Origin of the sequence: Mycobacterium sp., assembly GCF_025965855.1 — a bacterium.
GTDB lineage: Bacteria > Actinomycetota > Actinomycetes > Mycobacteriales > Mycobacteriaceae > Mycobacterium.
In genome coordinates, this window is sequence record NZ_JAOPWB010000140.1 from 1 (window position 1) to 40,805 (window position 40,805).

Genomic DNA, 40,805 nt, shown 5'->3' on the forward strand with positions numbered 1-40,805 from the left:
CGCGTTGGCGCCGGACAGCCCGATGGGGCTCGCCCTGGCAGGCCACCGGCCAGGGGACGTCGTGACATTCGAGACGCCGCAGGGACCACAGCAGGTCGAGCTGGTGGCGGTCCGGTATCCCGACTAAGGCCTCGGCGCGCGTACGCAGCCCGCCAGGTGTGTGAAGATCAGTCGGCGAGCTTGGCCGCGAGCACGTCGCACTTATCCATGTCGGGGACCGACCCCAACAACGACGCCGCAGTTTTGCCAACTCCCGCGGGTCGCGGCCAGCAAGGTGGGCGAGTCGCGACTTGGTGTCGGGAAACACGTCGAAGATGCCGCCATAGGCATCGACTGAGAGAACTGCCACGCCGGGTTCAGGTAGGGAAGGAACTTGTGTTGGGAGTAGTTACGAAGCTCGACGAGCAGCTTGGCCTCGTCTGCTTCGAACACGGCGAGGCGCTTGGCGGTGTACTCCCCTTGCTCGAACTCGCTGAGCTGCTTCCCGACGCTGGGCCAGATGTCTCGCAGAATCGCGCGCTGACCCGAGATGAGCAGCTTCACTGAGGCTGAGAAGTTGGCTAGCAGCCGCGCTAGCTCTATGCCGAAGGGATCACCCACGTCGGGATTGAACGGCTGGCTTCGTCCGATGATGGGGTATTGCGCGATATGGGCCTGCAACTCCTCGGCGTTCTTTCCGAACGCGTACGAGGTCAGGTTCGACGTAGCGGGTCGGCGCGCACACCTGACCGGTCGGGTGGCCCAGGCGCTCAAGGAGAACGAGTACCTGTTCGAGGAGACGCCGTCGATCGAGACGGCCGACGTGCTGGCGGCGCACCTGCCAGGCGGCTGACGTCAGCCCGCCACGCGCTCGACAGCGGCCACGATCAGATCCGGCCGGGCCGGAACCGGTATGCCCTCAACAAAGACGCTGGGTGTGCCGCCGATGCCGCGCGCGAGCGCACGCTCAGTCACGAAGCTGGGCCAGGGAAGGTATCTGCCCTCCTGGATCTCACTGGCGAACGAGGGATCGGTGATACCGATGGTCTGTCCGAGAGCGATGAGCTGGTCGTTCGTCAGGCCCGGACCGCCTTCGGGCGGCTGATATTCGAACAGGGCGTGGGCGTACTCGTGGAATCGTCTCGCGTCCGACGCCGCTGCGGCCGCCGCAGCTGCACGGGTCGAATAGTGAGTCGTCGATGCGTTGTCCAGGAAGTTCATCGGATGACGGACGAACCGAATCATCTGCCGGTCCAGCAGCAGGTTGATGGTGTCGCCGGAAGCCAGCTCGAATTGTTTGCAGAAAGGGCATTGGAAGTCGATATAGGCGTCTACGTCGACTGGGCCGGTGCCGACGGCAATGCCGGTCTTGTCGTCGGTGGCTCCGCGCGGGACTGGCATTTCGAGGGTCCGGTTCATGACCGCCATGCTGCCCGCCGCCGACCGGCGTGGCCTCGGCCCGGCGGCGCAAGCCGTCCGACGTCAGTTCGGCATCGCGGGACGGGATCGCCGGCGCCGAACATGTCGTCAGCGCCTCACCCAACCGCGCCTGCGCAGCGGCTCGGGGAGCCCGGCGAGCCGGACGCGTCCGGCATGTGGCGACAGGAGTCCGTCGCCTTTGAAGCCCACGATCCGGCTCACCACGTCGGCGGTGATCATGAACGGGGCCGCTTCCTCAGACACTTGCCATTTGGCCTGCTCATTGTGATCCCCTCGAGTCTCGGTAGTGGTCTGAGCGCAGTCCCATCTCCGACCTTGCCCGAACGGATCTGTGCAAAGCTCAGCCTCGGAGGACCAAGACCTGGGCCGCAATCGTCAGTCTGAGTCGAATGTGACGTCGAGCTAGCGCTGCGCTGCCGGGGCGAAGGCATACTTCGCCTTCGTCAGACGCGCCGCCGACATCGTCGGGCGCCAGGCGAGCCGGATCCGCCACCCAGACAGGGGGTGGCGGGACCGGGTGAAGCCCGTTGCACGGTTCACGCGGCGCAGCGCGGGATGGGGGTCGTGGACCAGGGTCAGGCGGCTTCGACGAGGACTGTGCCGTCGTCGGCGACCGTGACGACGACGTTCAATTCGTCGGAGTCGTCGATGATCGTCAACAGTTCGACTACCGCGGTACGGAGCTCGGGTGCGTCCATGTTCTGGATGGTGTCTCGATTGTCGGGATTGCCGCCGGGCGCGGCGGGCAGGTTGTTGTCGGACGTCTGGTCCTGTGTGGTCGTTTTGGTGTCTTGCGAGGTGGTTGTGTCATTAGCCATGACATCGAAACTATTGCTCATCGAGCGTGCGCCCGAGGGTCCAGCAGGACGATTCTTGGCGTGAAAATTCGTCATGTGGAGTCACTTCCTGGTCGGAACCGCGAGTACGGCGCTTCGTCGGCCGGCGCAGTAGGGCCCCGTGCCTGAGCGGAGGCGGAGTAGAGGCCGGGGATCCGTCAGATCTGAAGAGCTGCAAGCGAAGAACTGCCGAGGTTTGCATTTTTGATCAACCCGATCCCCAGCTGGCTCCTATGCAATTCCACTAGCCCGTGTGTCTAGTCGTCTCAGGTGACTGACGCTACTTCTGGCGAACAGTGCGCGGGCGTCCATTGTCGAGGATTGCTCGGCCACCGTCGGGGCAGCAATCTCTGTCTGTGCAGACCAGACGCGTCCAGATGTCCCGGTGGTGACAGAGTTGCTCGAGGCTGCGCTTGTCGACACTTCGAGCGAGTGGTGCTACATAAATCGGCCGCTCAGACCGAGGACCGCCCGATTGAGCTTGCCGCCGGCTCGACATCGTTGCTGGCAGGTCGCAACGTTCGCGCCAACCAATTCCGGTTTCGTACCCCTGCGCACCTGCTGCGATAGCTAATTCTCCGAGGCGACCCTGCTGCCAAAGGACGACCAGGTGGTCGTTTCTGAGCTGTTCAACCATGAGGACCAGGTCCATCGCACGCTCGTCATGGTGTGCGCCAGCGTCGACCTTCGACGCCGCGACCTCCCGCGGCGCGAGTTCGGCGAGTGCCCGCATCATGGGGCCATGCGCGTGAGTTCCGTTGATGGGTTGCAACATCCGCCAACCGACGGCCACGACCGCTAGAAAGGGGTAGAGCGATCGCCTCGTTGTCGAGGTATTCCCGTGCGTAGTCCCACATTCCGGCCTGGACGTCGATCCAGTCGCTTCCGGGTCGATCGATGTGGACGTACGGCGGGATGATGGCAGTCGCTCCATGAATTACTTGGTAGTCAATCACCCGCCTGGTGAGATCCGACAGAAACGCCGTACGAGACATCTCTTGTGGGGTGAGGGTCCGAGGCAGACCGAGGGCGGGCTGGACCAACGGTCACCAACAGGCTGTGCGGCACTCTTGGCAATGTTCAAGCTCTGCGCAATGAATGAGATTGTCCCGCAACAAAATCGCGCTAGCGTTCCATCCATGACCACACTCGCGAACATTCTCAGTAATGCCACACCGCCCCGTCTGGGTCGAGCCCAACGCGACCCCTGCAACTGGTTGGACGACCGCTGTGACGAAGCTCAGCGTGTCAGCATCGGCGTCGCGTGAATGGGTGGTTTGTCAGGTGGATTGTTGAGATGCCAACAATCTATGGATGCCGTAAGATTTCCCCAACCTGACAGGCGAGTTCTACCAGGTCCTCCCGAGCGGAAGGTTGGATGATGATGAATATCGAGCTTGCTATCGCGCGAGGGTTCGCCGCAAGCGCTGTGGTCGCCGGTTTAGCGCTCGGTGCAGCTAGCCCAGCGTGGGCTGACGGACCAACGATGAGCGGTAGCTATAACGAGACCTCGACATCGCCGGAGGGCCACAGCGTGGTCACCAGCTGGAGCGTCAACCCCTGCGCCAGCCAACCCAACGGCGGATGCGTCTGGGTCAAAGCCGGCCCCGGGGGTAATGCAGCGTATTTTACCGATGGTCAATGGGTGCTCGACGGGATGGGCGACCTAAGTTGCTCTGACGGTAGTTATCATCAACTCGCCACCAACACGCACGTTACGTGGGATCCCGACACCTTGGCAGGCACTTCTCAAATCACCTACATCGGCCCTAACTGCGGGCACCCAGCGGGGTACGTTCAAACCAACAAGGTCCAGATCAAATCGGCATCCTGACGTTTCGCGGACGGCAGGCTGCTGCCGTTCGACACGGTCGCGGACCGGTGCCGGGCGTGCGGTGAGGACTTGGTGGGTGGCCAGCGCAGCTGGCTGGCCCCCACCCCGGCTTTGATGTAGATACACCCGTCACCACAGGAATTGACGGTCCAACTGGTGGTAAAGGTTGCGCCGGTCGGCGTTGTCGCGGTATCGGTGTAACTACCGTTCATTGTTGGTGTATCAGCCCACGCCGGGCCAGCTGCACCGACAGCTAAACCGGCGAACACAGCGGTAGCGGCGAAGCGCCGTGCAATAGCCATGTCCTCGTTCCTTCCATGCAGCTAATCAATGCGTCGGGCATGCCGATGGTGTATTACACGTTCAGGTTCGCCGCGATTGGGCAAACTTCTGCCGCCGCCGAGCGGCGTTTTCTGACAACCCCGGACAGCCCTGATTTTCAGCACCGACGGGTGGGCGGGTCGGGCGTTAGAATCCGACCTGGGTGCCGTAGCGGCGCTCGAGTGCATCACTTGAGTCCGTCGCAAACCTGCCGGGCGCAACCGGGGCGCAGTAAGTTGGTCGCGATCGTTAGCCGATACGCCGCGCAAAGGAGTCAGCGTCGAAGTGCCCGAGGACCCGCGCGTTGACGCTGTCTCCCGCCAATACGATCGGTGGGAATATCCACCGCCGGTAACCGACGTGGAGGCGTGGACCAAAAACCACTGGGATTGGTTCGATCCCTTCTGGGCCCATCGCGTCTTGTGGCCGAACCGGGAGTACAAAGCGGGCGCCGACATTCTGATCGCGGGTTGCGGCACCTACCAGGCGGCGGTCATTGCCTTCATGAACCGCGCCGCGAAAGTGGTGGCGATCGACGTCAGCCGGTCCGCGCTGGATCACGAGCAGTACCTGAAAGACAAGCACCGGCTGCAGAATTTGGAGCTGCGTCTGCTTCCGATCGAAGAAGTGTCGGCGCTTGGCAGCGACTTCGACCTCATTGTCTCCAGCGGCGTCCTGCATCACATGGCCGATCCCCTGGTCGGCCTGACAGCGCTGGGCGAATGTCTGCGCAGAGACGGTGCCCTGGGCGTCATGCTCTACGCGAAGTACGGCCGGGTCGGAGTCGAGATACTCGAATCGGTTTTCCGCGACCTCGGACTGTCTCAGGACGAAGCGTCGGTCCAGCTGGTCAAAGACGCGCTTGCGGTGCTGCCGGGGGACCACCCCGTGCGGGGCTATCTGAAGGTCGCGCGCGATTTGCTGTCCGACGGCGCCCTGGTCGACACGTTCTTGCACAGCCGCCAACGGAGCTACACCGTTCAGCAGTGTCTGGACCTCGTGAGCTCAGCGGGACTCGCATTCCAGGGATGGTTTAACAAAACGCCGTACTACCCGCACGACTTGTTTGCGCCCGCGAACGCCTTCACGTCCGTTCTTAACCAACTGCCTGACATCGAGCTCTGGTCCGTGATGGAGCGCCTGCAAACGGCCAACGCCACCCATTTCTTCCTCGCCTGCCGTCCCGACCGCCCGAAGGAGGACTACGTAATCGACTTCTCGACCGCCGGATCATTCGACTACGTTCCGCTGCCGCGTACGGCGTGCCTGCTGTCCGGCGACGAGATTTTCCTGCCCGGCGCGAAGCTGAAGCTCGACCCGGCCCAGCTACCCTTCGTCCAGCATGTCGATGGCCGTCGGACGATTCGAGACATCATCGAGTGCGTGGCGCAGAGTGGCGACGTGCCGCCGGACAGCGCGGCCGACCTGCAGGAGTTCGGGCGCGGGCTGTTCCGGTCGCTGTGGCGTCTCGACTTTTTGGCGATGGCGCTGAACACCGGCGAGACCGGTTAGCCTTGCCGGCGACGGCACCCGGAACCGCCACTCATAAACTGACCCCTCGTGGGCATGCTGTTCGGTTTTGCGCCGTGGATCGTCTATTGGGTTCTGGTCGGTAACGTCCCGTTCGCCGCTGCTGCGCTGGTCGCGCTGGCGATCTCGATCGCGGCGCTCATAGTCGGCGCCTCGGCGGGCAAATCGCTCCAAATCGGTGCTGTCGCAACGTTTCTGGCGCTGACAATCCTGACCTTTGCGTTCAGCGACTCGCTTAACCAGCGGTGGATATTGCCGCTGAGCAACCTCGGGATCCTCCTGGTTGCGCTCGTTGAGACGCTGGTCGGCCAGTCGTTCGTGCGTGAGTTCGCCGCCGCGGAACAGCCCGGTGACGTCGTCAGGACGACGCTGTTCGGCCGGGTCGTCCGCGTGCTGAGCTGGGTCTGGATCGCCGCGTTCGCCGTCATGACCGTGTCGGCGGCGATCCCGCCGATCGTGGACCGTAACTCCACCATCCTGGACACGAAGACCCCGTTGTCGTACGTCGGCTACTGGATCATCCCGTTCGCGGTGTTGGGCCTGGCGGCGCTGGCGTCGCGGCTGCTGCCCGACCGGATGCTGGCCGGGATCGACGACGTCGCCCGCGAAACGTCGTTCGTCGCCTACGACGAAGCCACGATCGATGAGCTGTACTACCTGGCCCAGGAGCACGCCAACCGCGAGGTCGGCCCCGGCAAGGAGGCCTACAACGTCAAGGTCGGGGGGATGGGGACCCCGCTGACCGGCGACGAGGCGCGAAAGTCGTGGCCCTCTACCTACAAAGTGCGCGATAAGCGGCGCTAGAGGCGCAAAGATCGGCTTCATGGCATCAACCCACCTGACAACGCTGCATGCGGGGCTGGCGGCGGGAACGGTGTTGCTCACGGTGGCGGCCTGCTCGTCGGACCCCTCGCCCTCCCTGTCGGTGCCACCGCCCAAGGAACTGACCATCGGCGCCGGGACGGTTCTGACCATCTCCCCGGGCCAGCTGTTGGCCGCCACCAACGGCGTCACTCCGGTGGCCTTCGGCAAGCCCGCACACGGCAGCATCGCCTACGGCGCATACGGGGCGATGATTTACACCCCCGACGCCGGCTTCACCGGCACCGATCAGCTGCCGGTCACCGTCAGCCACGCCGTCAGGCTCTACGCCGAGGACGAGACGCCGTTGCTCATCGTCGGCGAGGTCGCCGTGCAGGCCAACGCGCACGGGTCCGCGATCGCCGCGGTGCCCGGCAGCGCCGACGAAATCTATGGCCTGGCCGATCGTGGCCCGAACGCCGACGGGCGCACCGCGGGCGAGAAGGTGCTTCCGATACCGGCTTTCCATCCGCAGATCGCCAAGCTCAAACTCGGCGACGGCGTGGCGTCGCTGGAGCAGATCATCACCCTGACCGGAAAGGACGGCGCGCCGCTGGTCGGGCTCATCGACCCGAGGGCGGCCACCGGCGAGTCACTCATCGACCTCAACGGCAATCGGCTACCGGCGTCGGATCACGGCCTGGACGGCGAAGGCTTGGTCGCCATGCCCGACGGCACGTTCTGGGTGTCCGACGAGTACGGCCCGTTCGTCGTCCATTTCGACGCCAACGGCAAAGAGCTGGAACGGTTCTCGCCGTACGATGGCACGCTGCCCAGGGAACTCTCGCTGCGCAGCCCGAATCAGGGAATGGAGGGGCTGACCATCACCCCCGACGGCGGCACCCTGGTGGGCATCATGCAGTCGGCCCTCAATACGCCGGGCTTGGCCGGCTCGCCCAGATCCGTCCCCCTCACCCGCATCGTGACCATCAACCTCGCCAACCGCGGCGATGTGCACGAATACCTCTACCCACTGGCCAATCCGCAACAGACGAAGGTCGCGGTGTCCGAGATCGCCGCCCTGAGCGCCACCACGTTCCTGATCGACGAGCGCGACGACCAGCCGCAGCCCAACGGCAACAAGAAGATCGACGTGGCCGACCTCGCCGCGGCCACCGACGTCGGACCGCACTCAACGGTGCCGGGATCCACCTATCGGGCCGACGCCGGCGGCCTGTTGATCAATGGCGTTCCGATCGAGACTTTCGTCGGCGTCAGCACCGACGCCGCGGCCACCGACGAACTCAGCGCCGCCGGGATCGCCCCCGCCACGAAAACGCTCAAGCTCGATCTTTCAGACCTGCTGCGTTCGCTGTCCCCCAACGGTGATTTTTTCGGACACAACCATGTCGAAGGACTCATCAGCCGCGACAACGGAAGGACGCTGATCCTTGCCAACGACAGCGATTTCGGGCTGGCCGGGCTGGCGAACGCTAGCCCGCCCTTTGCGCTCAAGCCCAAGATGTTGCCCAACGGCACCCAGGACAGCGGCGAGATCCTGGTCGTCGACACCACCAAGCTGCCCGCCACGACGGAGTCGGTGACCGTGCCGATTAAGGTCGGCTGAAGTGTCCGGCCAAGCGGTGGCATTATGCCCAAACTATGGCATGGAGAACGGGCACCCAGAACTACTCATGCGCTGCCCGGGCCGCCGCAGTCCTAACAGGCCTCGCGATCACCGCCAGCTCGCCCGGCGGCTGGTGGATCGACTCCGGTTGTCGGGCTGGGCATTGCCGCCGCAGTATGGGAAGGCATCCAGGCCTGGCGCGGCGACGACTGCTGCGGCCACTAACCGCCCACGCGACCACATGGGAAAAATATAGCCGCCGTGGGATTCGCGAAAGACAACCGGCGGGCGAACTTATCTGGCGTTCGATTCAGATGTCTGGGACTGTTTCCCGTTAACTGCCAGGCATTTTCGCCTTATCGGGAAAAGCGAAAATTTCGCGGCGTTGACGGCGACTATGGTCGTCCGCCAGGCCCCATCATGCCGCCAGGCCCCATCATGCCGCCAGGCCCCGTCATCCCGCCGGAACCGCCCATCATGCCTTGCATCATTGCGGGCATTCCGTCGCGCACGAACCCACTGACTTCACGGGCGTGCGCGCGGATGGCGTCGGTGAGGGCGGGATCGTCGGAGGTTTCCTCGGCGATGACGCCTGTTGGTGTGAGCGTCAATTGGCGGCGGTAGCCGCCGGCGTTGCGGAACAGCGTTGGCAGGCTTTGGCTCATGCACATGACCTCGGAGCCTCGGTCAACATGGGAGTACATGCTGGACACGTGCGCGTGTAGTTGTGCGGTGAGATCGGCAGCGTTGGATTGGGTCGTGGTGCGCACGCCGCCTGGGATCTCCTCGACCGTGCGGGTAATTTCGGTGTGCCGGTTGAACATTTCCATGTAGAGGCTCATGTCGGCCGGGCTGGCACCCATCATTCCGCCGTCTGTGAGGCGGATGGCCACGCCGGGTGAACCAAGGATTCCGCGAAGCGCATACCCGGCACCCATGACCGCGCTGGCGCCGAGCACAGTAAGTGCCGCCCGCCGAGTGAATCTATCCATGCGATGACCTCCTGGGTATCTCAGTGATGTCGCTGGAATGAATTATCTTGGCGCCCAAGGTGTCCCGAGCAGTTACATCAACCGCCGGTAAAAGTCGTCGTTGTCGGGTTCGCTTCGCGCAGTGGGAGCGACCACCACGCCTTCGGGCCAAGCGGCGGTTTTGCCCGTCCGGGCCGCCGGATCGGTTGGCCGGCCGAAAGCAGAGCGCGCCGCAAGGGCTAAGGCGGTAAAGACGGCACCCCACAACAGCGGAGTATTGACCATCACGCTGCACCAGCCCCAGCCAGGTCCGCTGAACCATGTCGTCATCGCATTTCCTCCGATACCTCAGCAGCAGTTGTCTTGTTATCCTCTGCTGCAACCGAATCCGTGACTTGGGTCATCGCTTTCTCCGACTGCCGACCATGCCGCTGTCGGGTGTTGCGGCCGAAGCGGCGTAGCCGCAGGGAGTTGGTCACGACGCTGACCGAGGAGAACCCCATTGCGGCGCCCGCGATAACGGGGTTGAGCAAGCCGAGTGCGGCAAGGGGGATTGCGGCGGTGTTGTAGCCGAAGGCCCAGCCGAGGTTCTGATAGATCGTGCGCAGAGTCTGTCTGGAGAGCTCGATCGCCTGCACGACCCCGTCGAGCCGCCCGGACATCAGGGTGATGTCGGAGGCCTCGATGGCCACCTCGGTGCCGGTGCCGATCGCGATGCCCAGATCGGCCTGCACCAGCGCGGGGGCATCGTTGACGCCATCGCCAACCATCGCGACTACCCGGCCCTCGTCCTGGAGCGCCCGAATCGCGGTGACTTTATCTTCTGGTAACACCTCGGCCAGCACGCGTTCGATGCCGACCTGCTGGGCGACCGCGGCGGCCGTGCGGGCGTTGTCGCCGGTGATCATGGCGACGTGCAGGCCCATGGCGTGCAGCTGACTGACCACGTCGGCGGCGTCGTCTTTGACCGTGTCGGCCACCGCGAGCACACCCACAACGTGGCCGTCGCGCCCGACGAACACCGCGGTGCGGCCGCGGTCCTCGAGTTCTGCGGCTGCTCGGGCGAGGTGCTCGGGCAGATCCAGACCGTGCTCGTTGATGAGCTTGCGCCGCCCGACGAGCACTGGGTGGCCGTCGATCTCGGCGCGCACCCCGTGGCCCGCGAGGTTGGCGAACGCGGTGGCGGCCGGGACCTGCAAGCTGCGCTCGCGCGCGGCGGCGACGATGGCCGCGCCGATGGGGTGTTCGGAGCCCGACTCGGCCGCGGCGGCGATCCGCAGCACGTGATCGGGCTGTCGGCGCTTGCCGGCAATGACATCGGTGAGCCGCATCTCGGCGCGGGTGAGGGTACCGGTCTTGTCGAACACGACGGTGTCGATCTTCTTGGAGGCTTCCAGCGCCTCGCCGCCCTTGACCAGGATGCCCATGTCCGCGCCTCGGCCGGTGCCGACCGTGATCGCCGTGGGGGTGGCCAGGCCCAGCGCGCACGGGCAGGCGATGATCAGCACCGCGACGGCCGCGGTCATGCCAGCGACCGGGTTGGCCGCGAGCAGAGTCCACCCGGCAAATGTCGCGGCGGCAATCCCGACGACGGCCGGCACGAAGACCGCCGACACCCGGTCGGCCAACCGCTGTACCGGGGCCTTGCCGCCCTGCGCCTGCTCCACCAGGCGCACGATTTGGGCCAGCGCGGTGTCGGCCCCGACGGCGGTGGCGCGCACCGTCAGGACCCCGTCGATGTTGACTGTTGCCCCGGCGACATGGTCACCCGGCGCTTTCTCGACCGGGACGGACTCGCCGGTCAGCATCGACTCATCGACGGCGGCGCGTCCGTCGGCGACCTGACCGTCGACCGGGATCTTTTCTCCCGGCCGCACGCGCACCAGGTCTCCTGCTTGAACCCGGTCGATCGGGACGAGCACCTCCTGGCCGTCCAGGATCAGGCAGGCTTCCTTGGCGCCCATCTCCAGTAGCTGGCTGATCGCCTCCGACGCCTTGCCTGTCGCCCTGGCCTCGAAATAGCGGCCCAGCACCACGAACGCGATGATCAACGCCGCGGTGTCGAAAAACAGTGGCCCACCGGCGATTAACTCATAGGTGGAGTAGAGGAACGCGGTCAGCGTGCCCAGTGCGATCAGTGTGTCCATGTTGGCGCTCAACGCCCGCGCCTGTTGCACGGCGCCCTTGAGGAACGGCCACCCGGCCACGAATTGCACCGGTACTGTCGCGGCGAAGGCCAGCCACCCCGCCCACGGGTAAGCGCCGAAAAACATTGTCAGGCCCGACGCCAGCAGCCCCAATGGCAGGGCCAGCCAGAGCCGTTGCAGCCATGTCCGCCGCTGGCGCCGGTTTTCCTCGCTCGAGGACAACTGCCCGCAGGCGGCTTGCCCCGACTGGCAGCCGCCGCCGCTCTTGGCCGGTTTGTCGCCGTCCGGCGAACGGCCTAGCAGATGCTGGATCGCGCCGCCGAATCTCCGCGCCACACCGGCTCTGCGGACGTCAGCCGAGTGCGGGGCCCGCGCGGCTACTGATTCTGCGGGGATGCGCTGGGCATCGGCGATCGCCGTCAAAATGGCAGCGGTGTCGCGGTTTTCGGGCGAATACATAATCACCACCGATGCCGTGCGCGGATAGGCATACACCGCACGCACGCCGGTCACCTTGGCGACCGTGTCCTCGATCGCGACGGCCCGAACGGTGTCGAAGCGAAATCTCGTGGCGTGCACATGCATTCGTCCGGACGCGTCGGAGATGACCTCCAGCGCGAGGTCGCCATCGGCGACAGCGTCAGTGGTCATCGGTGTCAGGCGCCCCCACCGCGCCGGTCACCACCGTGGGCGGCGTCTTGGCCACAAATCCGTGCAACGGCAACATCTTCAACGCTCCCCTCGTCTCGTCGCCCCGCTATTTCGGTGGCGTGTCGTGGTAATGACCGATACCAAAAACTGGTTGTCGTTATCGCGGGCTCCCCGCCGTCGCCGGCTCCTTATCGCTGGGTTCGCCGGCCGCGGCGCCTCCCAGCTGGGCCTGCGGACCGGTCAGCGCCGGGGTGAACTTGACGGCATCAATCAGCTCGTCAATGGCCGCTTGCCCACGCCCGTCGATCACCGCCGCGGAAAAACACGTCTCCAAGTGGTTGTGCAACATCACCCGGTTCGCCCGCTCCAGCGAGGACTGCACCGCTGAGATCTGCTTCATCACGTCCACGCAATACGCGTCGGACTCCAGCATTCGAATGATCCCGTCGAGGTGGCCCCGAACCGTCTTGAGCCGATTCAGGGCCGCATCCTTCTTCGCCGTCAAATGATCGCTCATAGCAGCTCATAACTCCCATCAACACCGGAACTCGCCCTAGCATACCCCACCCCACCCGGGGAGGGGTCGGTCGAGGTAGTGATCGTCTCCCGGGTACCAACCGATAGGAGTGGTTACGTGGGCAACGGCCAGCCACACGGGCGATTGCGGACAGGGATCTGGTTGCCGGCATTGCTGCTGGGTGTGGCGGGTCTGGCTGGCGGTGGTCAGCGCCGCGGGCATGCGCGGCGACGCCATGCCCGTGGATACCGAAGCCACGATGTCGCTAGCGGCGTTCCTCATCGCCTGGGTGGCCATGATGGCGGCGATGATGCTTCCCACGGTCCTGCCCGTTGTTGGCCGGTATGCGCGCGCGGCGGCCGGCAACGCCGTGCCGGCGATCGTCTTCGTCGCCGGATACCTGGCGGTCTGGAGCGTGGTGGGCATCGCGGCCTTTGTGGCGTCGACCCGCCTGAACCCGGTGCTGCCCGGCTGCCCCTGGGTTGGTCGCGTCGCCGGCGCGGTGGCGCTGGTGGCGGGGTTGCATCAGATCAGCCCGTTCAAGCGCTGTGCCTGAGGCATTGCCGCCGGCCCACGTCCGGCGGGTCAGGCAAAGCTCCGAGGAGCCCCGCTAATGCTTCGCCGGTTCGGCGATGCGTATTGTCAAGCCGCCTTTGGCAACTGACGCATCGCCGGCTCGGCGGCCATAGCCGCCCCGTCGGCGCACAATGCGGCAGTTATGCAGCCGACCACCCGCCGACTCAGGAGCATCCCGAGATGGCCCACGCCGTTGATCGTGATGGTCTCCACCTGTGCGTAAGACGGCACCGACCGCAGACCGGGTACGACGATGTCGAGCGCGGCTGTCACCGACAGCCACCGCACACCGTCGGGCAGTGGCATACAGGCGAGCCGGCGCAACAGTGCCGATCCCGGGCGCAGCGCCCGGGATATCTCGACAATCGGCAGCACACCGGCCCAGGGAGACCCACCAAACGGGGAGCCCAGCGTAATTACGGTGTCAACGCGGCCTTGTAGCCGCGGGTCGGAGATGGCTTGCGCGATAATGACGCCGCCCAGGCTGTGCCCGACGAGATGTACCTTGTCTGCGCCGTTTCGGGCCAAGGCGCCTTTCACCTCGGCGACCAGCCGGTCAGCGAGCTGCTCCACCGAATTTCCGACAGGAGCATAGGTCATCGTGTCGACACTTAGGCCCCGCGCACTCAGGGCTTGTGCAACCAAGGACCAGCTCGACGTGGCCCCCGCGAACCCGTGGACGAGGAGCACGGGACGCGCGGATGCAGCGTCCGATGTCGGAAGCAGCGACACGCGGTTTGCAGATCGATAATCACCACGCACCAGGCGGATCGGCGCCATCGTGGCGACCGACAGTAACAGCGCCGCCTCCTGCGCTTGCGCCCTCGCGGCACGCGCCGCCATCTGAAGTGTGGCGCGGGCGCCGCCAAGACCGCGCAGCCGCTCTGTCATGCCCATCCGCCTCCGCGAACTGTGCAACGCCGGTACCCCGGTCGTCGACTGCGCTTGCGACATCTCGCCACCTTCGTTGTGTAGCCGGATCACTTTAGATAATTCCGTTCGACGGGTCATGAGTCGTCAATGCCAGCCGCAGTCTGGTCTGCCAGTCCGCAGGGACAGCCCGTTACCGGCTAGCCGGAATTCGCCACAAATTGAGCTGCACGGCAATCGTTCTCAATAATATTGACGACAAGCAGCACGAATTCGTTCACATCAAATGTGGCGCCAAAATTGGCCGGCTTGACCACGCGTGGACGAGCAGGGTAAGCGGCTGCGCGACAACATCTCTGACGGTGCTACGCCTCATCCCGGCTGCGGTTGGGCCCACCGCCGCCGAAGAGTTTCAGCTGGCCGGAAGCGGTTTGGGGGCCAGCAATGATGACACCGCCGCGCTACACCGGAGAGCTTTTAGGTGCGCCAGATGGCTGCCTTACCGGCCACGGCGCGCAGGTCAACGGCACCGTCGGCGTCAATCAGCACATTCAGCGTTGTGTCAGGTGACCGAGAGCTCCTGCACAGGTCGTTGCGAATGGGCATGCACGAGTCGGGAATGCGGGCCGACATCGACGCCCCAGCGAGTCGCCGCCGCCCAGGAGGTCCGCGCAAATAGCGCCGAAGGTGAAGGACATCTGCGCGCGTTATGGGCCCCCTACAACAGCGGACGACTCGGCAAGCAGTTCGGCTCCGTCCAGCGGACGATCCTGCGGCTCGCGTTTCCCGGCGGCAAGCCCGCCCCCAAGCCAGGTCCGTACAAGCCGGTCGAAGACGAGCAGGTCACCCGCCCGCTTATCGCGGTCCGAACCGTCTGACGGAGAGCCCCCCAATCCGCGCAAACTGCAATCCGCGACGAGATAGGGATACGTTGGTGGCGGCGGGACCCCAGCGAGCCGCATGCGCCCCGCATTCCGTTGCGGCCGAAAAAGGAGCAGCGATGAACGCGCCCAGCCCAGACGCCATCCGCGCGGAAACGATCACCATCACCGGCCACGGCGGCGACGAGATCGAGGCCTACCGCGCCATGCCGCTCGCCGAGGAATCGCGCGGCGGAATCGTGTGGATCCACCACATGCCGGGATATGACCGGGAAACCAAGGAGTTCGTGCGGCGGCTCGCCGTCAACGGCTATCACGCCGTGGCCCCGAACCTGTATTCGCGCGAGGCGCCGGGTGCCGCGCCCGATGATGCGGCCGCGACGGTGCGGGCCGCCGGTGGCGTGCCCGACGAGCGACTCGTCGGCGACGTCGCGGGCGCGGTCGAGCACCTGGGGTCCTTACCGGGCGCCAACGGGAAGTTCGGCGTCATCGGGCACTGCTCGGGCGGGCGCCACGCGTACCTGGCGGCGTGCTCACTGCAGTTCGACGCCGCCGTGGACTGCTACGGCGCATTCATCGTGGAGGACTTGCCGGAGGGCATGCCCAAAGCAATGCAACCGATCCTGCACCTGGTGTCGAACCTCAGCTGCCCGCTGCTGGGGCTGTTCGGGGCCGACGACAGGTTCCCGGCCCCGCCCGCCGTGGCCACCCTGGACGCGGAGCTGACCAAATTCGGCAAGCCGCACGAGTTTCACTCCTACGAGGGCGCGGGCCATTCGTTCTTCTCCGTCGACCGTCCGGCGTACCGGCCGGAAGCGGCCGTGGACGGCTGGCGGCGCATCGACGACTTCTTCGCTACCCACCTGAAAGGCTAGGTGTGCCAAGACATGTGCACTTATCTCACCGAACACGTGCAGATCGACGGCAGCGGCAAGGGCACGACGGGGTGGTTCGCCGCCAGCCGCGCCACGGTGTACGTCGACCACCCGGTCCACGCGCCCTACGGCCACACGGTCAACATCGACGTGATCAATCCGCAGCTGGGCCCGTCAGCGCGCGTCGCCCTCGAACTCACCGAGGAGAGCGCCCTGGCGCTGGCCGACGCCATCCACAAAGCGATCGCCAATGCGCCAGCCGGGCTGGCCTCGAAGGACCAGACATGACCGCCGAGCGTGACTACCCCCAAATGGCCGCCACCCGCGGACGCATCGAGCCCGCGCCGCGGCGGGTCCGCGGCTACCTCGGTCACGAATTGGTCTTCGACACCACCGCGGCCCGATACGTGTGGGAATTGCCTTACTATCCCGCGTATTACGTGCCGCTGGCTGATGTGCGAACGGAGTTCCTGCGCGACGAGAACCACCCGCAGCAGGTGCAGCTCGGTCCGTCGCGGCTGAACTCCCTGGTCGGCGACGGCCAGAGCTATCCGTCGGCGGCGCGGGTGTTCGACGCCGACAGCGACAGCCCCGTGGCGGGCACCGTGCGATTCGAATGGGATCCGTTGCGGTGGTTCGAGGAAGACGAGCCGATCTACGGCCACCCCCGCAATCCGTATTCGCGGGTCGACGCGCTGCGCTCGCACCGGCATGTCCGCGTCGAGCTTGACGGAACCGTGCTGGCCGACACCGGATCTCCGGTGCTGCTATTCGAAACCGGTTTACCTACAAGGTATTACATCGATCCGACCGATGTCGTGTTCGAGCATCTGGAATCCAGCCCGACGCAGACCCTGTGCCCGTACAAGGGGGTGACGTCGGGCTACTGGTCGGTGCGCGTGGGTGATACCGCGCACCCGGACCTGGCGTGGACGTATCACTATCCGTTGCCGGCGGTCTACCAGATCGCCGGTTTGGTGGCCTTCTACAACGAGAAGGTCGACATCGCCGTCGATGGCGCCGCCCTGCGCCGGCCGCAGACCCAGTTCAGCTAGCCGGATGGCTTAGCGGCGCGGTCGGTGACCACAAGCTTCACGTCGCGCCGTGGGACGACGGCGATGCCGCGCGGTACCGAGCGGGGCGGGTTTCTGCGGTGCTCTCGCCGCGGCATGGTCAGCTCCGCCGCGCACATGATCGTGCCCACCGCGACGGCCATTTCATAGTTGGCGAAGGCCGCTCCCAGGCAGCGCCGGTGCCCGCCGCCGAAAGGCAGGTATTCGAACGGCGTCGGGTTGTTGGCGAGAAAGCGATCGGGACTGAATCGATAGGGATCACGCCACACGTCGGTGCTGAAATGTATTGCGGGCACCGCGATTCCAACTATGTCGCCGCCACGGTACCGCACCGGCCCGATGGATTGCGGGTCGATGAGCTTACGCAAGACGATCGGCACCGCGGGGTGCATCCTGAGTGTCTCCTTGATGACCGCGGACAGGTAGGGGAGTCTTGGCATCTCGTGCGGCGCGGGATCGGTGGAGAGCTCGTCGGCGAGTCGCACACGGATGTCGGTGTCGCGGTGAATGTGGTACAGAGCCCATGCCAGCGCGGCGGCCGTGGTGTGATGGCCGGCGATCACCATGGTCCGTAGCTGTTGCCGTATGTCGTCGTCGTCGAGCCCTGTCCGCGCGTGCTCGTTTTCGCGTAATAGGTCGCTCAACACGGCATCATGACCGGGACAGCTGCGGCCGCGCTCCATCTGGCCGGAAAGCATGCTCTGGAATTCCGTGCGCAGGCGCACCAGTCGGGCCCACGGGCCCAGGCCGGCGAAATTTCTGCGTAGGGCCGGCACCAACAGCAGCGACGCGGTGTTCGCGTTCATCAGCGCGGATACCACGCCGGCGTACTCGTCGATGCGCTCATGGTTCACCCCGAGCACCGTCTCGATGATGATGCGCAGCGTGACCGACTGGGTCATGCGGCGCAGCGCTACCCGGTCACCCGGGCGCCATGACTCCACCTCGGCGAGCACCGCCCTTGCCATCGAGTCCGCGCGTCGGCGCATATTGGCACCGTGAAACGCCGGCGACAGCAGGCGGCGCTGCCTGCGATGGTGCTCGCCGGAGGTCAAGATGACGGAATTCGGCCCGACGATCGGCTCGATCGGATTGGGGGTCGGCGCGCACAGGGCCTCCCGCGGTACGGTCAAAAGCTGTTGAGCGTCCCGCGCGGTCGCGACGAAGTGCACCGGGCCCAGGCCGGGGAAGATTACGACGAACGGGTCCGGGCGGTCGGCGCGCCGACGAAAATACGACTCGGGATCTAGCCCGACGCGTGCCGATCGCGCCCAGTCGGCAAAAGGATGTACGCGCGCCTCCGGCAGATCCCGCCGAGCGAGCGGCCTCGACGCTGTATGTAATTGCGTCATACCTAGCTAACACGAATCAGCTGGGGGATTGGTTCAACAAATCATTTTGCTCATATGTGGAATAGCACTGGCACTGAGGGCAATACGAGTATTGTATGTTTGCCAAACTTAGCGGAGCTGGCGCGACGACGAAGCGGTTTCGAGTTCCGCGGCAATGCGCCGGGCAACGTTTCTGGACTGCTTGGCGACAAAGCCGAGCAGCCCGGGACGAGATTGGAAGCCGATGAACCGCAGGCCCGGTGCGGCCGGCATTTCGCCGGCGGCCACGGGCAAGCCGCACTCATCGAGCACGCCGAGGTGACCTACCATGGGTTCCAGGCCGCGCCGGTAGCCCGTGGCGCAGATGACCGCGTCCGGTTTCAGGCGCCGTCCGTCGACCAACCAGACGTCGGAACCGTCGAATCGCTCGATGGTCGGAACCACCTCGAACGAACCGTCGCGGATCGCCTCGATCACTTCCCTATCGACGATCGCGGGTGCGCGGCCCAGCCTGATCCCGCGGGCGAACACGCCTTCGGCGGGCGTCGGCAACCCGAATGCGGCGAGGTCTCCGATGCTCAACCGGCGACCGAACGCGGCCAATGCATCAGCGAGCCGGACGGGCGCGCGGAAAAGCGGCGTCGCGATCAGATCCGAGGGCAGCCCGCCGGGCAACGAGCGCAGCATGATGTTCGGTGACGTACGCACCGCTAGCCACGCTTTCCGCGCTCCACCGGAGGCCACGTCGTGGACGATCTCCATCGCCGACGAACCGGCTCCCACCAGGAGGACGCGTTTGTCGCGGTACGGGGCGGGGTTGCGGTAGGCCGACGAATGCAGCACGCGGCCCTTGAAGCCGTCCAGGCCCGGCCATAAGGGCATTCGTGGCGTGTGTTCGTATCCGGTCGCCATGACCACCTGGCGGCAGGCGATATCGCCGGACGTGGTTCGCACCAACCAGCCGTCGCGGTGGCGGTCGATCTGGCAGACCTCGGTGTTGAGCCGCAACTCGATCCCGTCGTCGCGGGCGTGTCTTTCCAGGTGGTCGACGACTTGATCGCGGGTCGGAAAAATCGGAGTGTCTTTGGGATATGGCCGGCCGGGGAGATGCGAAAATTGCTTGCACGTATTGAGTTTCAGCCTGTCGTAGCGCCCTCGCCAGGATGAGGCCACCTCGTCGGCGCGGTCGATCAGCAGTGGACGTACGCCACGGTCGCTCAGGCTGAGCGCCATCGAGACTCCGGCTGCCCCGGCGCCGACGACGACGACCTGATACTCCAGTGGTTCGGTTTTGACGAGCCTAAGCTCCGAATTTCGTTGCATAGCTTTCCTGTCCACTGACGTCCAGCATGCGGCCCTGGATGGACCTCACAACCGGCCTATATATCTCCGACGATGTTGCGGCACAATTGGTTCAGGAACCCGCTTCATTTGACTCGTGTGAAATTGGCAGCGGCAAAACAATTTTCGCGCCGCGGCACTTTCCCGGCGCTCGCAGCCGCGGTGCGACGGTCCGCTAAGACCGCGACGCGGGCGTGGCCGAAGGGGCCGACGCGGGTTGCGGATCGAAATCAGGATTTAAACCGTTGAACACACGCCCGAAACATCCCCGTTCGAGGCTTCACCCGTCTACCGCGTCACTTCGCATCGCAGCGTGAATTACTGCCCGTTGGCTCGAATTGGGGTGTGCCTTAACCATGTTGCCCTATCCCGATTGGCTGAATCCCGGCGATAACGCCTGGCAGTTGATGGCCGCGACTCTGGTCGGCCTAATGAGCATCCCCGGCATCGCCGTGCTGTACGGCGGCATCGTGCAGAAGAAGTGGGCCGTCAACACCATGCTGATGGCCTTCACCGGATTCTCGCTGGTGCTGGTCGTGTGGGTCCTCTGGGTCTTCAAGATGGGTTTCGGCGAGCCGCTCAAGCTCGGCCCGGGCATCTTGAGGGCCGCGGTGGGCATTCCGCACACCATCCTGGGCAGTGACAATCAGGGACAGGCCGTCATCCCGTTGTTGGACGGCGCCATGCCGAAGTTCCGCTTCTCGGAGACCACGCTGGCGTACTTCCAGTTCGTGTTCGCCGCTATCACGCCGCTGCTGTTTCTCGGCAGCGTCGTCGGCCGGATCAGCTTCAAGGTGTGGCTGATCTTCGTTCCGCTGTGGTCGACGTTCGCCTATTCGGTCAACGCGTTCCTGTTGTGGGGCGGCGGCTGGTGGGGACAGGCGGGCGCGCTGGACTACAGCGGTGGGTACGTGATCCACCTAGCCGCCGGAACCAGCGGATTCGTCGCCGCCGCGGTGATCGGTCCGCGGTTGGCCCGCGACCGGGAACGCGCCGTGCCCAACAACCTTCCGATGGCCGCGGTCGGGGCCGGCGTCCTGTGGCTGGGCTGGAACGGGTTCAACGGCGGCGACCCTTACTTCTCGGGTGCCGACGCGTCACTGGCGGTGATCAACACGAACCTCACCACCGCCGTCGCGCTGCTCACCTGGGTGATCTGGGACATCTTCGTGAGCAAGCAGCGCAAGCCGACGTTCCTCGGCGCGGTCAACGGCATGATCACCGGGCTGGTCGCAATCACCCCCGCGGCCGGCTATGTCAACACCTTCGGCGCGATGATCATCGGCGTCGTCGCCTCTTCCCTGGTCTGGATGTCGTGGAACTGGCTCGGCCGGGCGAGGCTCTTCAAGAAGGTCGACGACACCCTCGGCGTTTTCCATACCCACGGCGTGGCGGGCTTGGCGGGCGGACTGCTCGTCGGGGTACTCGCCGACCCGAAAATCGTTGTGTACCTGGGTGGCAGCACCGGGCAGGACGTGACCTACGCCGGTTGGCTGTACGGCCACCATCCCAAACAGATCCTGATTCAGGCCGGGGCTGCGGGCACGGTCATCGTCTGGGATGCGCTCGTCACGTTCGTCATCCTGAGAGTCCTCGGACTCTTCATGAAGTTGCGGCTGCCCGACGAGGTGCTGGAAACTGGCGACCTCGGCGCGCACGACGAAGAGGCCTACCCCGACGAAGGCCTCGTCACGGGCCGGCGGGTCGAACCGTTGGCGGCCGCGCGGACCCAGGCGGCCGAAGAGCCCGCCGAAACCGCGGACGATTGAGGTTGTGGTGAAACCATGAAGCTGGTCACCGGGATCGTCAAGCCCTTCACGCTCGATGACGTCCGGCACGCCGTGGAGGCCGTCGGGGTGCTGGGTATGACCGTCACCGAGGTCCAAGGGTTCGGCAGGCAGCGGGGGCACACCGAGGTGTACCGCGGAGCCGAGTACGCGGTCGAGTTCGTTCCGAAGGTCCGCGTCGACGTACTGGTCGACGAGGCGTTCGCCGATCGAGTTGTCGACGCGATCATCGGCGCGGCCCGCACCGGGAAGATCGGCGACGGCAAGGTGTGGGTTTCACCGGTGGAGAAGGTGATCCGCATCCGGACCGGGGAACGCGACCACGACGCCCTCTAACGGCGAATCCCGCGTCAGGCTGCCGTCGGCAACCGGCCCGGCTTGTAGCCGAACACCGCCGAGGTGGGGCCTACGAGATGTCGCACCTTGATCCGGGTGAAGCCACCGGCGCGAAGCAGCTCCGCGCAGGCGGCGGTGGAGGATTCGTAGCCCTCGCGCGACTCCATCATGATGTTGAGGCTGGACAGCAGGCTCATGTAATTGTTGCCGTGGCTCTTCGCCAGCCTGGACCGAATCATGGCGTCGTACACGATGATTGCGCCGCCGGGCGGAGTCGCCGCGTATGCCTTCGCCACCAGTTCCTGACGGATCTCGTGGTTTCGTCCGTGAAACACGTGACCGAACGAAATTACGTCGGCGCGCGGCAGCGGGCCTTCGAGGAAGTCTCCCTCGACGAAGTCCAATCGGCCGCCCAAATCGAACGACTCGACATATTCTTCGAATATCGGTCGCACGGCCGGGAAGTCGAAGCCCGTGCCGCGCAAGTGACGGTGGGTCAGCGCGACCCGCACCGGAAACGCGCCTTGGGCGCAACCGACGTCGCAAAACGTACGAAAGCGCTTCCACGGAAACCGAGCCGCCAGCAGCGTCGCCTCCCCGGTCGAGATGCCCGTCATCCCGGCTAGAAATCCCTTTAGCGCCAACGGATCACGGTAAAGCATGGAGAAGAATTCGTTATCACCGCGTTCCTCTTCGGCCCCGGGACGACCGGTGCGAAGGAGATCGTCCAGGCTCGACCAAAGGCCGTACAGACGCTTGCTTGACAACTCCATCAGCCCACCGACATAGCTCGGCTTGGTCCGGTCGAGGAACATCGAGCTGCGAATCGTATTGGCGTACCGGCCCGCTTTGTCGCGTCGCAGCAATCCGGCGGCGACCAAGGCGTCCAGTGCTGTAGCCGCGGCACGCGGGTGCCAGCCGAGGGCGTCGGCCAGCTCCCTTTCGGAGGCCGGTCCATTGCCCAACTCGGTAAAAACGCCTGATTCGACCGCCGAAAGTATCAGTCGTGAGGACCAAAAGGACATGCCCATCTGCACGATGTCCTCCGGGCCACCGAAGCGGCGCAACAGGGGACCCAGGATCGGATTCTGGAAGGCGCGCATCATCCGTTGTTCGCGGCGGATGTCTTGAGCGCGGTTGCGCACGGACGGCGTGGAACCTACGTCGAGCATCATCGTGGCAAGCCCTTCCGATTGACTCCAGGTCTTTGCGGTGAAACGTTGCCGGCGCCTCCGTGGTTCGCCGATCACTGCCGCCACGGGGATTGCCCGTCATCACGTCGACCGCCGCCGAGGTGGAGGCGGGCGGGATCCATCAGTTAGCTGGCGCGCTCAATTCGCGAACACGAGGGGCACAACCGGCGAATTGTTTGGGTTAGTGACGCGCGCGAGCGAGCACACTGTGACATTCAACTCCCCAGGTGATGAATTGTAAGAGTTTCCTTATTTATGGACCGCTGTCCACTCGCCGCGGTGGTTAGCTCTGTTGCCGAAAACACCTGTAAAATACGGTGGTTGGTGTTCGCCGTCCGATCGGCCGCGGTTAATTGTTTAACCGCAGCAGGGGTCATATCGCTATTATTGCCGTGACGTGGGTCACACTGCGCAGCGCGAAATAAATTTGCCCAGAATTTCGTCAGTAAAATTTGTTAAAAGCAATCATCTCTGGGTGCTGTAGCGCGGTTTATCCAGGGCCGCAGGTGTCGAACGGAGTCGCTGCGACCCTGTGGCGCCCGCGGACGTATCACGAGCGAGCGAAGGCGGTGCCAGCATGCGCGAGGTGAACCACCGGAAGGACACCGGCGGGGGCCAGGCCATCGAATTGGGCGCGGCAGCCGGATTCCCGATCGTCGTGCAGATCGCCGTGCGCCAAGGTCCGATCAGCGGCATCGCCGCCAGCCCGGACGGCACCCGACTGATGGTGGCCAACTACGGCCGCGACAGTGTCTCGGTCATCGACACCGACACCTGCGGCGTCGTGCAGACCGTTCCCGGCCTCGACGAGCCGTTCGCGCTCGCCGTGGGCAGCCGCGACACCAACCGCGCATATGTCAGCACCGTGACACCGGCGTATGACTCGATCGGGGTCATCGACGTGCCAACCAACACGGTCATCGCGACGCATCCGCTGGCGCTCAGCGTGAGCGACCTGGCGGTCAGCCCCGATGGGAATTACGTCTACGCGAGCCGCAACGGCGCCGGCGGCCCCGACGTCGTCGTCCTGGACACCAGGACCGGGCGTGCGGAGGAGATCGCTCTGCCACACCGGCCGGGAACCACCGCGGAATGCGTCCGGGCCAGCGCCGAGGGAGGCCGCCTGTACGTCGCCACCAACGGCGCCGCCGGCGGACAGCTCGTCGTGATCGACGCGCACGCGCAGACCCGACGGCGCGTTCTCGGTACCGTCGAGATCGGTTTGCCCATCCGCGACGTCGCGCTCAGCCCCAATGGCGCGATCGCCTACGTGGCCAGTTGCGCTCCCGAATTGGGCGCGGTGATCGACGTCGTCGACACCCGCACCGCGAAAATCACCGGCACCAGCAAGATCAGCGAGGTCGGGGGCATCCTCACCGGCCTGACGCTCAGCGGCGACGGCGATCGCGCCTACCTGGTCAGCGACGACGGCGTCACGGTGCTGTCCACCCTCACCCACGACGTCGTCGGCACCATCAGGGTGGCGAACCAGCCGTCGTGCGTGGTCGAAAGCGCCGACGCCAGATACCTATACATCGCCGACTATTCCGGCACGGTCACGGTGGCACCGGTCGCCTCGATCGTCGCGTTGGGCGTCGAGACCGCAGAAGTCTCCGTGCCGGAGAGTGCACCCCCGGCCGACTGGGTCGTGCCCGAATTGCTGCAGCGCGAGCCGGCTCTCGCCTGACGCTTCACCCGGGTAAGCCCGGGTAAAACGGGCATTGTCGGGGAACCGGTTTTCTCATGGCCGTGTGCGGCGATAGCATTCGCCCGACCGCACACGAGGCGGTGCCGCGTCGAGACTTCTAAGGCGGTACAGCGATGGACAGCACGATGCAGGACTTTCCGCTGACGGTCGCCGCGATCATGCGGCACGGCTGCGGGGTACACGGAGCACGTACGGTCACCACGGCCACCGGGGACGGCTACCGTCAAGCCACCTACCGCGAACTGGGTGAACAGGCCGCCCAGTTGGCAAACGCATTGCGCCGCCTCGGCGTTACCGGAGACCAGCGCGTCGCGACGTTCATGTGGAACAACCTCGAGCACCTGGCGACCTACCTCGCGGTGCCGTCGATGGGCGCCGTCCTGCACACCCTCAACATCCGCCTGTTCCCCGAGCAGATCGCCTATGTGGCCAACGAGGCCGAAGACCAGGTGGTGCTGGTCGACGCGTCACTCGCCAAACTGCTGGCGCCGGTCCTCACCCAACTCGAGAGCGTACACACGGTGATCATGGTGGGGGAAGGCGACACCGGGCCGCTGCAGGAATCCGGCAAGACCGTACTGAGCTACGCCGAATTGATTGACGCCGAATCACCCGACTTTGGGTGGCCGCAGATCGACGAGAGGTCCGCGGCCGCGATGTGCTACACCAGCGGCACCACCGGCAACCCGAAAGGCGTGGTCTACAGCCATCGTTCGAGTTTCCTGCACGCCATGGCGACGTGTGCCACGAACGGCATCGGCGTCGGCGCGATCGACAGCGTGCTGCCGATCGTGCCGATGTTTCACGCGAACGCGTGGGGGCTGCCGTACGCGGCGCTGATGGCGGGTGCCGACCTGGTGCTCCCCGATTGCCATCTCGACGCCCGCTCGCTGATCGGCATGGTGGAGACCCTGCGGCCCACGGTGGCCGGCGCCGTCCCGACCATCTGGAACGACGTGCTGCATCGGTTGGAGGATGACCCCGACCACGACGTGTCGTCGCTGCGCCTCGTGGTGTGCGGCGGCTCGGCGGTTCCGGTATCGCTGATGCGCATGTTCGAGGAAAAGCACGGCGTCCAGATCCGCCAGCTGTGGGGCATGACGGAGACGTCGCCGATGGCCACCATGGCCTGGCCGCCGCCGGGAACCCCGGAGGACCAGCACTGGGCGTTCCGCGCGACGCAGGGCCAACCGGTATGCGGGGTGGAGATGCGGATCGTCGACGACGACGGCGCGGTGCTGCCCAACGACGGCGACGCCGTGGGCGAGGTGGAGGTCCGCGGGCCGTGGATCGCCGGCGCCTACTACCTGGGCCGCGACGACTCCAAGTTCGACTCCGGCTGGCTGCGCACCGGCGATGTGGGCCGCATCGACGAGCGAGGCTTCGTCACGCTGACCGACCGCGCCAAAGACGTCATCAAGTCCGGCGGGGAATGGATCTCGTCGGTCGAGCTGGAGAACTGCCTGATCGGGCACCCGCAGGTGCTCGAGGCCGCGGTTGTCGGGGTTCCCGACGAGCGGTGGCAGGAACGGCCCCTCGCGGTCGTCGTGGCCAAGCGCTCGTCGGTAAGCGCCGAAGACCTGCGAAAGTTCCTCGCAGACAAGGTCGTTCGGTGGTGGCTGCCCGAGCGGTGGACGTTCGTCGAGGAGATTCCGCGCACCAGCGTCGGCAAGTACGACAAGAAAGCCATCCGGGCGCGATACGCCGAGCATGGCTATTGGGTGGTCGAGGCCCGCGACTGAGCACGTGCGGTTTACCCGCGAGCAGACGCAAAAGTACCCGGTTTGCGGCCCAAAACGGGGCTTTTGCGTCTGCTCGCGAGTGAGGGCGCGCTGAATGAAAGGCGTTATGCCAGTGCCACAATCGCTCGTCGTCGACGAATCCCTGGCGCCGGCGCGGCCCAATTCCGCCCGTCCGGGAGGTGCGGGAATGGTTGGCGTGCTCGCGGATGCCGCGAGATTGCATCCGTTGCGATGAACTTCGGCGTGTCGTCGCAACTGTCTAAGTGTCGCGGAACCCAACGGAGTCTATCGGCTGACGGGCTGACGGGCTGACCCCCAACCGCCTTCGGTACCGTCGAAATCATGTGCCGACTTTTTGGCTTGCACGCCGGGACAGAGGCTTGCACCGCGACGTTTTGGTTGCTGAACGCCCCGGATAGCCTGGCCGAGCAGAGCCGGAAGAACCCGGACGGCACGGGCCTCGGTGTCTTTGACCCGAACGGTCGGCCACGGCTGCACAAGGAGCCGATCGCGGCCTGGCAGGACAGCCAATTCGCCACCGAGGCGCACCGACTGACCGGCACGACCTTCGTCGCCCACGTCCGTTACGCGACGACCGGGTCGCTCGACGTGCGCAACACCCACCCGTTTTTGCAAGACGGCCGGATCTTCGCGCACAACGGCGTGGTCCAGGGGCTGGAAGCCATCGACGAACGGCTGCGCGAGCTCGGCACCGACGGCCTGGTCCTGGGCGAGACCGATTCCGAGCGGGTGTTCGCCTTGATCACCGGTTGCATCCGCGGCCGGGGCGGCGACGAGACGGCGGGCCTCGTCGACGCCGTGCGGTGGCTGGCGGCGAATGCGCCGATCTACGCGCTCAACGTCCTGCTGAGCACGGCCACCGACATGTGGGCGCTGCGCTACCCGGAGGCCAATGAGCTCTATCTCCTGGATCGGCGCCACGAGCACCAGCCGGGTGCGAGCAACCCCGACTTCGACTTACGCACGCACCGAATCCGCGCGCAATCCGAGCACCTGCGCGCCCGCTCCTCGGTGGTGTTCGCCAGCGAACCCATGGACGACGACCCGCGCTGGTGCCCGCTCGAACCCGGAGCGCTGGTCCATGTCGACGCCGGGCTGCGGATCACCCGCCGCGTCGTGCTGCCCGACCCGCCCGCGCACCAGCTTCGTCGGTCCGACCTCAGCGCGCCGGCCCAGGCGGCGCAGCACACGTCGGTGTAGGACGCGATCGTGGCGACCAGACGCGCGCTAGTGCTGGCCGGCGGCGGAATAGCCGGAATCGCTTGGGAGACAGGGGTTCTGCGCGGCATCGCCGACGAGTCGCCGGCGGCGGCCCGGTTGCTGCTGGATTCCGATGTGCTGGTGGGGACCTCGGCGGGCGCCGCGGTCGCCGCGCAGATCGGCAGCGGCCGCCCGCTCGAGGTGCTGTTCGAGCGGCAAGTCGCCGAGTCGTCGGCCGAGATCGATTCCGGCGTCGACATCGACGACATCACCGACGTCTTCCTGACCGCCTTGGGTCAGCCGTACGACGACACCCCGGACAAGACCCGGCAGCAGATGCGGCGGATCGGGGCCGTGGCGTTGGCGACCCAAACCGTTCCCGAGCCCGTCCGGCGCCGGGTGATCGCCCAGCGCCTGCCGTCGCACGAATGGCCGGAACGGGTGCTGCGGCTCACCGCCATCGACGTGGCCACCGGCGAACTGGTCGTCTTCGATCGGGAGTCGGGCGTCGGGCTTGTCGATGCGGTGGCGGCCAGTTGCGCGGTGCCGGGCGCGTGGCCGGCGGTGACGATCGGGGGCCGGCGCTATATGGACGGCGGGGTCGGCAGCTCGGTCAACCTCGGGGTGGCCGGCGACTGCGACGCGGCGGTGGTGCTGGTGCCCTCGGGGGCGGACGTGCCGGCGCCGTTCGGCGACGGGCCGGCCGCCGAGGTCGCGGCGTTCCCCGGAGCGACGTTCGTGGTGTTCGCCGACGCCGACTCGCTGGCGGCGTTCGGGCCCAATCCGCTGGACCCGCGCTGCCGCATCGATTCTGCCGTGGCCGGGCGCGAACAGGGCCGCCGCGAAGCGGAGGCCGTCGCGCGGTTCCTGAGCGCCTGATCAACCCTCGAGCGCGGGCGGGCCCGTCTGCTCCGGATCGGTTTCGAACGCGTCCAGGGCCTGGTTGGCCAGCGCGCGGCCCACGTCGATCACTTCCACCGCCCGGTGAAACTCCAGCCCCCGGCAGGTCGAACGCGGCACCTCGATCAGCACGTCGGGCGGGTAGGCCGCCAGCGTGTGCCGGGCCAGCGCGGATTGGGCGATGTCGATCGTCCGGTTCATCACCTCGAAGCTGCCCAGCTTCGGAATCCCGGGAACGTCGGCGATGTCGTCGGGGTCGATTTCGTGGGCCTCGGTGGCCTCTGTTTCAGCGGGGGCGTCGGCCCAGCTGTCCGCTCCGCCGAACCGGCTCAGCACCGCTCGCGCCGTCGGCCGGTCCAGCAGGGACCGGGCCGCCGCGGTGTCCAGCAGCGCGGAGGTGCTGCGCATCATGCGGTTCAACCACTCGACGGTGGCCCCGGGCTCCGCTTCGCGGTCGCCGACGGACTCGCTGCCGCTGAGGCTGACCGCGATGGTCAGGTCGGCGTTGACCGCGGCGATGGGGGCCATCGGCAGCGGATCCAGGATGCCGCCGTCGGCGAGCAGGCGGCCGTCGAACGCGTGCGGGGCGATCACCCCCGGTATCGCGATGGACGCGCGGATCGCCTCGTCGAGGGGGCCGCGCTGAAACCACACCGACTTGCCGGCCAGCAGGTCGGTGGCGACCGCGGTGTAGGGGATGGGCAGTTGCTCGATGGACATCGGACCCAGCATGTCGCGCACCGCGTCCAGGATCTTCTCCGCCCGCAACACCCCGGCCGCGGTGATGGCCGGATCCAGCAGTCGCAGGATGGTGCGCTGCGTCAGTGACTTCGCCCAGTCGGCGAACTCGTCGAGGCGTCCGGCCGCTTGCAGGCCGCCGACCATCGCGCCCATCGAGGAGCCGGCGATCCCGACGATCTCGTAGTCGCGCGCCCGCAGCGCCTCGATCACCCCGATGTGGGCGTAGCCGCGGGCGCCGCCGCTGCCCAGCGCCAGCGCCACCCGGGTCGGTGATGATCGGCGCGCCACCGTTCCGCCACGTCCGCCGGGCATGTGTACATTTTGGCGCGGCGGAAGGCATTGTGAGCGGCCGGGTCGGCACTTTTGGTACGCGTGATCGGAATTGGCGCCGGAGTCCGGCCCTACCCGCATTCGTCGTTGGCGGCCGCCCTCGCGGCGGTGATCACGGCCGCCTGCCGGGCCGGCGTCAGGTCCGTCCATCGGGCGTTCCAGGTGCCGGCAGTGCCCGACTGCGACGCCTCGACCATCGCCAGGTACGGCTCGAACAACGCCACACCGGCACTGGGCTGCGCTTCCATCCAGACTTTCGCGGCGTGGCAGGCCTGGAAGTACTCCTCCTCGGTCGAATCCGCGGGGACATCGACCCTGGTCGTCACGCCGCCGGGGGAGACACCCACGGCGCCCGGCGGCGCCGAAGCGGGGCCGCGAGGGATGCCCGACGGCCGTGCCGACGACGACGTGACCTTGCCGCTGGGCGCGCCGTTCGAGCACCCCGTGACCGCCAACAAAAACGCCGCGACGACAACCGCAACCCGTTGCCCGGGGGGATGACCGCACCAGCGCACGGTCTCAATCTATGCAACACTGGCTGCCGTGATGGAGCGCCTCGGATTTTGCGAGTGTTGTCGGCCCTAACCCGCCGCCGCCTGCCCAATCCGTTCCTCTTGGAGCTCCTCAATGTCTGTTCCCGTTGCGACGCATGCTGTCGCCTCCGGTGCGCTCCGCCCCCTGACCGTCTCATCGCCGTCCTCGGGGCCGACGCGGCTGCGGGTGCCCGACCTGCTACATGCCACGGACCAAGCCGCCGATCAGGTCCTCAGCGGACGCTGCGACCACCTGCTGCCGAGGGGCGGGATACCGGAGTCGAAGCGCTGGTTCGCCCGGATTCACGGCGACGACGAACTGGACGTCTGGCTGATCAGCTGGATTCCCGGTCATTCCACCGAGCTGCACGACCACGGCGGGTCGCTGGGCGCGCTGACCGTGGTGTCCGGATCGCTGAACGAATTCCGTTGGGACGGGCGGGGTTTGCGCCGACGCCGACTCGACGCCGGCGATCAGGCCGGGTTCCCGCTGGGCTGGGTGCACGACGTGGTGTGGGCGCCCAGGCCCGTCCCGGAACGGGCGACCGCCGCCGGGACCACCGCCTTCAGGGTGCAGCCCACCCTGAGCGTGCACGCCTACTCGCCACCGCTGACGGCGATGTCGTACTACGAAGTCACCGACCGCAACAGGCTTCGCCGCCAGCGCACCGAACTGACCGACCAACCGGAGGGACCCTGATGAGCCGCATCGACCTAGTCCTGAGATCGGCCCGGCGCCGGTTTCGACGCCTTCGCGCCGTCGAGGTGCCCGAGGCGCTGAGGCGCGGGGCGGTGCTGGTCGACATCCGGCCGCATGCCCAGCGGTTTCGCGAGGGCGAGCTTCCGGGCGCGCTGGTGATCGAACGCAACGTGCTGGAGTGGCGCTGCGACCCGACCAGCGACGCCAGGCTGCCGGAGGCCGTCGGTGACGACGTCGAATGGGTGATCGTGTGCTCGGAGGGCTACACGTCCAGCCTGGCGGCGGCCGCGCTCCTGGACATCGGCCTGCACCGGGCCACCGACGTCATCGGCGGCTACCACGGGCTGGTCGGTTCCGGTGTGCTCGACCAACTCATCGGTGATTCGCTCGACCCGGGGCCCGGAGTGCTGGCGAACGGGGACAGGACCGTGCGCCGCTGGCTTTAGCCGTTGGCGTGCAGCAGCGGCCGCAGTTTGTCCGTCTTCTCCTGGGTCCACCCGGGCGGCGACAGCACCGCCGCCCAGGCGTCGGCGACATCGGCGACGTAGTGGTGGCCGTGCCCGTCGGGCACGTCCACCGCCACCGCCATGTCGGCCGAGACTTGCAGGAACGTCACCACCGGGATCCAGCGGGTCTCGGGTAGCACGTCGTAGCCGCGCTTTTCGCGCAGCCAGTCGGGCTTGGCGAACAACAGGTCGGGGGTCCACCAGGCGATCGGATCCGAGGCGTGCTGCAGATAGACCACCCGCGGGTGGCCCCACTCGGAGTTCGGACGCGCCAAATCGCTTGCGCGGGCGACAAACCGGACGTTCTTGCCGTGGTCGTAGATCGGCAGCCACTCCGGGGAACCGGCGTCGCGTGTCGCCGTCAGGTCCGTCCAGATGGTGTTGTTGAATGTCGGTCCGCTGAACAACGCGCCGTCGGTGCGGGCCAGGAGGTTGTTGAGGCTCATGAACGGCGCCTCGCCACCGAACGACCCGAGGCTCTCGCCGAACACCACGAGCTTGGGGCGCTGCCCTTCGGGCATTTGGCGGATCAGCCGGTCGACGGCCTCAAACAGCGCCTGGCCGGCGTGGCGGGCGTTTTCCTTGTCCACCAGGAAGGAAAGCCAGCTGGGCAGGAACGAATACTGCATGCTCACGATCGCGGTGTTGCCGTTGTACATGTACTCCAGCGCCGAGGCCTCCGCCTCGTTGATCCAGCCCGTCCCGGTGGTCGTCGCGACCGCGACGACGGCGCGCTGCAGTCCGCCGGTGCGCTGCAGCTCGCGCGCCGCGAGTTCGGCGGTCGCGGTGATGCCGTCCGCGGAGTTCAGCCCGGCATAGGCCCGGATCGGCGCGGTGGCCGGGGCACCGTTGAACGTGGTGAGTTCGTCGACCCTGGGACCGCCTTGGACGAAGATGCGGCCTTGGTGGCCAAGCGAATCCCAGGACACCTGCGACCCGGGGCCACCGGATCGCAACGGGGTTCTCGGGGGAGCGGTATCGGGGCTCATCTCGTCGTTGACCGAGGCGAACGTGTTGTTCATCGTGCGCATGGCGGATTTGAGCACGACGCCGTTGAGCAGGGTGATCGTCAGCACCACCAGCAGCGCCACCACGATGGTCACCGACAGGCGGAACGGCGCGATCCGGTCGAGCAGTCCCACCAGGAAACTGATCAGCCAGCGGACGAACTGGCCGATTTCGACCAGCGTGAACAGCACCACGAGCGACAGGACCGCGGCGATCGGGTAGTCGTACCACTTCAGGTGCGCGACGCCCATCAGGTCGCGCACCCGGTCTTGCCAGACGTGGAACCGGATCGCCATGAGGACCATGCCGATCACGCCGACAGGGACCAGCACCGTCCACGCCCAGCGCGGGGGCGGCGGGCTGTAATTGCGGGTGCGCATGTAACGGACCAGCCAGACGGCGAAGACGCCCAGCCCATAGCCGATGGCCCCGGCGACCCCGCTGACGAGGCCCTGAAATATCGCGCCGCGTGGCAGCAGGGACGGCGTCAGCGAAAACCAAATGAAAACAAGACCGACCGCGGTGCCGGTGAAGGTGTAATGGCGCGCCCACCAAGGTCTTTCGTGCGCGGTCGGCTGGTGGGGCGTGGCGGTTTCGGGTTTGGCCTCGATTTCTGTGTTTCCCATGGTTTCCGCGGTCCCGTCGGACCCTTCGGCAACGGGCGATTCGTCTTCAGGGGCGGTCGTCGCGGAACCCGGGTCGCTCATCGAAGCGTCCTATCGGTGCGTGAAGTTGGGAGGCCGCTTCTCGATGAATGCGGCCATTCCCTCGGACTGGTCCTCGGTCGCGAAGGTCGAATGAAACAGCCTGCGCTCGTAGAGAAGTCCCTCGGACAGTGTGGATTCGAAGGCGCGGTTGACGGCTTCTTTGGCCATCCGCGCCGCCGAGCGCGACATCTTCGAAATGGTGGTGGCGACGGCCTTGGCCTCGATCAGCAAGTCGTCTGCCGGCACCACCCGCGAAACCAGGCCGCTCCGTTCGGCTTCGGCGGCGTCAATGGTGCGCCCGGTCAGGATGAGGTCCATGGCCTTGGCCTTGCCGATGGCGCGGGTCAGCCGCTGCGAACCGCCCATGCCCGGCAGCACACCGAGTTTGATCTCCGGCTGGCCGAACTTCGCCGTATCGGCGGCGATCAGCAGGTCGCACATCATGGCGAGCTCGCAGCCGCCGCCCAGCGCGTGTCCCGCGACCGCGGCGATCGTCGGGGTGCGGACGGCGGCGAGTTTGCCCCAGGTGGCGAAGAAGTCACCGCCGAACGCGTCGGCGAAGGTCAGGCCCGCCATTTCCTTGATGTCGGCACCGGCCGCGAACGCCTTTGCCGAACCGGTGACGATGATGGCGCCGATTCTGGGGTCGTCATCTAATTCGGTTGCCGCGCTGGTGACTTCGATCATCATCTGGCTGTTGAGCGCGTTGAGTGCCTGAGGGCGGTTCAGTGTGATGATCCCGACCCGCTGATCGCGCTCGACGAGGATGGTTTCGTATGTCGTGGACTCGGTCACCCAACCGCCTTTCTAGAAATTCAAGTCGTCGTCGACCGGCGCGAAATACGCCTCGACGTCAGTCGCGGTGACTTCCGCCAGCGTCGCCGGCGACCACTTCGGATTGCGATCTTTGTCAATGATCTGCGCCCGGATGCCCTCCACCAGGTCGTGTGAGCGCGCCGACGCGCTCGACACCCGATAGTCCTGGACCAGAACGTCTTCCAGTGTCTCCACTTTGGCGGCGCGACGCACCGCCTCCAGCGCCACCGATACGGCGATGGGGGAGCGGGTGGCGATCAGGTTGGCGGCGTCTTCAGCGCGTCCCGCGCCGGAACCCTGGTGACCACGCAGGGCGGCGACGATGTCCTCGACGGTGTCGCCCGCGAAGCATTGATCGATCCAATTGCGCTGTGCAGCCAGCTCACTCGGTGGCGGTTCGACGGCATGGGCGGCCAGCGCGCTCTGCACGCCGTCGTCGACGACCGCTTTGGCGAAGGCGTCCAGTTCGTCGTGCGCGACGTAGTGGTCGGCGAATCCCATTGCGATGGCGTCGGATCCGGAGAACGGCGCCCCGGTCAGGGCGGCGTACAGCCCCAGCGCACCCGGCGCCCGGGACAGCAGGAACGCCCCGCCGACGTCGGGAATGAACCCGATGCCGACCTCGGGCATTGCCACCTTTGAGGTTTCGGTCACCACGCGGACGCTCCCGTGCGCGCTGACCCCGACGCCGCCGCCCATCACGATGCCGTCCATCAACGACACGTACGGCTTGGCGAACCGGCCGATCTGGCCGTTGAGCAGGTACTCGTCACGCCAGAATTTCCGTACCTCGACGCCGTCCTTGCGGGCGCTCTCGTAGACCGCGACGACATCGCCGCCGGCGCACAACCCGCGTTCGCCGGCCCCGCACAGCACCACCGCGCGCACCGCGTCGTCGTTTTCCCACCGGCTGAGCACGGCGCTCAACGCGTCCACCATCGTCTGATTCAACGAGTTGATCGCCTTGGGGCGGTTGAGCGTGATCAACCCGACGCCGTTCTCGACCCGGGTCAGGACCTCATCGGATTCCTCAGCTTCCTGAGTCAATGCGCTAGCCTCCCAATCGCCGCCCGTCTCGACCAGCAATCTAGATCGTCACCACTGAAGCGGCACCCGCGGGTAAGGTTTATGTTTGACCGGACGACAAAAGCAGAGCCCGTTTAAATAGCCGGAAACACCGAGAAAACAGCAGGTCCGTTGGGAACCTGGGCGGCCCGCTGGTCGTTGAGCAGGTGTTCGCACAGCTCGAACCCACAGCCATTAGAGAGGATCCGACGGTGCGGGAGACAAGTAACCCGGTATTTCGTTCGCTGCCCAAGCAGAGGGGCGGATACGCGCAATTCGGCACTGGCGCCGCCCAGGGCTATTACCAGGCCGACCCCTACGCGGCTCCCTATCAGGACACCAGGGCCTCTCGTCCACTGACCATCGACGACGTCGTCACCAAGACCGGCATAACGCTGGCCGTGCTGACGGTCGCGGCGGTCGTGTCTTACTTCCTGGTGGCCTCGAACCCGGCGCTGGCTATGCCGCTGACCCTCATCGGCGCGCTCGGCGGCCTGGGGCTGGTGCTGGTCGCGACCTTCGGTCGCAAGCAGGACAACCCGGCGATCGTGCTCAGCTACGCCGTGCTCGAGGGGTTGTTCCTCGGCGCGGTCTCGTTCGTCTTCGCGAATTTCCAGGTCTCGAACGCCAACGCGGGTGCGCTGATCGGGGAGGCCGTCCTCGGCACCTTTGGGGTGTTCTTCGGGATGCTCGTGGTCTACAAGACCGGAGCCATCCGGGTCACGCCCAAGTTCACCCGGATGCTGGTCGCCGCGATGTTCGGTGTGCTGGCCCTGATGCTCGGCAACCTCGTTCTGTCGCTGTTCCATTTCAACGGCGGTGCGGGCTTGGGCCTCCGCAGCGGCGGAACGATCGCGATCATCTTCTCGCTGGTGTGCATCGCTATCGCCGCGTTCAGCTTCCTGATCGACTTCGACGCGGCCGACCAGATGATCCGCGCGGGTGCGCCGGACAAGGCGGCGTGGGGCGTCGCCCTGGGTCTCACCGTGACCCTGGTCTGGCTTTACCTCGAGATCTTGCGTCTGCTCAGTTACCTGCAAAACGACTAGCCCCGACCCTGACGGGAAAAACCGGCACGCCGCCTGGCGTGCCGGTTTTTTCGTGCTGGTGCCGGCTTTGAGTGTGCGGTGCTGGCTTTGACTGTGCGGTGGTGGTGGGACCGAACGGCGTGTCGCCGCCGTGAGCGCCCAATGAAGGCCGTCACGGCACACTCAACGGCCGGCGGATGCCCGGGGGGTGCACTCAGCCGAATGGCGGCCTAGCTCAGCCGCTCGATCACCATCGCCATGCCCTGGCCGCCGCCGACACACATGGTTTCCAGGCCCAACGTCTTGTCTTGGGTCTGCAGGTTGTTGAGCAGGGTGGTGGCGATGCGCGCGCCGGTCATGCCGAACGGGTGGCCAAGCGCGATCGCCCCACCGGACACGTTCAGCTTGTCCTCGTCCATGCCCAGCTCGCGCGCCGAGCCCAGCACCTGCACCGCGAAGGCCTCGTTGATCTCGAACAGGTCGATGTCGCCGATCGACATGCCGGCCTTGACCAACGCCTTCTTGCTCGCCTCGATCGGGCCCAGGCCCATGATCTCCGGCGAGAGGCCGCTGACCCCGGTGGACACGATGCGGGCCAGCGGCGTCAGGCCCAATTCCTTGGCCTTCGTATCGCTGGTGATCACCAGCGCGGCCGCGCCGTCGTTCAGGGGACACGCGTTGCCGGCGGTCACGGTGCCGTTGGGCCGGAACACCGGCTTGAGCTCGCTGATCTTCTCGTAGGTGGTACCCGCGCGTGGGCCGTCGTCGGTGCTGACGGTGGTGCCGTCGGGGAGGGTGACCGGGGTGATCTCGCGCTCGAAGAATCCGCTCTTGATCGCGTCCTCGGCGCGGTTCTGGCTGCGCACCCCCCAGCGGTCCTGGTCCTCGCGGCTGATGCCGGTGAGGATGGCGACGTTTTCGGCGGTCTGACCCATCGCGATGTAGACGTCGGGCAGGTTCCCGTCGGCGCGGGGATCGTGCCATTCGTCGGCGCCCGCGGCGGCGGCCGTCGAACGCTCCTGGGCATCGTCGAAAAGCGGGTTCTTGGTGTCGGGCCATGAGTCGGAGTTGCCCTTGCCGAACCGGGACACGGTCTCCACGCCCGCCGAGATGAACGCGTCGCCCTCGCCCGCCTTGATCGCGTGGAACGCCATCCGCGTGGTCTGCAGCGACGACGAGCAGTACCGGTTGACCGTGGTGCCCGGCAGGAAGTCGTACCCGAGCTCGACGGCGACGACGCGCGCCATGTTGAAGCCAGATTCGCCGCCCGGCAGGCCGCAGCCCAGGATGAGGTCGTCGATCTGGTGGGGGTTGAGCGCGGGCACCTTGTCGAGCGCGGCGCGCACCATCTGGGCGGCCAGGTCGTCGGGCCGCATGCTGACCAGCGACCCCTTCATGGCCCGGCCGATCGGCGAGCGAGCAGTTGAGACTATGACGGCTTCAGGCATGGCGGTTCCCTTTCAGCGGATGCGGGCTCGCTTCACAGGCGGGTGTCTGGTCACCCCGACGGGCTAGAACAAATCTAGTCGGTGCCGACCGGTTGAAAATCAGATGGGGCGGCCGTTCCGGGCGTCCGCCACAGCCGCGACACCACGCTGAGCCGCGTGTGGCCCTGACCGAGGACCGGCGCGAGCGCGGGCGCCGGGACGGCCGGACCGGGTAGGTCGGGTGCCGGTACGTCGGATGCCGGGCTCTCGACCCCGATGCCCAGCGCGTCGGACAGCGCGACCAGCAGCACCTCGGCGGCCAGCGCGTATGCGGCCGGCGAGGGGTGGAAGCCGTCGGCGGAGAACATCACGTCGCGTGCGGCCCGGAATCGGGGCGCCAGCAGCTGCGCCAGCGGGACCGGCACGCCGCCGGCCGCCCGGACGGCGGCCGCCTGGGCTCGCGCGAGTTGCGAAGTCCGCGCATGTGCCAGCGAACGGAGCGGTTGCGGGATGGCGCTGATGACCCCCAGATCCGGGCAGGTGCCGACGACCACCAACGCCCCGCGGGCGTGCAACTTGCGCACCGTCACGGCCAGCCGTTGCGCCGACTGGCTGATCCCGTTGAGGGCGGTCACGTCGTTGGCCCCCAGCATCATCACTGCCACGTCCGGCGGCGGTCCGGCCACGAACATCGCATCGACCTGACCGGCGACACCCTTCGAGGTGGCGCCGACGATGGCCTTGGTGCTCAGGCGGATCACCATTCCGGTCCGCTCGGCCAGTCCGCGCGCGATCAGCACGCCGGGCACTTCCTCGGCGCTCACGCAGCCGTACCCGGTGGCCGTCGAGTCGCCGAAGATCATGAGGTGCATGTCGGCGGCCATGCCGCGCTGCCACCGCTGCACCGGCCCGCCGCCGCCCGCGTACACGCCGTCGGCGCGCGGCGGGATGTCCCAGGACTTCGGAATGACAGTGCGCGTCTGCGCCGCCTGGCCAGCCAGCAGGTTGCGTGCGCCGAGATAGGCCGTACCCGTCGAGGCGAGCGCTCCCGCTGTGGCCAGGGCGATCGCCGAACGACGCGGCACCCTTATGGTCACGGAATCAGTTTAGATCGGCTTGGGTGTTTGCGCGGGCCGCTGACAAACAATGTGGTCACGTTGTGAATCAAATGTGGTATCAAATCAGATTCTTCAAACGTTCTAGTCAGAAGGCCTGTCAAGCTAAGTTCAAGGGGTTGGCTGAACGCCCTGGAGTTTGGGCTGAACCAGACGCTTGGCTGCCTCGTCACATGCTGTATCGCACTACAACGGCGTAGGAAGTGTTGAGCATGACCGCACCTAGCAAGGTATCCGGTTCCCCCCGGAATACCGTTCGGCCACATGAGGTCTTCAAGCGACGTAGAGTTGAGGCACGCAGATTTGCAATCAGCGACGGCGCGCCGGTCGAGGTACTCGAGTCCGGTCCCAGCGTTGCTGCACGGGTAGCCAACCTCGCGTCACGGCTGACGATCCGGCCGGTTCTGGCCGTCGGCAGCCACGCTCCCGACTTGCCGTGGCCGTGGGGTCTGATCGACGTCGCGGCCCGGGTTCTGCTCCCGGCGTCCGCCACCGTCCGCGAGACGGTGAACTTGCCCAATGCTTCCGCGCAGCTCGTGCGCGCCCCCGGAGTGCTGCCCGCGGATGGCACCCGCCGGATGGTTGTCTACCTGCACGGCGGCGCGTTTTTGACTTGTGGAGCAAACTCACACGGCCGGCTGGTCGAGACGCTGTCGAAGTTTGCTGACTCACCCGTGCTGGTCGTCAACTACCGGCTGTTGCCCAAGCACTCGGTCGGGATGGCCCTCAACGACTGCCACGACGCCTACCGCTGGTTGCGCGAGCGCGGCTACCAGCCGGACCAGATCGTGCTGGCCGGTGACTCCGCGGGCGGGTATCTTGCGCTGGCCTTGGCACAACGCCTCCAGGAGGAAGGTGAAGAGCCGGCGGCGCTGGTAGCGATCTCGCCGCTGCTGCAGCTAGCAAAGGAATGCAAGCAGGCGCACCCCAACATCAAGAGCGACGCGATGTTCCCCGCGAACGCGTTTGACGCGCTCATCGAGTTGGTTGCTAGCGCGGCCGAAAAGAACATCGTCGGCGGCAAACCCGAAGAAATCTACGAGCCCTTGGAGCACATCAAGCCCGGCCTGCCGCGGACGCTCATCCACGTTTCCGGATCCGAGGTGTTGCTGCACGATGCGCAGTTGGCGGCGTCGCGGCTGGCGGCGGTCGGTGTGCCGGCGGAGGTGCGGGTCTGGCCCGGTCAGGTCCACGACTTCCAGCTGGCCGCGCCGCTGGTGCCGGAGGCGATCCGGTCGTTGCGCCAGATCGGCGACTACATCCGCGAAGCCACCGGCTAGCGCCCAGCCCCGGCCGGCGAGTGGGTGTGCGCCGCGCGAAACCGCCTGAGACGATGAACGTATGCGGATCGCGCAGCACATCAGTGACCTCATCGGTGGAACGCCGCTAGTTCGGCTGAACTCCGTCGTCCCCGACGGCGCGGGCACGGTGGCGGCCAAGGTCGAATACCTCAACCCCGGCGGTAGCTCGAAGGACCGGATCGCGGTGAAGATGATCGACGCCGCCGAGGCCGGCGGCCTTCTCAAGCCCGGGGGCACCATCGTCGAACCCACTTCGGGCAACACCGGCGTGGGCCTCGCCCTGGTCGCCCAGCACCGCGGGTACAAGTGCGTGTTCGTCTGTCCCGACAAGGTCAGCGAGGACAAGCGCAACGTGCTGCTCGCCTACGGCGCGGAGGTCGTCGTGTGCCCGACGGCGGTGCCGCCCGACCACCCGGACAGCTACTACAGCGTCTCCGACCGGCTCGTCGAAGAGATCGACGGGGCCTGGAAGCCCGACCAGTACGCCAACCCGGAGGGACCGGCCAGCCACTACGCGACCACCGGGCCGGAGATCTGGGCCGATACCGACGGCAAGATCACCCATTTCGTGGCCGGCATCGGCACCGGCGGGACGATCACCGGCGCGGGCCGCTACCTCAAGGAGGTGTCCGGCGGCCGGGTCCGCATCATCGGCGCCGACCCCGAAGGCTCGGTGTACTCGGGCGGCAGCGGGCGGCCCTACCTGGTGGAGGGCGTCGGCGAGGACTTCTGGCCGGAAGCGTACGACCGCACGGTGCCCGACCAGATCATCGCGGTGTCGGACTCCGACTCGTTCAACATGACCAGGCGGCTGGCCCGCGAGGAGGCGATGCTGGTCGGCGGGTCGTGCGGGATGGCGGTGGTCGCCGCGCTCAAGGTCGCCGAGGAAGCCGGACCCGACGCGCTGGTCGTCGTGCTGCTGCCCGACGGCGGCCGCGGCTATCTGTCGAAGATCTTCAACGACGCCTGGATGTCGTCGTACGGATTCCTGCGGAACAGGCTGGACGGCTCGATCGAGCAGCCCACGGTCGGCGACGTGC

General features: G+C 66.4%; 40 protein-coding genes and 3 pseudogenes. 23 read left to right on the forward strand and 20 right to left on the reverse strand.

Annotation, left to right across the window (positions count from 1 at the left end):
• Positions 1-127: GreA/GreB family elongation factor (locus tag JWP83_RS11025; RefSeq protein ID WP_297730032.1), on the forward strand; the 127-nt coding region annotated here is incomplete at its 5' end.
• 74 nt (positions 128-201) lie between these two features.
• On the opposite strand, the gene JWP83_RS11030 is transcribed toward JWP83_RS11025, so the two are convergent.
• Positions 202-543, reverse strand: coding sequence for a hypothetical protein (locus JWP83_RS11030; protein WP_297729994.1), 342 nt, complete (start codon positions 541-543; stop codon positions 202-204).
• Positions 544-580: 37 nt separating this feature from the next.
• Here JWP83_RS11030 and JWP83_RS11035 point away from each other — a divergent pair, with 37 nt between their 5' ends.
• Positions 581-832 (forward strand): hypothetical protein, encoded by a 252-nt coding sequence (locus tag JWP83_RS11035; protein WP_297729996.1) that lies wholly within the window; start codon positions 581-583, stop codon positions 830-832.
• A gap of 2 nt (positions 833-834) precedes the next feature.
• Here the strand turns inward: JWP83_RS11035 and JWP83_RS11040 are convergent, their stop codons facing one another.
• The 3 genes from JWP83_RS11040 to JWP83_RS11050 all read right to left on the reverse strand — a co-directional run bounded on the left by JWP83_RS11040 (position 835) and on the right by JWP83_RS11050 (position 2,237).
• Complete coding sequence (locus JWP83_RS11040; RefSeq protein WP_297729997.1) at positions 835-1,398, reverse strand: thioredoxin domain-containing protein; 564 nt, start codon at positions 1,396-1,398, stop codon at positions 835-837.
• A gap of 108 nt (positions 1,399-1,506) precedes the next feature.
• Positions 1,507-1,662 carry a hypothetical protein gene (locus JWP83_RS11045; RefSeq protein ID WP_297729998.1) on the reverse strand — a complete coding sequence of 52 codons (156 nt, stop codon included), beginning with the start codon at positions 1,660-1,662 and terminating at the stop codon, positions 1,507-1,509.
• Positions 1,663-1,994: 332 nt separating this feature from the next.
• A complete protein-coding gene (locus JWP83_RS11050) occupies positions 1,995-2,237 on the reverse strand; it encodes a hypothetical protein (RefSeq protein ID WP_297729999.1) in 243 nt (80 codons plus the stop codon).
• Between the two features lie 628 nt (positions 2,238-2,865).
• On the opposite strand from JWP83_RS11050, the gene JWP83_RS11055 reads away from it, so the two are divergent.
• On the forward strand, positions 2,866-3,057 hold the full coding sequence (locus JWP83_RS11055) for a hypothetical protein (RefSeq protein ID WP_297730000.1): 192 nt from the start codon (positions 2,866-2,868) through the stop codon (positions 3,055-3,057).
• A gap of 995 nt (positions 3,058-4,052) precedes the next feature.
• On the opposite strand, the gene JWP83_RS11060 is transcribed toward JWP83_RS11055, so the two are convergent.
• The gene (locus tag JWP83_RS11060; RefSeq protein WP_297730001.1) at positions 4,053-4,391 is read right to left on the reverse strand and encodes a hypothetical protein; all 339 of its coding nucleotides are present in this window, start codon (positions 4,389-4,391) and stop codon (positions 4,053-4,055) included.
• 304 nt (positions 4,392-4,695) lie between these two features.
• On the opposite strand from JWP83_RS11060, the gene JWP83_RS11065 reads away from it, so the two are divergent.
• From JWP83_RS11065 to JWP83_RS11080, 4 genes and pseudogenes are all read left to right on the forward strand, one after another.
• Positions 4,696-5,922 carry a methyltransferase gene (locus JWP83_RS11065; RefSeq protein WP_297730002.1) on the forward strand — a complete coding sequence of 409 codons (1,227 nt, stop codon included), beginning with the start codon at positions 4,696-4,698 and terminating at the stop codon, positions 5,920-5,922.
• Between the two features lie 48 nt (positions 5,923-5,970).
• A complete protein-coding gene (locus JWP83_RS11070) occupies positions 5,971-6,744 on the forward strand; it encodes a hypothetical protein (protein ID WP_297730003.1) in 774 nt (257 codons plus the stop codon).
• Between the two features lie 19 nt (positions 6,745-6,763).
• Positions 6,764-8,368: an esterase-like activity of phytase family protein gene (locus tag JWP83_RS11075; RefSeq protein WP_297730004.1), complete on the forward strand. Its 1,605-nt coding sequence runs from the start codon at positions 6,764-6,766 to the stop codon at positions 8,366-8,368.
• Between the two features lie 50 nt (positions 8,369-8,418).
• A pseudogene (locus JWP83_RS11080) lies at positions 8,419-8,593 on the forward strand (hypothetical protein); the annotation flags it as partial.
• Positions 8,594-8,763: 170 nt separating this feature from the next.
• Here JWP83_RS11080 and JWP83_RS11085 read toward each other — a convergent pair.
• The 4 genes and pseudogenes from JWP83_RS11085 to csoR form a co-directional block, all read right to left on the reverse strand.
• Positions 8,764-9,360, reverse strand: coding sequence for a hypothetical protein (locus tag JWP83_RS11085; RefSeq protein ID WP_297730005.1), 597 nt, complete (start codon positions 9,358-9,360; stop codon positions 8,764-8,766).
• A 72-nt stretch (positions 9,361-9,432) separates the two neighbouring features.
• Entirely contained in the window at positions 9,433-9,669 is a 237-nt protein-coding gene (locus JWP83_RS11090; protein ID WP_297730006.1) for a hypothetical protein, read from the reverse strand.
• Positions 9,670-9,779: 110 nt separating this feature from the next.
• A pseudogene (locus tag JWP83_RS11095) lies at positions 9,780-12,071 on the reverse strand (copper-translocating P-type ATPase); the annotation flags it as partial.
• A gap of 223 nt (positions 12,072-12,294) precedes the next feature.
• On the reverse strand, positions 12,295-12,654 hold the full coding sequence (csoR, locus tag JWP83_RS11100; protein WP_297730007.1) for a copper-sensing transcriptional repressor CsoR: 360 nt from the start codon (positions 12,652-12,654) through the stop codon (positions 12,295-12,297).
• A gap of 181 nt (positions 12,655-12,835) precedes the next feature.
• On the opposite strand from csoR, the gene JWP83_RS11105 reads away from it, so the two are divergent.
• A complete protein-coding gene (locus tag JWP83_RS11105; protein ID WP_297730008.1) occupies positions 12,836-13,210 on the forward strand; it encodes a DUF2182 domain-containing protein in 375 nt (124 codons plus the stop codon).
• A gap of 86 nt (positions 13,211-13,296) precedes the next feature.
• Here JWP83_RS11105 and JWP83_RS11110 read toward each other — a convergent pair whose 3' ends face one another.
• On the reverse strand, positions 13,297-14,241 hold the full coding sequence (locus JWP83_RS11110) for an esterase/lipase family protein (RefSeq protein WP_367185624.1): 945 nt from the start codon (positions 14,239-14,241) through the stop codon (positions 13,297-13,299).
• 522 nt (positions 14,242-14,763) lie between these two features.
• Between JWP83_RS11110 and JWP83_RS11115 the strand changes: the two are divergent.
• From JWP83_RS11115 to JWP83_RS11130, 4 genes and pseudogenes are all read left to right on the forward strand, one after another.
• A pseudogene (locus JWP83_RS11115) lies at positions 14,764-14,978 on the forward strand (acyl-CoA desaturase); the annotation flags it as partial.
• A gap of 122 nt (positions 14,979-15,100) precedes the next feature.
• On the forward strand, positions 15,101-15,856 hold the full coding sequence (locus tag JWP83_RS11120) for a dienelactone hydrolase family protein (RefSeq protein WP_297730009.1): 756 nt from the start codon (positions 15,101-15,103) through the stop codon (positions 15,854-15,856).
• Between the two features lie 12 nt (positions 15,857-15,868).
• On the forward strand, positions 15,869-16,144 hold the full coding sequence (locus tag JWP83_RS11125) for a DUF6295 family protein (protein ID WP_297730010.1): 276 nt from the start codon (positions 15,869-15,871) through the stop codon (positions 16,142-16,144).
• Positions 16,141-16,911, forward strand: a complete 771-nt coding sequence (locus JWP83_RS11130) for a DUF427 domain-containing protein (RefSeq protein ID WP_297730011.1) — start codon at positions 16,141-16,143, stop codon at positions 16,909-16,911. The genes JWP83_RS11125 and JWP83_RS11130 overlap by 4 nt, the downstream gene beginning before the upstream one ends.
• Here JWP83_RS11130 and JWP83_RS11135 read toward each other — a convergent pair.
• Both JWP83_RS11135 and JWP83_RS11140 read right to left on the reverse strand, forming a co-directional pair.
• A complete protein-coding gene (locus JWP83_RS11135; RefSeq protein ID WP_297730012.1) occupies positions 16,908-18,281 on the reverse strand; it encodes a cytochrome P450 in 1,374 nt (457 codons plus the stop codon). The genes JWP83_RS11130 and JWP83_RS11135 overlap by 4 nt on opposite strands.
• A 108-nt stretch (positions 18,282-18,389) precedes the next feature.
• Complete coding sequence (locus JWP83_RS11140; protein ID WP_297730013.1) at positions 18,390-19,583, reverse strand: NAD(P)/FAD-dependent oxidoreductase; 1,194 nt, start codon at positions 19,581-19,583, stop codon at positions 18,390-18,392.
• 374 nt (positions 19,584-19,957) lie between these two features.
• Between JWP83_RS11140 and JWP83_RS11145 the strand changes: the two genes are divergently transcribed.
• Together JWP83_RS11145 and JWP83_RS11150 are read left to right on the forward strand one after the other, a co-directional pair.
• Entirely contained in the window at positions 19,958-21,370 is a 1,413-nt protein-coding gene (locus tag JWP83_RS11145; protein ID WP_297730014.1) for an ammonium transporter, read from the forward strand.
• 15 nt (positions 21,371-21,385) lie between these two features.
• The gene (locus JWP83_RS11150; RefSeq protein WP_297730015.1) at positions 21,386-21,724 is read left to right on the forward strand and encodes a P-II family nitrogen regulator; all 339 of its coding nucleotides are present in this window, start codon (positions 21,386-21,388) and stop codon (positions 21,722-21,724) included.
• 14 nt (positions 21,725-21,738) lie between these two features.
• Here JWP83_RS11150 and JWP83_RS11155 read toward each other — a convergent pair whose 3' ends face one another.
• On the reverse strand, positions 21,739-22,899 hold the full coding sequence (locus JWP83_RS11155; RefSeq protein ID WP_297730016.1) for a methyltransferase: 1,161 nt from the start codon (positions 22,897-22,899) through the stop codon (positions 21,739-21,741).
• Positions 22,900-23,494: 595 nt separating this feature from the next.
• On the opposite strand from JWP83_RS11155, the gene JWP83_RS11160 reads away from it, so the two are divergent.
• From JWP83_RS11160 to JWP83_RS11175, 4 genes are all read left to right on the forward strand, one after another.
• On the forward strand, positions 23,495-24,604 hold the full coding sequence (locus tag JWP83_RS11160; RefSeq protein ID WP_297730017.1) for a YncE family protein: 1,110 nt from the start codon (positions 23,495-23,497) through the stop codon (positions 24,602-24,604).
• A gap of 134 nt (positions 24,605-24,738) precedes the next feature.
• Positions 24,739-26,367, forward strand: a complete 1,629-nt coding sequence (locus JWP83_RS11165; RefSeq protein ID WP_297730018.1) for a long-chain fatty acid--CoA ligase — start codon at positions 24,739-24,741, stop codon at positions 26,365-26,367.
• A 342-nt stretch (positions 26,368-26,709) separates the two neighbouring features.
• Entirely contained in the window at positions 26,710-27,588 is an 879-nt protein-coding gene (locus tag JWP83_RS11170; protein ID WP_297730019.1) for a class II glutamine amidotransferase, read from the forward strand.
• Between the two features lie 9 nt (positions 27,589-27,597).
• Positions 27,598-28,467, forward strand: coding sequence for a patatin-like phospholipase family protein (locus tag JWP83_RS11175; RefSeq protein ID WP_297730020.1), 870 nt, complete (start codon positions 27,598-27,600; stop codon positions 28,465-28,467).
• On the opposite strand, the gene JWP83_RS11180 is transcribed toward JWP83_RS11175, so the two are convergent.
• The gene (locus tag JWP83_RS11180) at positions 28,468-29,541 is read right to left on the reverse strand and encodes a patatin-like phospholipase family protein (RefSeq protein WP_297730021.1); all 1,074 of its coding nucleotides are present in this window, start codon (positions 29,539-29,541) and stop codon (positions 28,468-28,470) included.
• A gap of 89 nt (positions 29,542-29,630) precedes the next feature.
• A complete protein-coding gene (locus JWP83_RS11185; protein WP_297730022.1) occupies positions 29,631-30,074 on the reverse strand; it encodes a lipoprotein LpqV in 444 nt (147 codons plus the stop codon).
• Between the two features lie 112 nt (positions 30,075-30,186).
• Between JWP83_RS11185 and JWP83_RS11190 the strand changes: the two genes are divergently transcribed.
• Positions 30,187-30,792, forward strand: a complete 606-nt coding sequence (locus tag JWP83_RS11190) for a cysteine dioxygenase (RefSeq protein WP_297730023.1) — start codon at positions 30,187-30,189, stop codon at positions 30,790-30,792.
• Positions 30,792-31,238, forward strand: a complete 447-nt coding sequence (locus JWP83_RS11195; protein WP_297730024.1) for a rhodanese-like domain-containing protein — start codon at positions 30,792-30,794, stop codon at positions 31,236-31,238. The genes JWP83_RS11190 and JWP83_RS11195 overlap by 1 nt, the downstream gene beginning before the upstream one ends.
• Here JWP83_RS11195 and JWP83_RS11200 read toward each other — a convergent pair.
• Genes JWP83_RS11200 through JWP83_RS11210 form a run of 3 tightly spaced genes read right to left on the reverse strand, consistent with a single transcriptional unit; the run spans position 31,235 to position 34,876 of the window.
• The gene (locus tag JWP83_RS11200) at positions 31,235-33,013 is read right to left on the reverse strand and encodes an alpha/beta-hydrolase family protein (protein WP_297730025.1); all 1,779 of its coding nucleotides are present in this window, start codon (positions 33,011-33,013) and stop codon (positions 31,235-31,237) included. The genes JWP83_RS11195 and JWP83_RS11200 overlap by 4 nt on opposite strands.
• Positions 33,014-33,022: 9 nt before the next feature.
• The gene (locus tag JWP83_RS11205; protein WP_297730026.1) at positions 33,023-33,808 is read right to left on the reverse strand and encodes an enoyl-CoA hydratase; all 786 of its coding nucleotides are present in this window, start codon (positions 33,806-33,808) and stop codon (positions 33,023-33,025) included.
• Between the two features lie 12 nt (positions 33,809-33,820).
• Complete coding sequence (locus JWP83_RS11210; protein WP_297730027.1) at positions 33,821-34,876, reverse strand: enoyl-CoA hydratase/isomerase family protein; 1,056 nt, start codon at positions 34,874-34,876, stop codon at positions 33,821-33,823.
• Between the two features lie 230 nt (positions 34,877-35,106).
• On the opposite strand from JWP83_RS11210, the gene JWP83_RS11215 reads away from it, so the two are divergent.
• Positions 35,107-35,943 (forward strand): Bax inhibitor-1/YccA family protein, encoded by an 837-nt coding sequence (locus tag JWP83_RS11215; protein WP_297730028.1) that lies wholly within the window; start codon positions 35,107-35,109, stop codon positions 35,941-35,943.
• A gap of 209 nt (positions 35,944-36,152) precedes the next feature.
• On the opposite strand, the gene JWP83_RS11220 is transcribed toward JWP83_RS11215, so the two are convergent.
• Positions 36,153-37,370, reverse strand: a complete 1,218-nt coding sequence (locus JWP83_RS11220) for an acetyl-CoA C-acetyltransferase (protein ID WP_297730029.1) — start codon at positions 37,368-37,370, stop codon at positions 36,153-36,155.
• 74 nt (positions 37,371-37,444) lie between these two features.
• A complete protein-coding gene (locus JWP83_RS11225; protein ID WP_297730034.1) occupies positions 37,445-38,434 on the reverse strand; it encodes an SGNH/GDSL hydrolase family protein in 990 nt (329 codons plus the stop codon).
• 242 nt (positions 38,435-38,676) lie between these two features.
• On the opposite strand from JWP83_RS11225, the gene JWP83_RS11230 reads away from it, so the two are divergent.
• Together JWP83_RS11230 and JWP83_RS11235 are read left to right on the forward strand one after the other, a co-directional pair.
• Positions 38,677-39,744 carry an alpha/beta hydrolase gene (locus JWP83_RS11230; protein ID WP_297730030.1) on the forward strand — a complete coding sequence of 356 codons (1,068 nt, stop codon included), beginning with the start codon at positions 38,677-38,679 and terminating at the stop codon, positions 39,742-39,744.
• 61 nt (positions 39,745-39,805) lie between these two features.
• Positions 39,806-40,805 (forward strand): cystathionine beta-synthase (locus tag JWP83_RS11235; protein ID WP_297730031.1); only part of this gene is annotated, 1,000 nt, incomplete at its 3' end.

Bases quoted from the DNA above. Each gene is read 5' to 3' on its own strand.
- JWP83_RS11135 (WP_297730012.1), bottom strand. From the start codon at position 18,281: ATGACGCAATTACATACAGCGTCGAGGCCGCTCGCTCGGCGGGATCTG.
- JWP83_RS11165 (WP_297730018.1), top strand. From the start codon at position 24,739: ATGGACAGCACGATGCAGGACTTTCCGCTGACGGTCGCCGCGATCATG.
- JWP83_RS11145 (WP_297730014.1), top strand. From the start codon at position 19,958: ATGTTGCCCTATCCCGATTGGCTGAATCCCGGCGATAACGCCTGGCAG.
- JWP83_RS11170 (WP_297730019.1), top strand. From the start codon at position 26,710: ATGTGCCGACTTTTTGGCTTGCACGCCGGGACAGAGGCTTGCACCGCG.
- csoR (WP_297730007.1), bottom strand. From the start codon at position 12,654: ATGAGCGATCATTTGACGGCGAAGAAGGATGCGGCCCTGAATCGGCTC.
- JWP83_RS11200 (WP_297730025.1), bottom strand. From the start codon at position 33,013: ATGAGCGACCCGGGTTCCGCGACGACCGCCCCTGAAGACGAATCGCCC.
- JWP83_RS11040 (WP_297729997.1), bottom strand. From the start codon at position 1,398: ATGAACCGGACCCTCGAAATGCCAGTCCCGCGCGGAGCCACCGACGAC.
- JWP83_RS11130 (WP_297730011.1), top strand. From the start codon at position 16,141: ATGACCGCCGAGCGTGACTACCCCCAAATGGCCGCCACCCGCGGACGC.
- JWP83_RS11140 (WP_297730013.1), bottom strand. From the start codon at position 19,583: ATGCAACGAAATTCGGAGCTTAGGCTCGTCAAAACCGAACCACTGGAG.
- JWP83_RS11150 (WP_297730015.1), top strand. From the start codon at position 21,386: ATGAAGCTGGTCACCGGGATCGTCAAGCCCTTCACGCTCGATGACGTC.
- JWP83_RS11085 (WP_297730005.1), bottom strand. From the start codon at position 9,360: ATGGATAGATTCACTCGGCGGGCGGCACTTACTGTGCTCGGCGCCAGC.
- JWP83_RS11110 (WP_367185624.1), bottom strand. From the start codon at position 14,241: ATGACCCGTCGAACGGAATTATCTAAAGTGATCCGGCTACACAACGAA.
- JWP83_RS11160 (WP_297730017.1), top strand. From the start codon at position 23,495: ATGCGCGAGGTGAACCACCGGAAGGACACCGGCGGGGGCCAGGCCATC.
- JWP83_RS11050 (WP_297729999.1), bottom strand. From the start codon at position 2,237: ATGGCTAATGACACAACCACCTCGCAAGACACCAAAACGACCACACAG.
- JWP83_RS11180 (WP_297730021.1), bottom strand. From the start codon at position 29,541: ATGCCCGGCGGACGTGGCGGAACGGTGGCGCGCCGATCATCACCGACC.
- JWP83_RS11035 (WP_297729996.1), top strand. From the start codon at position 581: ATGCCGAAGGGATCACCCACGTCGGGATTGAACGGCTGGCTTCGTCCG.
- JWP83_RS11220 (WP_297730029.1), bottom strand. From the start codon at position 37,370: ATGCCTGAAGCCGTCATAGTCTCAACTGCTCGCTCGCCGATCGGCCGG.
- JWP83_RS11075 (WP_297730004.1), top strand. From the start codon at position 6,764: ATGGCATCAACCCACCTGACAACGCTGCATGCGGGGCTGGCGGCGGGA.
- JWP83_RS11195 (WP_297730024.1), top strand. From the start codon at position 30,792: ATGAGCCGCATCGACCTAGTCCTGAGATCGGCCCGGCGCCGGTTTCGA.
- JWP83_RS11060 (WP_297730001.1), bottom strand. From the start codon at position 4,391: ATGGCTATTGCACGGCGCTTCGCCGCTACCGCTGTGTTCGCCGGTTTA.
- JWP83_RS11120 (WP_297730009.1), top strand. From the start codon at position 15,101: ATGAACGCGCCCAGCCCAGACGCCATCCGCGCGGAAACGATCACCATC.
- JWP83_RS11125 (WP_297730010.1), top strand. From the start codon at position 15,869: ATGTGCACTTATCTCACCGAACACGTGCAGATCGACGGCAGCGGCAAG.
- JWP83_RS11155 (WP_297730016.1), bottom strand. From the start codon at position 22,899: ATGATGCTCGACGTAGGTTCCACGCCGTCCGTGCGCAACCGCGCTCAA.
- JWP83_RS11090 (WP_297730006.1), bottom strand. From the start codon at position 9,669: ATGACGACATGGTTCAGCGGACCTGGCTGGGGCTGGTGCAGCGTGATG.
- JWP83_RS11190 (WP_297730023.1), top strand. From the start codon at position 30,187: ATGTCTGTTCCCGTTGCGACGCATGCTGTCGCCTCCGGTGCGCTCCGC.
- JWP83_RS11230 (WP_297730030.1), top strand. From the start codon at position 38,677: ATGACCGCACCTAGCAAGGTATCCGGTTCCCCCCGGAATACCGTTCGG.